The organism is Lentzea sp. NPDC059081, assembly GCF_042738015.1.
GTDB lineage: Bacteria > Actinomycetota > Actinomycetes > Mycobacteriales > Pseudonocardiaceae > Lentzea.
In genome coordinates this window covers 182,995-237,848 of record NZ_JBHYGW010000013.1, presented here as the reverse complement: position 1 = coordinate 237,848, position 54,854 = coordinate 182,995, and the positions used below count along the sequence as shown (strand labels likewise).

The 54,854-nt window shown below is 68.5% G+C and carries 51 protein-coding genes, 3 tRNA genes and 2 pseudogenes; 23 read left to right on the top strand and 33 right to left on the bottom strand.

From position 1 onward, the window contains the following. Window positions 1–402 precede the first annotated feature (402 nt). The 4 genes from ACFWV3_RS27430 to ACFWV3_RS27415 are packed head-to-tail and all read right to left on the bottom strand — an operon-like array spanning window position 403 to window position 3,917. A complete protein-coding gene (locus ACFWV3_RS27430; RefSeq protein WP_382415049.1) occupies window positions 403–645 on the bottom strand; it encodes a three-helix bundle dimerization domain-containing protein in 243 nt (80 codons plus the stop codon). Between the two features lie 41 nt (window positions 646–686). Then, window positions 687–1,469: an SDR family NAD(P)-dependent oxidoreductase gene (locus tag ACFWV3_RS27425; RefSeq protein WP_382415046.1), complete on the bottom strand. Its 783-nt coding sequence runs from the start codon at window positions 1,467–1,469 to the stop codon at window positions 687–689. Next, entirely contained in the window at window positions 1,469–2,629 is a 1,161-nt protein-coding gene (locus ACFWV3_RS27420) for an MFS transporter (RefSeq protein WP_382415073.1), read from the bottom strand. Before ACFWV3_RS27420 ends, ACFWV3_RS27425 begins: the two co-directional genes overlap by 1 nt. A gap of 40 nt (window positions 2,630–2,669) precedes the next feature. Then, window positions 2,670–3,917, bottom strand: coding sequence for a GH1 family beta-glucosidase (locus tag ACFWV3_RS27415; RefSeq protein WP_382415044.1), 1,248 nt, complete (start codon window positions 3,915–3,917; stop codon window positions 2,670–2,672). A gap of 82 nt (window positions 3,918–3,999) precedes the next feature. Between ACFWV3_RS27415 and ACFWV3_RS27410 the strand changes: the two genes are divergently transcribed. Then, window positions 4,000–4,644 (top strand): TetR family transcriptional regulator, encoded by a 645-nt coding sequence (locus ACFWV3_RS27410; protein ID WP_382415042.1) that lies wholly within the window; start codon window positions 4,000–4,002, stop codon window positions 4,642–4,644. Here ACFWV3_RS27410 and ACFWV3_RS27405 read toward each other — a convergent pair. Further along, window positions 4,641–5,822 (bottom strand): amino acid deaminase/aldolase, encoded by a 1,182-nt coding sequence (locus ACFWV3_RS27405; RefSeq protein ID WP_382415040.1) that lies wholly within the window; start codon window positions 5,820–5,822, stop codon window positions 4,641–4,643. The two genes, ACFWV3_RS27410 and ACFWV3_RS27405, sit on opposite strands and share 4 nt — an antisense overlap. 86 nt (window positions 5,823–5,908) lie before the next feature. Here ACFWV3_RS27405 and ACFWV3_RS27400 point away from each other — a divergent pair, with 86 nt between their 5' ends. Beyond that, the gene (locus ACFWV3_RS27400; RefSeq protein ID WP_382415038.1) at window positions 5,909–7,192 is read left to right on the top strand and encodes a D-arabinono-1,4-lactone oxidase; all 1,284 of its coding nucleotides are present in this window, start codon (window positions 5,909–5,911) and stop codon (window positions 7,190–7,192) included. Window positions 7,193–7,453: 261 nt separating this feature from the next. Here the strand turns inward: ACFWV3_RS27400 and ACFWV3_RS27395 are convergent, their stop codons facing one another. The 4 genes from ACFWV3_RS27395 to ACFWV3_RS27380 form a co-directional block, all read right to left on the bottom strand. Then, window positions 7,454–8,110, bottom strand: coding sequence for an NAD(P)H-binding protein (locus ACFWV3_RS27395; RefSeq protein ID WP_382415036.1), 657 nt, complete (start codon window positions 8,108–8,110; stop codon window positions 7,454–7,456). 15 nt (window positions 8,111–8,125) lie between these two features. Beyond that, entirely contained in the window at window positions 8,126–8,743 is a 618-nt protein-coding gene (locus ACFWV3_RS27390) for a hypothetical protein (protein WP_382415034.1), read from the bottom strand. A gap of 315 nt (window positions 8,744–9,058) precedes the next feature. Further along, window positions 9,059–9,844, bottom strand: a complete 786-nt coding sequence (locus ACFWV3_RS27385; protein ID WP_382415032.1) for an NADP-dependent oxidoreductase — start codon at window positions 9,842–9,844, stop codon at window positions 9,059–9,061. A 115-nt stretch (window positions 9,845–9,959) separates the two neighbouring features. Beyond that, a tRNA-Leu gene (locus ACFWV3_RS27380) sits at window positions 9,960–10,042 on the bottom strand. 117 nt (window positions 10,043–10,159) lie between these two features. Between ACFWV3_RS27380 and ACFWV3_RS27375 the strand changes: the two genes are divergently transcribed. From ACFWV3_RS27375 to pknB, 7 genes are read left to right on the top strand one after another with little or no spacing between them, the layout of a single operon-like run. Continuing rightward, the gene (locus ACFWV3_RS27375) at window positions 10,160–11,407 is read left to right on the top strand and encodes a DUF3662 and FHA domain-containing protein (protein ID WP_382415030.1); all 1,248 of its coding nucleotides are present in this window, start codon (window positions 10,160–10,162) and stop codon (window positions 11,405–11,407) included. 51 nt (window positions 11,408–11,458) lie between these two features. Then, on the top strand, window positions 11,459–11,920 hold the full coding sequence (locus tag ACFWV3_RS27370; protein ID WP_030465595.1) for an FHA domain-containing protein: 462 nt from the start codon (window positions 11,459–11,461) through the stop codon (window positions 11,918–11,920). After that, complete coding sequence (locus ACFWV3_RS27365) at window positions 11,917–13,359, top strand: PP2C family protein-serine/threonine phosphatase (protein ID WP_382415028.1); 1,443 nt, start codon at window positions 11,917–11,919, stop codon at window positions 13,357–13,359. Before ACFWV3_RS27370 ends, ACFWV3_RS27365 begins: the two co-directional genes overlap by 4 nt. Then, window positions 13,360–14,835 (top strand): FtsW/RodA/SpoVE family cell cycle protein, encoded by a 1,476-nt coding sequence (locus ACFWV3_RS27360; protein WP_382415026.1) that lies wholly within the window; start codon window positions 13,360–13,362, stop codon window positions 14,833–14,835. Next, entirely contained in the window at window positions 14,832–16,304 is a 1,473-nt protein-coding gene (locus tag ACFWV3_RS27355) for a peptidoglycan D,D-transpeptidase FtsI family protein (RefSeq protein ID WP_382415024.1), read from the top strand. The genes ACFWV3_RS27360 and ACFWV3_RS27355 overlap by 4 nt, the downstream gene beginning before the upstream one ends. Continuing rightward, window positions 16,304–17,776 carry a serine/threonine-protein kinase gene (locus tag ACFWV3_RS27350; protein WP_382415022.1) on the top strand — a complete coding sequence of 491 codons (1,473 nt, stop codon included), beginning with the start codon at window positions 16,304–16,306 and terminating at the stop codon, window positions 17,774–17,776. Before ACFWV3_RS27355 ends, ACFWV3_RS27350 begins: the two co-directional genes overlap by 1 nt. A gap of 55 nt (window positions 17,777–17,831) precedes the next feature. Continuing rightward, on the top strand, window positions 17,832–19,829 hold the full coding sequence (gene pknB / locus ACFWV3_RS27345) for a Stk1 family PASTA domain-containing Ser/Thr kinase (protein ID WP_382415020.1): 1,998 nt from the start codon (window positions 17,832–17,834) through the stop codon (window positions 19,827–19,829). 54 nt (window positions 19,830–19,883) lie between these two features. Here the strand turns inward: pknB and ACFWV3_RS27340 are convergent, their stop codons facing one another. Further along, window positions 19,884–20,525 carry an aminodeoxychorismate/anthranilate synthase component II gene (locus tag ACFWV3_RS27340; protein ID WP_382415018.1) on the bottom strand — a complete coding sequence of 214 codons (642 nt, stop codon included), beginning with the start codon at window positions 20,523–20,525 and terminating at the stop codon, window positions 19,884–19,886. A gap of 77 nt (window positions 20,526–20,602) precedes the next feature. On the opposite strand from ACFWV3_RS27340, the gene ACFWV3_RS27335 reads away from it, so the two are divergent. Then, window positions 20,603–21,946, top strand: a complete 1,344-nt coding sequence (locus ACFWV3_RS27335) for an FAD-dependent oxidoreductase (protein ID WP_382415016.1) — start codon at window positions 20,603–20,605, stop codon at window positions 21,944–21,946. 100 nt (window positions 21,947–22,046) lie between these two features. Here the strand turns inward: ACFWV3_RS27335 and ACFWV3_RS27330 are convergent, their stop codons facing one another. Together ACFWV3_RS27330 and ACFWV3_RS27325 are read right to left on the bottom strand one after the other, a co-directional pair. After that, window positions 22,047–22,202, bottom strand: a complete 156-nt coding sequence (locus ACFWV3_RS27330) for a hypothetical protein (RefSeq protein WP_382415014.1) — start codon at window positions 22,200–22,202, stop codon at window positions 22,047–22,049. Continuing rightward, entirely contained in the window at window positions 22,202–23,110 is a 909-nt protein-coding gene (locus tag ACFWV3_RS27325) for a class E sortase (protein ID WP_382415012.1), read from the bottom strand. The genes ACFWV3_RS27330 and ACFWV3_RS27325 overlap by 1 nt, the downstream gene beginning before the upstream one ends. Window positions 23,111–23,582: 472 nt before the next feature. Between ACFWV3_RS27325 and crgA the strand changes: the two genes are divergently transcribed. Beyond that, complete coding sequence (crgA, locus tag ACFWV3_RS27320) at window positions 23,583–23,849, top strand: cell division protein CrgA (protein WP_330850048.1); 267 nt, start codon at window positions 23,583–23,585, stop codon at window positions 23,847–23,849. Between the two features lie 234 nt (window positions 23,850–24,083). Continuing rightward, a complete protein-coding gene (locus ACFWV3_RS27315) occupies window positions 24,084–24,479 on the top strand; it encodes a PH domain-containing protein (RefSeq protein WP_382415010.1) in 396 nt (131 codons plus the stop codon). Here ACFWV3_RS27315 and ACFWV3_RS27310 read toward each other — a convergent pair. Together ACFWV3_RS27310 and ACFWV3_RS27305 are read right to left on the bottom strand one after the other, a co-directional pair. Next, window positions 24,476–25,399, bottom strand: a complete 924-nt coding sequence (locus ACFWV3_RS27310) for a rhomboid family intramembrane serine protease (RefSeq protein WP_382415008.1) — start codon at window positions 25,397–25,399, stop codon at window positions 24,476–24,478. The two genes, ACFWV3_RS27315 and ACFWV3_RS27310, sit on opposite strands and share 4 nt — an antisense overlap. Next, window positions 25,396–25,944 carry a peptidylprolyl isomerase gene (locus tag ACFWV3_RS27305; protein ID WP_382415006.1) on the bottom strand — a complete coding sequence of 183 codons (549 nt, stop codon included), beginning with the start codon at window positions 25,942–25,944 and terminating at the stop codon, window positions 25,396–25,398. The genes ACFWV3_RS27310 and ACFWV3_RS27305 overlap by 4 nt, the downstream gene beginning before the upstream one ends. A 94-nt stretch (window positions 25,945–26,038) precedes the next feature. On the opposite strand from ACFWV3_RS27305, the gene ACFWV3_RS27300 reads away from it, so the two are divergent. Continuing rightward, complete coding sequence (locus tag ACFWV3_RS27300; protein ID WP_382415004.1) at window positions 26,039–26,605, top strand: hypothetical protein; 567 nt, start codon at window positions 26,039–26,041, stop codon at window positions 26,603–26,605. A 58-nt stretch (window positions 26,606–26,663) separates the two neighbouring features. Here ACFWV3_RS27300 and ACFWV3_RS27295 read toward each other — a convergent pair whose 3' ends face one another. Further along, window positions 26,664–27,197: a DUF2020 domain-containing protein gene (locus ACFWV3_RS27295; RefSeq protein ID WP_382415003.1), complete on the bottom strand. Its 534-nt coding sequence runs from the start codon at window positions 27,195–27,197 to the stop codon at window positions 26,664–26,666. A 110-nt stretch (window positions 27,198–27,307) separates the two neighbouring features. On the opposite strand from ACFWV3_RS27295, the gene ACFWV3_RS27290 reads away from it, so the two are divergent. Next, window positions 27,308–27,703 carry a DoxX family protein gene (locus ACFWV3_RS27290; RefSeq protein ID WP_382415001.1) on the top strand — a complete coding sequence of 132 codons (396 nt, stop codon included), beginning with the start codon at window positions 27,308–27,310 and terminating at the stop codon, window positions 27,701–27,703. Window positions 27,704–28,175: 472 nt separating this feature from the next. Here ACFWV3_RS27290 and ACFWV3_RS27285 read toward each other — a convergent pair. From ACFWV3_RS27285 to dnaA, 11 genes and pseudogenes are all read right to left on the bottom strand, one after another. Next, window positions 28,176–28,248, bottom strand: a tRNA-Ala gene (locus ACFWV3_RS27285). A 37-nt stretch (window positions 28,249–28,285) separates the two neighbouring features. After that, window positions 28,286–28,405 (bottom strand): annotated as a pseudogene (locus ACFWV3_RS27280) (DLW-39 family protein); the annotation flags it as partial. 123 nt (window positions 28,406–28,528) lie between these two features. Beyond that, window positions 28,529–28,602: transfer RNA gene (locus ACFWV3_RS27275), tRNA-Ile, on the bottom strand. Between the two features lie 70 nt (window positions 28,603–28,672). Next, window positions 28,673–29,350, bottom strand: a pseudogene (locus ACFWV3_RS27270) (DUF3566 domain-containing protein); the annotation flags it as partial. Between the two features lie 467 nt (window positions 29,351–29,817). Next, entirely contained in the window at window positions 29,818–32,367 is a 2,550-nt protein-coding gene (gyrA, locus tag ACFWV3_RS27265; protein ID WP_382414999.1) for a DNA gyrase subunit A, read from the bottom strand. An 85-nt stretch (window positions 32,368–32,452) separates the two neighbouring features. After that, a complete protein-coding gene (gene gyrB, locus ACFWV3_RS27260) occupies window positions 32,453–34,423 on the bottom strand; it encodes a DNA topoisomerase (ATP-hydrolyzing) subunit B (protein ID WP_382414997.1) in 1,971 nt (656 codons plus the stop codon). A 226-nt stretch (window positions 34,424–34,649) separates the two neighbouring features. Beyond that, window positions 34,650–35,183: a DUF721 domain-containing protein gene (locus tag ACFWV3_RS27255; RefSeq protein ID WP_382414996.1), complete on the bottom strand. Its 534-nt coding sequence runs from the start codon at window positions 35,181–35,183 to the stop codon at window positions 34,650–34,652. A gap of 118 nt (window positions 35,184–35,301) precedes the next feature. After that, window positions 35,302–36,408, bottom strand: coding sequence for a DNA replication/repair protein RecF (gene recF, locus ACFWV3_RS27250; protein ID WP_382414994.1), 1,107 nt, complete (start codon window positions 36,406–36,408; stop codon window positions 35,302–35,304). Window positions 36,409–36,413: 5 nt separating this feature from the next. Further along, entirely contained in the window at window positions 36,414–37,328 is a 915-nt protein-coding gene (gene gnd / locus ACFWV3_RS27245) for a phosphogluconate dehydrogenase (NAD(+)-dependent, decarboxylating) (RefSeq protein ID WP_330850037.1), read from the bottom strand. 38 nt (window positions 37,329–37,366) lie between these two features. Then, window positions 37,367–38,491 carry a DNA polymerase III subunit beta gene (gene dnaN / locus ACFWV3_RS27240; RefSeq protein WP_382414991.1) on the bottom strand — a complete coding sequence of 375 codons (1,125 nt, stop codon included), beginning with the start codon at window positions 38,489–38,491 and terminating at the stop codon, window positions 37,367–37,369. 692 nt (window positions 38,492–39,183) lie between these two features. After that, complete coding sequence (dnaA, locus tag ACFWV3_RS27235; RefSeq protein WP_382414989.1) at window positions 39,184–40,806, bottom strand: chromosomal replication initiator protein DnaA; 1,623 nt, start codon at window positions 40,804–40,806, stop codon at window positions 39,184–39,186. A gap of 349 nt (window positions 40,807–41,155) precedes the next feature. Between dnaA and rpmH the strand changes: the two genes are divergently transcribed. From rpmH to ACFWV3_RS27195, 8 genes are all read left to right on the top strand, one after another. After that, a complete protein-coding gene (gene rpmH, locus ACFWV3_RS27230) occupies window positions 41,156–41,299 on the top strand; it encodes a 50S ribosomal protein L34 (RefSeq protein ID WP_030465619.1) in 144 nt (47 codons plus the stop codon). A 26-nt stretch (window positions 41,300–41,325) separates the two neighbouring features. Further along, a complete protein-coding gene (gene rnpA, locus ACFWV3_RS27225; RefSeq protein ID WP_382414987.1) occupies window positions 41,326–41,682 on the top strand; it encodes a ribonuclease P protein component in 357 nt (118 codons plus the stop codon). Then, on the top strand, window positions 41,679–41,936 hold the full coding sequence (gene yidD, locus ACFWV3_RS27220) for a membrane protein insertion efficiency factor YidD (RefSeq protein ID WP_325523323.1): 258 nt from the start codon (window positions 41,679–41,681) through the stop codon (window positions 41,934–41,936). The genes rnpA and yidD overlap by 4 nt, the downstream gene beginning before the upstream one ends. Before the next feature lie 3 nt (window positions 41,937–41,939). Continuing rightward, complete coding sequence (gene yidC / locus ACFWV3_RS27215; protein WP_382414985.1) at window positions 41,940–42,983, top strand: membrane protein insertase YidC; 1,044 nt, start codon at window positions 41,940–41,942, stop codon at window positions 42,981–42,983. Between the two features lie 30 nt (window positions 42,984–43,013). Then, window positions 43,014–43,577, top strand: a complete 564-nt coding sequence (locus ACFWV3_RS27210) for a protein jag (RefSeq protein ID WP_382414983.1) — start codon at window positions 43,014–43,016, stop codon at window positions 43,575–43,577. A gap of 1,074 nt (window positions 43,578–44,651) precedes the next feature. Further along, window positions 44,652–45,299 carry a 16S rRNA (guanine(527)-N(7))-methyltransferase RsmG gene (gene rsmG, locus ACFWV3_RS27205; protein ID WP_382414981.1) on the top strand — a complete coding sequence of 216 codons (648 nt, stop codon included), beginning with the start codon at window positions 44,652–44,654 and terminating at the stop codon, window positions 45,297–45,299. Window positions 45,300–45,394: 95 nt separating this feature from the next. Continuing rightward, on the top strand, window positions 45,395–46,270 hold the full coding sequence (locus ACFWV3_RS27200) for a ParA family protein (protein ID WP_382415071.1): 876 nt from the start codon (window positions 45,395–45,397) through the stop codon (window positions 46,268–46,270). Continuing rightward, on the top strand, window positions 46,267–47,235 hold the full coding sequence (locus ACFWV3_RS27195; protein WP_382414979.1) for a ParB/RepB/Spo0J family partition protein: 969 nt from the start codon (window positions 46,267–46,269) through the stop codon (window positions 47,233–47,235). The genes ACFWV3_RS27200 and ACFWV3_RS27195 overlap by 4 nt, the downstream gene beginning before the upstream one ends. 89 nt (window positions 47,236–47,324) lie before the next feature. Here the strand turns inward: ACFWV3_RS27195 and ACFWV3_RS27190 are convergent, their stop codons facing one another. Then, on the bottom strand, window positions 47,325–48,269 hold the full coding sequence (locus ACFWV3_RS27190; protein ID WP_382414977.1) for a D-alanine--D-alanine ligase: 945 nt from the start codon (window positions 48,267–48,269) through the stop codon (window positions 47,325–47,327). Window positions 48,270–48,285: 16 nt separating this feature from the next. Next, on the bottom strand, window positions 48,286–49,602 hold the full coding sequence (locus ACFWV3_RS27185) for a PLP-dependent aminotransferase family protein (protein WP_382414975.1): 1,317 nt from the start codon (window positions 49,600–49,602) through the stop codon (window positions 48,286–48,288). 134 nt (window positions 49,603–49,736) lie between these two features. Here ACFWV3_RS27185 and ACFWV3_RS27180 point away from each other — a divergent pair, with 134 nt between their 5' ends. After that, entirely contained in the window at window positions 49,737–50,369 is a 633-nt protein-coding gene (locus tag ACFWV3_RS27180) for a GNAT family N-acetyltransferase (RefSeq protein ID WP_156213264.1), read from the top strand. A 51-nt stretch (window positions 50,370–50,420) separates the two neighbouring features. Here ACFWV3_RS27180 and ACFWV3_RS27175 read toward each other — a convergent pair whose 3' ends face one another. The 5 genes from ACFWV3_RS27175 to sigM form a co-directional block, all read right to left on the bottom strand. Continuing rightward, complete coding sequence (locus tag ACFWV3_RS27175; protein ID WP_382414972.1) at window positions 50,421–51,560, bottom strand: N-acetylmuramoyl-L-alanine amidase; 1,140 nt, start codon at window positions 51,558–51,560, stop codon at window positions 50,421–50,423. A gap of 219 nt (window positions 51,561–51,779) precedes the next feature. Further along, window positions 51,780–52,109 carry a thioredoxin gene (gene trxA / locus ACFWV3_RS27170; protein ID WP_382414970.1) on the bottom strand — a complete coding sequence of 110 codons (330 nt, stop codon included), beginning with the start codon at window positions 52,107–52,109 and terminating at the stop codon, window positions 51,780–51,782. Between the two features lie 31 nt (window positions 52,110–52,140). Then, a complete protein-coding gene (trxB, locus tag ACFWV3_RS27165; protein WP_382415068.1) occupies window positions 52,141–53,115 on the bottom strand; it encodes a thioredoxin-disulfide reductase in 975 nt (324 codons plus the stop codon). A gap of 83 nt (window positions 53,116–53,198) precedes the next feature. After that, window positions 53,199–53,942, bottom strand: a complete 744-nt coding sequence (locus ACFWV3_RS27160; RefSeq protein WP_382414968.1) for a hypothetical protein — start codon at window positions 53,940–53,942, stop codon at window positions 53,199–53,201. Next, window positions 53,939–54,556 (bottom strand): RNA polymerase sigma factor SigM, encoded by a 618-nt coding sequence (gene sigM, locus ACFWV3_RS27155; protein WP_065915504.1) that lies wholly within the window; start codon window positions 54,554–54,556, stop codon window positions 53,939–53,941. The genes ACFWV3_RS27160 and sigM overlap by 4 nt, the downstream gene beginning before the upstream one ends. Window positions 54,557–54,854: the final 298 nt, after the last annotated feature.

The window sequence follows — 54,854 nt, the reverse complement described above, 5'->3', positions numbered from 1 at the left end:
ACTCCCACAAGATCATGCGACTTAGACACTCACATGATCAACGAGCGCCGTGCCCGCCTTGCGTCCAGGTGAAACGACTTTGCCGAAGCCCTGCCCCGCGAAGGGGAACCCTTGCTGCAATTCTTCCAGGCCGCACCGACAGTTCCGGGCCGAGATCGCGAGTTGTCCACAGCTCCCGCCCTGAGCCCACGGCTGTCCACAGATCGCCAGGCGGCCGGTTGACAGGCCGTTTCCGCAGGTAGGGTCGGTGGCAGTGTGGCTGGTTGGTGCCCCCTGGGTGGGCGGGGCCGTGTTTGCCTCACGTTCAGCGACTTCCGTGCTCGTCGCGACTTCCGCGATGAGAGCGACTCAGCTGCTCGGCGCGACTTTCGCGTGTGGCGAGGCCGCCGCAATCGGCACGGCTCAGGCCTCTTCGAGCTTCTGCTCCGCCGACCGCGCCACCAGGATCGGCAGGAACGACTCGACCTTCGCCTGCTCCGCGATCTCGTCGTAGGCCTCGCGCACAGCGCCCCGAACAGCCTGGTCGTCGTACTGGTCGCCCACGCGGCGCTGCACCTCGGACTCGGCTTGACGCAGCTGGTCCTCGGCGTCGGCGTGCAGTCCGTGCGGGTCGCGGACCTGGTGGCCGTCGATCGTTCCGGTCATGGCGTCCTCCCTCTGGGTCTGTGACCGGGGAGTTCCCACTCTCAGCGGTGCGTACCCGTCCGCCACGCCAGGTACGAGGTCAGGCCGGGGAAGAGCCGGCCGGAGAGCTCGAACGCCTTGAGCTGCCACGGGAACAGGTGCTCCGTGCGTTCCTTCACCACCGCGTCCACGATCGCCCGCGCGCACCGCTCCGGCGTGACGGTCGGGATCATCAGGCGCGCGATGGCCGGGATGCGTTCCTCGGCGCCGGGGTTGTTGGCGAAGTACTCGCTCGACACCTTGCCCGGCACGACCTCGCTCACGCCGATGCCGGTTCCGCGCAGGTCAAGGCGCAGCGACGCGGTCAAACCCCGAAGCGCCCAGCGGGACGACTGGTAGCCGACGCAGCCGGGGATCGGCAGGCGGGAGACCGGTGAGTTCACGGTGACGATCCAGCCCGAACCACGTGCCCGCATCGCGCCCAGGTACTCCCTGGTCAGCAACAACGCCGCCAGGTAGGGCACGGCGGTCATCGTGACCAGCTCGTCGGCGGAGGTGTCGTCGAGGAACAGCCAGCGGCCGACGCCGGCGTTGTTGACCAGCACGTCGGGGGCCGGGACCTCCTCGGCGAGCGCGCGGATCTGGGCGGCGTCCGCGAGATCGGCCACGTGGGCGGAGGCCGAGCCACCGAAGTCCTTGATCCGTTTGACCTGTTGATCGAGCAGTTCGGCGCTTCTGGCCACAAGGTGGACGTGTGCGCCGTGCGCGGCGAACCGGAACGCGGTATCGGCGCCGATTCCCTGGGACGCGCCCGTGACCATGACGTTCTTGCCCGACAGCTGCATCAGACCACCGATCGCACTCGACTCATCAACAACGCGGCCAGCGCCGTCGCCAGTGCGGACGTCGCGAACAGGCCGCGGTAGCCGCCCAGGTTCGCCAGGATCAGCGCGGTCAGCAACGGGGCGATGACCTGGGGCAACGCGTTGGCCACGTTGAGCACACCCAGATCTTTTGCCCGATCGGACGCGGCCGGCAGCACCTGGGTCAGCAGCGCGATCGCGACCGCCCAGTACGTGCCGAACCCGACGCCGAGCAGCGGGGCCGCGACCAGCGCACTGGTCCAGGTCGGCCAGACGACCAGCAGCAGCGCGGCCAGCGCCATGACGAACGACGCGAGGTAGACGTACGGCTTCCGGCGGCCCGTTCGGTCACTTCGTGCGCCGAACAGCACCGCTCCTGCGGCGAGCGCCGCCCCGTAGAGCGCCATCAGCACGAGCAGACCGTCTTCCGGAGACGGGTGGTGGACGACGTCGCCGAGGAAGTAGAGGAGGTAGAGCGTCCCGAACGCGTTGCCGAGGTTGATCATGAGGTGGCCGCCCCACGCCCAGGCGAAGTCCGGGTGCTCGCGCGGCGAGATCCAGAACGTCGGCTTGACCGGCTTGGCGATCAGCTGGATGTCCGGCGTCCGCAGCACGAAGAAGAGCGCGCCCGCGAGGACGATGACCGCACACGCCAGATAACCGGCGGGCAGTCCGCTGACCAGCAACGTCACCACGACCGCGCCCAGCACGGTGCCGAGCATCTGGCTGATGCCGATGAGCCCGCCGACCTGCGCCCGTTGCGCGACGGGCACCCGGTCGGGCACCGCGGAGGTCAGCGCCGCGAGCATCCCGCCGATCCCCGCCTGCACCAGGCACCAGCCGACGGTCATCACGAGGATCGAGGGGGCTCCGGCCAGCACGCCCAGACCGAGGGCGCCGACGACCGCGCCGGCCAGCGTCCACGGGTGGCGGCGGCCGAACCGGGAGGTCGTGCGGTCGCTCAGGAAGCCGATCAACGGCACCACCAGCAACGACACCAGCGCGCCGACACCGGTGACGATGCCGAACACCAGCTCCTTGTTCGCCTTGTCGAGCAGCTCGGCCTGTTGCGGCAACAGCACCTGGATCGGCGCGTAGATCGCGAGCCACAGCCCGAGGTTCGCGACGAACAGCCAGGCCATCCAGCCTCGTCGAACCGGGACGACCGGTTCGGCCAGCGCCTCACTCACCGCTGATCACCTCGCGGTACCAGTGGAACGAGTCGCGCGGCGTGCGGACCTGCGTCTCGTAGTCGACGTGCACCAGGCCGAAGCGCTGCGAGTACCCGGCCTCCCACTCGAAGTTGTCCATCAGCGACCACACGAAGTACCCGGCGACGTCGGCCGCCCGCGCGGCCTTGAGGTGTCCGTCGAGGTAGGAGATCCGGTCGGAGTCGTCGATCCGGTGCGGGAAGCTGCACCCGCTCTCCGTGACGTGGACCGGCGGCAGGTTCGGGTGGCGTTCGCGCAGCGCCGAGATCATCTCGGTGAGCCCGGACGGCACGACCGGCCAGCCGAACCCGGTGCGCGGGAACTCGTCGATCTCCACGAGCTCGAACGGCAGCGGGTTGCCCTCCGACGGCGACCTCAGCCGCGTCGGGTTGTAGTAGTTGACCCCGTAGAAGTCGAGCGGCTGGTGGATGACCTGCAGATCTCCGTCCTGAACCGGCAGGAGATCGGCGACTGCGCCGGGATATCGGCCCGACAGAAGTGGGTCCGCGTACAACCAGTTGTGGATTTCGCTGTACGCCTCGGCAGCTGGTACGTCGTCGGGCGTAGCAGGCCAGGCCGGTGTGTGGTTGTTCGCCGTGCCAACCGCTTGCGCGTTCGCCGAGCGGAGCACCTCGACCGCACGGCCGTGGGCCAGGTTGAGGTGGTGGGCGGTCGGCAGCGCGTCGAAGAGCAACGTCTTGCCGGGGGCGTGCTCACCGATCGCGTACCCCTGCAACGTCACCATCGCGGGCTCGTTGATCGGGATCCACATCTTCACCCGGTCGGCCAGGCGGTCCGCGACGAGCGAGGTGTAGTCGGCGAACCGGTCGGCGATGTCCCGGTTGAGCCAGCCCCCCTCGGCTTCGAGCTCCAGCGGCGTGTCCCAGTGGTACAACGTCACGACCGGAGCGATGCCGGCGTCGACGAGGGCGTCGACCAGGCGGTCGTAGAAGTCGAGCCCCTCGGCGTTGACCGGTCCCTTGCCGGTGGGCTGGATCCGCGGCCACGCGATCGAGAACCGGTACGCGTTCACACCGAGCAGCTTCATCAGCCCGACGTCCTCGCGCCACCGGTGGTAGTGGTCGCACGCAACGGACGCGCTGTCGTCGTCGTGTACCGGAGTGAACTCGTCCCACACGGAGGGGCCACGGCCGCCAGCGTCGAACGCGCCCTCGATCTGGAACGCGGACGTCGACACTCCCCACAGGAAGTCGCTCATCGATCCTCCAAATGTGAAACTTGTTCGGATCGTAGGCGTGTTGACAGGTTCAGGGAAGTGAAAGAGCCGTGCAACGGGCAAGATGGAAGAACCCGAACTACTGGGAGTCGCCGTGACGAGCACCACCCCGCTCCGCCGTCAGCCCGTCCAGCAGCGCAGCGCCAAGAGAGTCGAGCGCATGCTCGAGGCCTGCGCGACTCTCATCGACGAGGTGGGCTACGACGGCGTCACCACCACCCTGATCGCGGAGAGAGCCGGGGTGGCGGTCGGTTCGCTGTACCAGTTCTTCCCCGACAAGAGAGCCGTGGTGCAGGCGCTGACCCTGCGCAACGTCGACAAGTTCTCCCAGGGCATCACCACCAAGCTCGAACAGGCGACGCTCGAGCACTGGTGGGACGCCGTGGACACGGTGTTCGACGTCTACGTGACGATGCACCGCGAGATCCCCGCGTTCGGGAAGCTGCACTTCGGCGACGTCGTGGACATGCGGCTGCTCGACGACCGCCGCGACAACAACGCCGTCATCTCGGACAAGATCTCCGAGCTGATCTCGGGCAAGTTCAGCATCCCGTTCGGCGAGGTCGGGCTGCCGATCGCGATCGCCGTCGAGGCCGCCGACGCCGTGCTGAAGATGGCCTTCCGCAACAACCCCAACGGCGACCCCGCGATCCTCGCCGAGGCGAAGGCGCTGGTCAGGGGCTACCTGTCGTCGCGCCTGCCCGACTAGCCGAAGTTGCGGTGCTCGCCGCGGTAGGTCGGCACAGTGCGCTCGACGCGGTCCCCGCGCACCAGGTGGACCTCGTCGAAGCGCTCGAACAGCTCGCCGGCCTTGGCGTGCCGCATCCAGACCCGGTCACCGATCTTCAGCAGCTCGGCCGCCTTGCCGGTGACCGGCGTCTGCACCTCGCCGGCACCTTCGAGGCCGAGCGTCGTCAGCCCCTCCGGCAGGTACGGCGACGGCTGCCGGTCGGGCGTGGGCGTGCCGGACGCGATGTACCCGCCGGCGAAGAGCGTGGCGGTGCGCTTGGTCGGCTTGCGCACCACGGACAACGCGAACAGCGCCGCGGGCTCCGGCTTGAACGACTGGTAGGCGTCGAAGAGCGTCGGCCCGAACAGCCCGCTGCCCGCCGCGAGCTCGGTGACCGACGGGTCCGACGCGGTCAGCTCCAGGCTCCCCGTGCCGCCGCCGTTGACGAACTCGAGCTCGGCGACCTGCCTGACAGCGTTGACGACGGCCGTCCGCCGCTCGATCAGCTCGGGCCCGGACTTGCGCTGGATGAAGCGGATGCCGATCGCCCGGAACGGCTGACCGGGCGGGTTGTCGCCGAGACCGGCGATCTGCCCCTCGTAGGCCATGATCCCGACGAGCTTGAACCCGGTGCGCCGCACGATCCTCGAAGCGAGGCCCCTGGCCTGCTCCGGCGTGTGGATCGACGACCGGCGCGGTCCGATGTGGACCCCCGGCAACGGCCGCCACGACACGTCGAGCTCCAGGCACACCCGGATGTCGGAGTGCGGCCCGACCGCGGAGTCCACGAAGTCGAGGTGCTCCAGCGAGTCCACCATGATCGTGACCCGCTGCCGGGCGGTCTCGTTGGCCGCGAGCTTCTGCAACGCCGCCCGGTCGGCGGTCGGGTACGCGACCAGCAGGTCCTCGCTGACGTTCTGCTCGGACAACCACAGCGCCTCGGCCAGCGAGTAGCACATGACCCCGGCGTAACCGGGCCGGTCGAGCGCCCGGCTCACCAGGTCGCGCACCCGGATCGACTTGCTCGCCACCCGGATCGGATGACCGGCAGCGCGACGGGCGAGGTCCGCCGCGTTGTGGTCGAAGGCGTCCAGGTCGACGATCGCGAACGGAGGATCCAGGTCCTTCGTAGCGGCGTCGAGTCGAGTTCTGCGCATGCACTGACGGTACGTCGTGAACCCTTGAAACGTGAAGAGCTTTCACTTACGTTACTCGCAGGTCACACTCTCTCGTGGAGGTACGCGTGTGGACGAACTGGGCTAAGACGGCGTCCTGCACCCCAACGCGCGTAGTCCACCCCGCCAGCACGGACGAGATCGCCGCCGCCGTCACCTCCGGCGGCCGAGTCCGGGCGAGGGGCAGCGGCCACTCGTTCAACGACATCGCGGTCGCCCCGGACACCGCCCTGGACCTGGACCGCTGGACCGGAATCGTACGCGCGGACACCGACACCGGCCTGGTGACAGTCCGCTCCGGCACCCCGCTGAGCGCCTTCAACGCCGACCTGCACCGCCTGGGCCTGGCCATGCCGAACCTGGGCGACATCGACGCCCAGACGGTCGCCGGCGCGGTCTCCACCTCGACCCACGGCACCGGCGCGAAACTGGGCGTCCTCGCCACCGCCATCGAGTCCCTGGAACTGGTCCTGGCCGACGGCTCGGTCGTCACCTGCTCCCGCACCGAACGCCCGGACCTCTTCAACGCGGCCCGAGTGGGCCTGGGCGCACTCGGCGTCATCAGCACCCTGACCCTCCGCTGCGTCCCGGCGTTCGTGCTCCAGGCCTCGGAGTCCCCCGGCCGCCTCGACGACGTGCTGGAACGGTTCGACGACCTCTGCGCGGTCGAGGACCACGTCGAGTTCCACTGGTTCACCCACTCGGACCGCGTGATCCTGAAGCGCAACAACAGGATCACCGAGCCGGCCCGTCCCCTCTCCAAGCTCCGCCAGAAGTGGGAGTACGAGGTGATGGAGAACGCCGCCTTCGGCGTGGTGACCAAGGTGGCGAAGGCCTTCCCCCGCCACACCAAGCGCCTCAACGAGTTCTGCGGCGCGATGATCTCCGAACGCTCCTATTCGGACTACTCGCACAACGTCTTCGTGACTCCGCGCCGAGTCCGCTTCGTGGAGACGGAGTTCTCCATCCCCCGCGAGACCCTGCTGGACGTCATCGCGGAACTCCGCGCCGTCGCCGCCAAACTGGCCGACCGCGACCACCTGATCGTGCCGTGCGAGGTGCGCGTGGCCCAGGCGGACGACATCTGGCTCTCCACGGCCAACGGCCGGGACACCGCCTACATCTCCATGCACCAGGCGCTGGGCATGGAGCACAAGGCCTTCTTCGACGCCTACGCGAGCATCGCGAAGTCCGTGGACGGCCGCCCCCACTGGGGCAAGATGCACGACCTGACCGCCACGGACCTCCGCCCGCTGTACCCGCACTTCGACGACTTCCTGCGAGTGCGCAACGAGGTAGACCCAGACAGGACGTTCAGCAACCAATACCTGGACCGAGTGCTGGGCGACTAACGATCGAGGGCCAACGGCCCGAGACGAAAGACGACCTGAGCAAGCGAGCCCGCGGTGGGTTCCCACCGCAACGCAACCACCAACGCAACCGACAGCCGCCCAACACAAACAGGCGTGCCATCAACCCGCCGACGGCGCTGGGCCCCCGATCAGATTGCCGGGGGTTCGGGGGCAGAGCCCCTGAGGGGAAGCACGCAACGCACACACGCCGCCCGCACCAGGGGAACGCTCACAGAATCGCGCCATCAGAGAACAGCACCATCAGAGAACAGCCCGAACCGCCTCAGCAACAGGCGTCGACCCGTTCAACAACTCCAACGTCTTCCCCACCGTGTTGCGAGCCTCGAGCAACTCAACCAACACAGCCGCAACATCCGCCCGAGCAACAGACCCCCGAGGCAACCGAGGCGCGGCAAGGGTCACCAGCCCAGTAGCAGGCTCATCAACCAACCGTCCAGGCCGCAGGATCGTCCACTCCAGATCCCGCGACCGGAGGTCCTCCTCAGCCCGCCCCTTCGCCTTCAGGTACACGGCGAACGAGGCATCCACCTCAGGCGACTCGACGTCCTCGATCCCCACCGACGAAACCTGCAGAAACCGCCGAACCCCGGCCTCCGCACAGGCAGAGGCGAACAGGGCGGCGGCCCCGTAGTCCACGGTGTCCTTGCGGGCGGCCCCAGACCCGGGCCCGGCCCCGGCGGCGAACACAGCCGCATCAGCACCGTTCAGATAGGCAGCGACCGAGTCCAGGTCCTCGGACTCCAGGTCGCACAACACCGGAACAGCCCCGGCATCGGACACATCACCAAAATGATCAGGATTGCGGACCAGCGCGGTGGCGGCGTCTCCACGAGCGGCCAGCTGCTGCTCCAGAAGCAGCGCGATCTGCCCGTGTCCGCCGGCTATGACTACTCGCATAGGTCCGACCGTAGATCAGGAAGCGGTGGCGAGCACCTGCTCGTAGACGAGCTCGTTGACCCAGCGGGTGATGGCGGTGTCCTCGGCGGGCACGTTCTCCTGGCGACCGGTGACATCGACCGAGAGGTCCTTCTCGTCGTCGGCGAGCAGCACCGAGACGCCGTAGCGGCGGACGCGGGGCAGGCAGTTCGCGAGGTAGTCGTGCGAGAAGGCGACGGACTCGGGGAGCACGACCGCGGCGTTGCCGTAGCGGGCGAAGGGGACGGCGGAGGCGAGCGCTGTGCGCCAGTGGCGGGCGACGGCCAGGACGCCGACGATGCGGACGGCGACCGGCGGGACGCGGCCTTCCATCTCCGGCCACACCCACGTGGAGACGGTGGTCTTGTCGGCCTCGGGAGCGGCACCCACGCACACGCGCTCGGCGTGGGCGTCGGCCAGGAGCTCGGCCACGACGACGACCTTGCGGCCCATGAGGACCATCTCGGGGAGAACGACTCCGTGCCAGCCGAGGCGGATCGCCGCGGCGGCTGCCAACTCCTCGACGGACGCGGGCAGTTCCGGAACCGGGACCGGGGTCGTCGACAGACCGTTCGAGCTGTCGAGGGCCGCGATCCTTGCTGGGGTGCTGCTCACGCCAGTGCCTCCTCGTCACCCGCGGCGGGCGATCCGCCGCGTTTCGACTCGTGCTCTGGATAAGAATTAGCAGGAAGCGCACGGCCCGCCCCCAGGTCACAGGACCCCCTGCGATCGACGGCGCCGACCGGTCGGTGACCGGTCGAAGAGGGGCGCGGGGAGTTCGGTCCTACGGTGCTGCCGTCTGGGTGACGTTGCGCCGGATGGACGCACCAAAAGACCTGCTCACGGTGGGTACATCACGCGTGAGTGGAAATCGCCGCCCACCGGTGGGCGACACCGTCCGCCGACCGCTCACCGCGCCAGAACGACCACCTACATGATGATCACTGTCTTGCCGGGCCCGCGACCTGCGAAAACGTCAGCAGCCTCGCGCAACGGCACACGGCGCGAAATCGGCACTTCCAGCTCGCCGGCCAGCACCAACGACGCCAGCCGCTCCAACGCCTCGCGCGACCCCTTCATGCCGAAGTTCTGCGCGGAGTCGCTGGAGACGTAGTTGGTGTTGAACGCCAACGGCGCGAAGCGCGCGTTCGCCTCGAAGGACGAGCGGTCGGTGCTCACGAGGTCGATGAGCGCGTCGGCCTCCACGAGGGAGTCACCGCGGCCGATCGGGATCACGCGCTTGCCGGCCGCGCGGGCGACCTGGACGGCGAACGACCCCACACCGCCGGACGCACCGACGATCAGGACGGACTCGGCGTCCCCCAGCGCCTCGACCAACTGCACGGCCGTCATCCCGGCCGTGGGCAACGCGGCGGCGACGGCGGGATCGAGGCCCTCCGGGATCGGGGCCAATGCGTTCGTGGCCGGAACTGTGACGTACTCGGCGTATGTGCCGATGCCGACGGGGTGGTGGAAGAAGGTTCCGAAAATCGTCTCTCCGGAACCGATGACCTCACCCGCACCATCAGTTCCGGGAACCAATGGGAACCGGTGTTCGCCCGAACCCCGGAACATTCCGTCCACGACTTTGCGGTCGAACGGGTTCACGCTCGCGGCGAGGAGCCGCACCTCGAGCTCGCCGGGCCCCGGTTCCGGCTCGGGAAGCTCGACGAGCTCCAGCTCCGCGCCGAAGTCCGCCGCCGCTATCGCCCACATGCGTGCCCCCGAACGAGTGACAGACATCACCTGTTGGATCAACGAACCCGATACGACCCATCAACGAAAGAACCCCTCTCGCGATTCCGCGAGAGGGGTTCCCTCTGTCTTTCGATGGGCAAGGGGGGAGTTGAACCCCCACGTCCTTTCGGACACACGGACCTGAACCGTGCGCGTCTGCCATTCCGCCACTTGCCCCTGGAGACGTTGGGAACACTAGCACGCGTCCAAACCAGGTTCCTAATCGCCCCCTGTAGGCGTGGTCGTACCCGGATACGATCGGTACAGGAGCCCGTCCGCGTGGAAGGAGTCGACATGGGCCTGCAACGCTTCGAGCGGAAGCTCGAAGGTCTCGTCGGCAACACCTTCGCGCGGGTGTTCGGCGGCAACGTCGTGCCCCAAGAGGTGGCACAGGCGCTGCAACGGGAGGGTGACAGCAACATCCGCGAGCTCGCGGGTGGCAGACTGCTAGCCCCCAACCACTACAAAGTGTTGCTCGGAGCCCAGGACCACGAGCGTCTTGCGGGCGACGAGCAGGATGAACTACGCATCACCCAGCTACTCGCAGAGGGCCTGCGAGAGCACCTGGCCGAGTCCGGATGGGATACCTATGGTGACGTCGTAGTCTCCCTGGAGCGCTCCGAGGCGCTGCACACCGGACAGTTCCGAACCAGCTCGTCCGTCGACCCCGACGTGAAAGCGGCCAGCCGACGGTCAGCACCACCTCGCACCGCAGGAGACCGATCCATGAGCCAGCCACCCGGCTACGGACAAGGACAGGGCCAGCCCGGCCAGGACCCTTATGGTCAGGGCGGCTACGGCCAGCAGGGATACGACCAGCAGGGCTATGGCCAGCAGCAGGGCTACGGCCAGCAGCAGGGCTATGACCAGGGCTACGGCCAGCAAGGCGGCTACGACCAGGGCTACGGCCAGCAGGGCGGCGGCTACGGCGGCGGCCAGCAGGGCTACGACCAGGGGTACGGCGGCGGCCAGCAGCAGGGCTACGACCAGGGGTACGGCGGCGGCCAGCAGGGCGGCGGCTACGACCAGGGCTATGGCGGCGGCCAGCAGCAGGGCTACGGCCAGCAGGGCTACGACCAGGGCTACGGCGGCGGCCAGCAGGGCGGCGGCTACGACCAGGGGTACGGCCAGCAGGGCGGGTACGACCAGGGGTACGGCCAGCAGCAGGGCTACGGCCAGCAGGGCGGCGGCTACGACCAGGGCTACAACCAGGGCGGATACGCTCCCCCGGCAACCCAGGGCGGCAACCGTCAGCTGAACGCGACGCTGCACCTCGACGACGGTTCCAACCGCACGTACAACCTCAAGCAGGGTGGAAACGTCGTAGGACGTGGGCAGGAAGCCGACTTCCGCCTCCCGGACACCGGGGTCTCCAGGCGACACCTGGAAATCTCGTGGGACGGGCAGAATGCGATGCTCGCTGATCTCGGTTCGACCAACGGCACCACGGTGAACGGCACGCCAGTGCAGACTTGGCAGCTCGCGGAAGGCGACGTCGTCCGCATCGGCCACTCGTCACTGGTCTTCCGCACCGCGGGCTAGAGGTCGACACGGGCGTCGGTAAGCAACTCAAGGCAGGAGCGGTTACAACCGGTGCCAGAGCTGGTGATGCAGCTGACCAGAGCGGGCTTTCTCGTGCTCCTCTGGCTCTTTGTGCTGGCCGCCCTACGTGTGGTCCGCTCTGATCTCTACGCAGCCTCAGGGCTCCGGGCGTCAGGTCTGCCCGGATTCCGGAGGTCCGAGAAGTCGGCGAGGGGAAGCAAGGCGCCTCGGCAACTCGTGGTCACCCACGGGGCGCTGACCGGCACCCGCATCTCGCTCGACGGCAGGCCGATCCTGATCGGCCGCGCTGACGACTCCACTCTCGTCCTGGACGACGACTTCGCGTCGACCAGGCACGCGAGGCTGTCCATGCGCGGTACCGACTGGTACGTGGAGGACCTCGGCTCCACGAACGGCACCTACCTAGACCGAGCCAAGGTCACCGCACCCCTGCGCGTACCTCTCGGCACCCCGATCCGCATTGGCAAAACGGTGATCGAGCTGCGCTCATGACCTTGGTTCTTCGATACGCGGCCCGAAGCGACCGGGGCCTGGTTCGTTCCAACAACCAGGACTCCGTGTACGCGGGCCCCCGCCTGCTCGCAGTCGCCGACGGCATGGGTGGCCACGCCGCCGGTGAGGTCGCGAGCAAGGTGGTCATCGCCTCGCTGGCCCACGTCGACGACGACGAGCCCGGTGACGACCTCCTCGGCAAGCTCCGCGACGCGGTCGCGAGTGGCAACGGCGCCATCTCCGAGCTCGTGACGAGCGACCCGGACCTGGAGGGCATGGGCACCACGCTCACGGCCATCCTGTTCGCGGGCAACCGCCTCGGGCTCGTGCACATCGGCGACTCGCGCGCGTACCTCCTGAGGGAGGGCACCTTCGCGCAGATCACGCACGACGACACGTTCGTCCAGTCGTTGATCGACGAGGGCCGGATCACGCCGGACGAGGCCGCCACGCACCCGCAGCGCTCGTTGCTGCTGCGCGCGCTCACCGGCCACGACTTCGAGCCGAGCCTCACCGTGCGCGAGGCGCGCTCCGGTGACAGGTTCCTGCTCTGCTCGGACGGTCTGTCCGGCGTCGTGAGCCTGGAGACGCTCGACGAGGCGATCCGCATCCCCGACCCGCAGGCGTGCGCGGACCGGATGATCGAGCTCGCGCTCAAGGGCGGCGGCCCGGACAACGTCACGGTGATCGTGGCGGACGTCCAGGACGTCGCTTTCGGCGACGACTACCCGATCGTCGGTGGCGCGGCCGGTGACGGCAGCGAGGAGCACAACACTCCTCCCGACTCGGCGGCCTCGCGAGCGGCGACGCTCACGCAGCAACGCCCGCCGGCGCCGCAGCGCATGGAGGCACCGCCTCCCCCGCCGCAGGACCCGAAGCGCAAGAAGCGCAACACGATCAAGGCGATCGCGATCGTCTTCGTGCTGCTGCTCCTCGCCTCTGTCGTGGCGGTCGGCGGCAAGCTGTGGCTCAACACCCAGTTCTACGTCGGTGCCACCGAGGACGGCCAGGTCGCGATCTTCCGCGGGCTCAACGGCAGCGTGCTCGGCTTCAAGCTGTCGTCCAAGGTCGAGGACTCGTGTCCGCCGGGGTCGACGGGCTGCACGCCGATCACGCTGAAGGACCTGCAGGAGGCCGGTCGCAAGACCATCACCGCCGGCATCCGCAGCGACAACGGCCTCGACGGAGCACGCGCCGCGGTCCGGTTGCTGCGCACGGAGCACATGCTGCCGCTGTGCAAGGACACGTCGTCGACGTCGAGCACGACCACCACCACGACGCCCCCGACGACGACCAGCGCGCCGTCCAGCTCCGCCTCGACGAGCTCCTCGAGCACCCCGCCGGCGAACGGTTCGCCGAACCCGGAGACGGGGTCAACCGAGCCTTCGCTCACGCCCTCGCAGCAGAAGCCGGGTGTGGAATGCCGGGAGGGTCCGTAGTTGAAGGGCTCGCCCGCCCCCACCGGGGAAGGCTCACCAGGCGCGTCGGCGGCGACCAACACGTCGCCAGGACTGCGGGCGCCGACGAGGCGCGGCACCGAACTGGTGATGCTGTCGTTCGCCGCCGGTCTCGTGACGCTGGCTCTCATCCTGGTGGAGCTCAACCAGGAGCGCTCGCTGAGCCTGAGGATCCTCTACCTCGGTCTCGCGTACCTCGCGCTGTTCGCGTGCGCTCACCTCGCCGTGCGCAGGTGGGCTCCGTACGCCGACCCGGCGATCCTGCCGTGCGTCGCGTTGCTCAACGGGCTCGGCCTGGTGGTCATCCACCGGATCGACCTGGCCATGGAGGGCACCGTCTTCCCGGACGGCTCCACGTGGGACCCGGTGGCGTTCAAGCAGGTCATCTGGACCGGCATCGGGTTGTTGCTGTTCGCGGCGACGCTGAAGTTCCTCACCGACCACCGCATGCTGGCGCGCTTCGGCTACACGTTCGGCCTCATCGGCCTCGTCGCGCTGATGCTGCCCGGTGTGCTGCCCGGCTTCATCGCGCCGGAGATCAACGGCGCGAAGATCTGGCTGCGCATCGGCCCGTTGTCGATCCAGCCGGGTGAGTTCGCCAAGATCCTGCTGATGGTCTTCTTCGCCGCGTTCCTGGTGTCGAAGCGGGACCTGTTCACCGTGGCGGGCCGCCGGTTCCTCGGCATGGACCTGCCGCGCGCCCGCGACCTCGGCCCGCTGTTCGCGGCGTGGGGCGTCACGGTCGCGGTCATGGTGCTGCAGAAGGACCTCGGTTCCTCGCTGCTGTTCTTCGGCATCGTGCTCGTGCTGCTCTACGTCGCCACCGAACGCGCGGCGTGGGTCGTGCTCGGTCTCGGCCTGTTCTCCGGCGGCGCGATCGTCGCGTGGAAGCTCTTCAACCACGTGCAGCAACGTGTCGCGAACTGGCAGGACCCGATCGGTCGCTACGACAAGATCGGCGGCGGCTACCAGATCTCGCAGTCGCTGTTCGGGCTCGCGACGGGCGGCATCGGCGGCGCGGGTCTCGGCGCCGGCCGGCCGGAGATGATCCCCGAGGCGAACACCGACTTCATCACCGCCGTGATCGGCGAGGAGCTCGGGTTCGTCGGCTTCGCGGCGCTGCTGCTGGTCTACATGGTCTTCGCGTTGCGCGGCCTGCGCAGCGCCATCTCCGTGCGCGACAGCTTCGGCAAGCTGCTCGGCGGCGGTCTGGCGTTCGCGGTCTGCTTCCAGGTGTTCATCGTCGTCGGCGGTGTCACCAAGCTGATCCCGATGACCGGTATCACCGCCCCGTTCCTGTCCTACGGCGGTTCGTCGCTGCTCGCGAACTACATCCTGGTCGCGTTGCTACTGCGAATTTCTGCCGCGGCGAGGGCACCGCAGCGGGCTCCGAAGCCGAAACCGCAGCAGCCGGCCATCGCCGACCAGCACACTGTGATGGTGGAGCGTCCCAAATGAACACACCGCTCCGCCGCGTCGGCATGGCCATGATGGTCATGATCCTGCTGCTCCTGGGCAACGCCACGTGGGTCCAGGTGATCAACGCCGACGAGTGGCGCAAGAACGCGTACAACCGCCGCGTGCTGCTCGACGAGTACGCCCGCAAGCGCGGTCTGATCACGGTCGCCGACGGCACGGTGATCGCGGACGTCAAGGAGACGACGGACCGTCTCCGGTTCCTGCGCACCTACAACGCGGGCCCGGTCTACGCGCCCGTCACCGGCTACCTCTCGGTCACCTACGGCACCTCCGGCATGGAGCGCGCCGAGAACGACCTGCTGAACGGCTCAGACGACCGGTTGTTCGCGCGCCGCGTCTCCGCGTTGATCACCGGTCGTGACCCGGTGGGCGGCAACGTGCAGCTCACGCTCGACTCGAAGGTGCAGCAGGTCGCCTACGACCAGCTGACCGCGAAGGGCTTCACCGGGTCGGTCGTCGCGATCAAACCGGCGACCGGCGAGATCCTGGCGATGGCGAGCACGCCGTCCTACGACCCGAACACGCTCGCGAGCCACGACTCGAACGAGCAGGTGAACGCGTGGAAGCAGCTCACGGCCAAGGAGTCGAACGACCCGCTGGTCAACCGCGCGACGCAGGCCCTCTACCCGGCGGGCTCGACGCTGAAGGTCGTGGTCGCCGCGGCCGCGCTCGCGGACGGCAAGAACAAGGACTCGCAGTACACCGCCAAGGGCACCGTCAAGCTGCCGAACACGCAGACGGACCTGCCGAACTTCAACGGCACCCCGTGCGGGCCCGGCGAGACGGTGTCGATGGAGACCGCGCTCGCGAAGTCGTGCAACACGGCGTTCGGTGAGATGGCGGGCCAGGTCGGCGCGAACAAGCTGCGCCGGCAGGCCGAGAAGTTCGGGTTCAACGACCCGGACCTCACCGTGCCGCTGGCCGTCGAGACCTCGACGCTCGGCTCGATCCCGGACGAGGCCGCGCTCTGGCAGACCGGCATCGGCCAGCGCGACGTGCAGATCACCCCGCTCGAGAACGCGGTGATCGCGGCGACGATCGCCAACGACGGCGAGCGGATGCAGCCGTACCTGGTGTCGAAGATCCTCGGCCCGGACCTCAAGTCGATCGACGACACGAAGCCCGACGAGGTCGAGACGGCGATGAGCAAGGCGAACGCCAACGCCCTGCGCGACATGATGATCCAGTCCGAGATCAACACCGGTGGCGAGGGCCGTCTGCAGAACGTGCAGGTGGCGTCCAAGACCGGTACCGCCGAGCACGGCGCCAACCCGCTGCAGAACAAGCCGCACGCCTGGTACATCGCGTTCGCCCCGGCGCAGAAGCCGGAGATCGCGATCGCGGTCATCGTCGAGGACGGTGGCGACCGCGGTCTGGGTGCCACCGGTGGCAAGGTCGCCGCGCCGATCGGGCGCGCCGTGATGACCGCGTACCTGGCGGGTCGCTGATGCTGACCACGGGCCAGCTCCTCGCCGACCGCTACCGCCTCACCAGGCGGATCGCGGTCGGCGGCATGGGCGAGGTCTGGGAGGCGGCCGACGACCGGCTCGACCGCCGGGTGGCGGTGAAGGTGCTCAAGGCCGAGCTGTCGGGCGATCCCGAGTTCCTGCACCGCTTCCGCACCGAGGCGCGGATGACCGCGTCGCTCAACCACCCCGGTATCGCGTCGGTGCACGACTACGGCGAGACCGCGTCGATCGCGGAGGGGCCGGAGGACACGGCGTACCTCGTGATGGAGCTCGTCGAGGGCGAGCCGCTCGCGACGATCATCTCGCGGGGCCGGCTCACCGCCGAGGTGACGCTCGACCTGCTGGAGCAGACCGGCAACGCGTTGCAGGCGGCCCACGAACGCGGGCTCGTGCACCGGGACGTGAAGCCGGGCAACATCATGGTCACGCCGTCGGGGAAGGTGAAGATCACCGACTTCGGCATCGCGAAGGCCGTGGACGCGGCACCCGTGACGCGGTCCGGCATGGTGATGGGCACGGCGCACTACATCGCGCCAGAGCAGGCACTCGGCGGCGAGGCCGAACCGGCGAGCGACGTCTACTCGTTGGCGGTGTGCGGCTACGAGTGCCTGGCCGGTCACCGGCCGTTCCTGTCGGACAACGCGGTGACCGTCGCGATGATGCACATCCGCGACATCGCTCCGCCGCTGCCGCGGGACGTCCCGCCGGGAGCGCGGGCGTTGATCGAGGCGACGCTGGTGAAGGACCCGCGGCAGCGCTACCGGACCGGTGGCGAGTTCGCCGCGGCCGTCAGCGCGGTGCGGGTGGGCCAGCCGCTGCCGACGCCGTCGGGGTTCTCGATGCCCCAGGTGGTGCCCCAAGGGGTGCCGCAGCAGGTCGTTCCCCAGCAGGCTCCGCCGCCCCCTCAGGTGTCGCAGCCGCTGCCGATTCCCGCGCAGCTGCCGCACCACCCGACGGGACCGGTTCGTCTCGGAACTCCGCCTGGAATGCAGCCTCCGCACCACACCGGCACGTTCACCCCCATGCCGACCCCACCGGCGAGAAACCGGACCGTCATCTGGGTTATGGTCGCTTTCCTGGTGACCGTGCTGCTGGTGCTCGGCGTGGTCGTCCTGTGGAAGCTGACCGTGGACACGGGTGACGGCAACGGGCAGGGGAACCGGCCGGCGACGTCCAGTTCGACGAACGCGAGCCCGCCGGCGAACGGCCAGAAGCCGGACTCCGCGGACCGGATACCGGGCAACGCGACGAAGCTGCTCGACGAGGACGACTACATCGGTCGTTCCGCCGACCAGGTCAGGACAGACCTGATCGACCACGGCTTGGTGCCCAAGGTGCAGAGCCCCCAGGGTGCATCTCCGGGCGACCTGAAGAAGTGCCGAGTCACCGCCATCGAGCCGACAGGCGAGGTGCCGGCGGGCTCGCAGGTGAAGGTGACGTGCGCGCCATGAGCAAGACCAGAACCGACTTGGGAACACCGTCGACGAGGAGCGGGACGAAGCACCGATGAGCACTCCGCGACTGCTCTCAAACCGCTACGAACTGGGTGAGACCCTCGGGTACGGCGGCATGTCCGAGGTTCACAAGGGGCGGGACGTCCGCCTCGGCAGAGACGTGGCGATCAAGGTGCTGCGAGCCGACCTCGCCCGTGACGCCCAGTTCCAGGAGCGCTTCCGCCGCGAGGCGCAGAACTCCGCCGCACTGAACCACCCGGCGATCGTCGCCGTCTACGACACCGGTGAGACGCAGACCGAGTACGGCCCGCTGCCCTACATCGTGATGGAGTTCGTCGACGGGCGAACGCTGCGCGACATAGTGAAGACGCAGGGACCGCTGTCGGGCAAGCGCGCCATGGAGGTCATGGCCGACGTCTCGGCCGCGCTCGACTTCAGCCACCGCCACGGCATCGTCCACCGCGACGTGAAGCCGGCCAACGTGATGATCACGAAGTCCGGTGCCGTGAAGGTGATGGACTTCGGCATCGCCCGTGCGCTGCACGACGGCCAGGCCGCGGTCACGCAAACCGCCGCGGTGATCGGCACGGCCCAGTACCTGTCACCGGAGCAGGCGCGCGGCGAGTCCGTCGACGCCCGTTCCGACGTTTACGCCGCCGGTTGTGTGCTGTTCGAACTGCTGACCGGGGAGCCGCCGTTCACCGGTGACTCGCCCGTCGCGGTCGCGTACCAGCACGTGCGGGAGGACCCGAAGGCCCCGTCGCAGCTCAACCCGAAGGTGTCGCCGCAGCTCGACGCGATCGTGCTGAAGGCGATGTCGAAGGGTCCGGCGAACCGCTACCAGTCGGCCGCCGAGATGCGCGCCGACCTGGTGCGCGTGCTGTCGGGTCAGCGCCCGTCCGCGCCGGCCGTCATGACCGCCGAGGACCGCACCGCCGTGATGAACGAGCAGGCGCGCGCCACTCGCACGCAGGTGGTGACCGGCGGCAGGCACCGCCCGGCGGCGTTGAAGTCGGAACCCGAGGACGACTACGACCCGCTCGCCGAAGAGGAAGAAGAGCGTCGCGCGCGGCGCAAGAAGGCCATCATGGTCACGCTGGTGGTGATCCTCTGCGCGGCGGTGCTCGGTCTCGCCGCGTGGATCACCGCGAGCGTGATGAACTCCGGCAGCGACGCCACCACCAAGGTCGGCGTCCCCTCGATCGAGGGCCTCAGCCCGCTCGAGGCCAAGGAGAAGATCACCAAGGCCGGTCTCGTGCCCACGCAGGAGGACGTCGCCTGCGAACCCGGCGCGAACGGCGCGGCGGCCCCGTGCAACGCCGACCAGATCAACAAGGTAATCGCCACGAACCCGCCCGGCGGCAGCCAGGTCGACAAGGGGTCGACGGTCAAGATCTCCGTCGGTGCGCCTCCCGGTGAGGGCACCGTGCCGGACCTCGTGGGCAAGACGCCGCAGGAGGCCCAGGCGATCCTCGACAAGGACCCGAACGGCTTCAAGCTGACGCAGGCCGCCGACCAGGTCGAGGTCGACGACACGAACAAGGTCGGCAAGGTCGCCGGCCAGAACCCCGCGAGCGGCCTGAAGCTCAAGAAGGGCGGCTCGATCAGCATCCAGCTGGGCAGGGCACCCGACAAGATCAACGTGCCGAACGTCGTGGGCGACGACGTGGAGGACGCCCGGCAGACGCTGGTCGGTTCCGGCTTCAAGGTCAACGTCGAGACGGTCGACAGCGCGAAGCCCGAGAACGAGGTCATCTCGCAGACGCCGACGGCCAACAACAAGGCGGCCAAGGACACGACGGTCACGCTGAGGGTGTCGAAGGGCAACCAGCTGGAGATGCCCGACCTGGCCGGTCTCACGCAGCGCGAAGCCGAGAACAAGCTGAAGGCGCTGGGCTGGAACGGCAACCTCAACGTCGAGGAGCAGCAGGTCAGCAGCCCGCAGCAGGACAAGAAGGTGATCACGCAGAACCCCGGCAAGGGTCAGCCGTTCACCAAGGGCTCGACGGTGACGATCACGGTGGGCAAGTTCGGGATCATCACCTCGTAGGGCGACGAGGCAGTGCGAAAGGGCGGCTTTCCTGCGGGAAGGCCGCCCTTTCGCTCATCGGCGGGCGGCGGAGGCGAGGGTGCGCATGCCGTTCTCGAGCTGCGCGACCGTCGTCTCGGGCACCTCGAAGCCGCAGACCTTCAGCCAGTTGGCGAGCATGCGGTGGCCGCCGTCGGTCAGCACCGACTCGGGGTGGAACTGCACGCCCTCGACCGGGAGCTCCCGGTGGCGCATGCCCATCACGATGCCGCTCTCGGTCTTGCCGGTGACCTCGAACTCCGCCGGGATCGTCTCCGGCAGCACCGTCAGCGAGTGGTAGCGGGTCGCGATGAACGGCTGCGGCACACCCGCGAGCACGCCCTGGCCCTCGTGGAAGACGATGCTCGTCTTGCCGTGCAGCAGCTCGGGCGCGCGGTCGACCGTGGCACCCCACACCACGCCGATGGCCTGGTGCCCGAGGCAGACGCCGAAGACGGGCTTGCCGGTGTCGGCGCACTTCTTGATGACGTCCACGCTCGCGCCGGCGCGCTCGGGTGTCCCCGGCCCCGGGCTGACGAGCACCCCGTCGACCTGGCCGATCTCGTCGAGGTCCACCTCGTCGTTGCGCCGCACGACGCACTCAGCACCGAGCTGGGCCAGGTACTGGACGAGGTTGTAGACGAAGCTGTCGTAGTTGTCGACCACGAGCACGCGCATGGGTGGAGCCTAGTCGGTCGAGTCGAGTGAGTTAGCTCTCGTCTTCACTGAGGTAAGGCTATCCTAAAATAGGTGTCATGAGTCGCCCCTTGCGCGTAGCGGTCATCGGTGCCGGACCGGCCGGCGTCTACGCGGCCGACATCCTGACCAAGTCCGACGTGGACGTGCGGATCGACCTGTTCGACCGGCTGCCCGCCCCCTACGGCCTGGTCCGGTACGGCGTCGCCCCGGACCACCCGCGCATCAAGGGCATCGTCACCGCCCTGCAGAAGGTGCTCGACAAGCCGGCGGTCCGCTTCTTCGGCAACGTCGAGTACGGCGTGGACCTCAAGCTCGACGACCTGCGCCACCTCTACGACGCGGTGGTCTTCTCGACGGGCGCCGCCACCGACCGCCCCCTCGACATCCCCGGCATCGACCTGCCCGGCAGCTTCGGCGCGGCGGACTTCGTCTCCTGGTACGACGGCCACCCGGACGTCCCGCGCACCTGGCCCCTGACCGCGACGTCGGTGGCGGTCCTGGGCGTCGGCAACGTGGCCCTCGACGTGGCGCGGATCCTGGCCAAGACCGCCGACGAGCTGCTGGTGACCGAGATCCCGCCGAACGTCCACGAAGGCCTGAGCACGTCCCCGGTCACCGACGTGCACGTCTTCGGCCGCCGCGGACCCGCCCAGGCGAAGTTCACGCCGCTGGAGCTGCGCGAGCTCGACCACTCGCCGAACGTCGAGGTGATCGTCCACGCCGAGGGCATCGAGTTCGACGAGGCCTCGATGCACGCGATCAGGACCAGCAAGCAGGTCGAGATGATCGTGAAGACCCTCCAGGAGTGGGCGATCCGCGACGTCGGCACCCGTCCCCGCCGCCTGCACCTGCACTTCCTGGAGGCCCCGATCGAGGTGCTCGGCACGTCGTCCGTGACGGGCCTGCGCACCGAGACCCAGGAGCTGACCGGCGACGGCAACGTCCGCGGCACCGGCGTCCACACCGACTGGGAGGTCCAGGCCGTGTACCGGGCCGTCGGCTACCTCTCCACGCACCTGCCCGGCATCCCGTTCGACCACGTCTCGGGCACGATCCCGCACCTGGCCGGCCGCGTGCTGGACCTGGACGAGGTCCCGATGCCCGGCGTCTACACGACGGGCTGGGTGAAGCGCGGCCCGATCGGCCTGATCGGCCACACCAAGGGCGACGCCCTGGAGACCGTCACGAGCCTGCTGGAGGACGCCGAGTCCCTCCCCCGCTGCGCTTCGCCCTCGCCCGAGGCCGTGGTCGAGTTCCTGACGCAGCGCGGCGTGCCGTTCGTGACGAACGAGGGCTGGCGCCGGCTCGACCTGCACGAGGTGGCGCTGGGCGCGGTGCAGGGCCGCGACCGCGTCAAGGTCGTGGCGCGCGAGGAGATGACCGCGGTCGCGAACGGCTGACCGGCTTGAGCGGCCCTGTCCTTCGAAAGGCACGGGGCCGTTCCACGATGAAGCCGCCATCGCGCGTGGGCGCGGTGGCGGCTTCAGCAGTTCCGGCCGGCTACTGCGTCGTGACGTTGTTGAACGGCAGCTTCGGCTCCGCCCACGGGAACACGACGAACATCAGCAGCGCGACGATGCCCGTCACCAGCACGACCGCCTCGATGACCTTGAGGAACAGCGGCCCCGGCAGGTGCCGCCAGACCCAGCCGTACATCAGCCCTCCGTCATCTCTGGCGGCACGAAGTTGTCGGCCACGGGGTAGCTCTTGGTCTCGATGGCGTGCACGATCAGCCGCTGCCGGTCGGAGAAGCGCGGGTGGCAGGTCGTCAGGGTGAGCAGGCGGGCCTGCTTGTCGGCCGGCACGGACGTGCCCACCTGGTGCGGGATCGGGGCGATGACCTCGCCCTGGGTCGGGACGACGATCTCCTGGCCGACGGTCTTGGCGTAGGCGTCGCCGAGCGTCGTCGACAGCGGGGCGACACCGGTGCAGGCCGCTTCCTTCGACCGCGGGTTCGAGGCCCAGCCCGCGACCTCGCTGCTCATGGGCAGGACGCGGTAGACGAACCACTGCGTCTGCGTCTGCACGACCACCGCGTCGCAGGAGCGGAGCAGGTCCAGGTCGTTGAACGGCGCGCCCTTGCCGACGCGGTGGCCGGCGATGGAGAAGTTGCCGGCCTCGCCCGGCTGGGCGGTGTCGACGTAGTGGCCGGGGCCGATCTCCAGGTGCTTGTCCGTCGTGCCCTCGACGACGGAGAACTTCCAGTCGTTGCCGAAGACCGGGATGTACATCTTCGCGAAGGCCTTGCCCTCGATGAGGTTCAGCTTCGACTGGCGGTTCGGGTCGGCGGGAGGCGGCGTGACGGTGTTCGAGCTCCACTCGGAGTCGAGGGCCGCGGTGGCGTCCTCCTGCTTCTCCGCGGAGAGCAGGTCGGTCACGTAGACCTCGTAGACGACGAACAGGAGCACGACCAGGCCCAGCGTGATGAGGGTTTCGCCCACACCGCGGACGGCCTTGCGCGCCATGCTCTCCGGAGGCGGAGCCGGCTTCTCCTGTTCGCCGTCGAAGTAGTCGTCATCGTCGTAGTACTCGTCGTCGTAGTCGTCCTGGACGCGCGGGATCACTTCCGTGGGCGGATCGACCGGGCGGGGACGGGGCGGACGAGGGGGCATTCCGCGGTGGGGCATCGCGCGCGGTGGCATTCCCGCGCGGGGCATGCCACCGGGCGGCGTGCCCAGGGGCATTCCGCGTGCCGGGGTGCCGGGGGGCGGGCCCTGGGGACCGCGCGGCGGAGCACCCGCCGGGGGAAGGCTGCCGGAGAAAGCGCTGGTGAACTGCGTTGCTTCCGGCGGCGGCAGCGGACGGGGAGAAGGGGTGGCCCGCACGTGCTGAAGGTCGTCACGGCGGGGTGCAGGACGCCGGGGCGGCGGCTGCTGCGGTCCAGAGTTCACCAGAGCACCTCCGCGCGGACTGTGAACTGAAAACAACTGCGTCTTCCAGGTGGTTCGCTCACCACGGTCGCTACGTTAACGTGTCTCCTGAGTAGTGCACGTAAACTCGCGTCACTCAGGGATATCCACGTCAGGCGAGGACAGCATGCCAAAGTCCAAGGTCCGGAAGAAGGCGGCTTACACCGCACCCACTGACCGCCGTACGCCGGTCAAGGTCAAGGCAGCGGGGCCGTCACACCCGGTCTACGTCGTTGTCATGCTCGGCTTCATGCTGCTGGGCCTCTCGTGGCTGGTCGTCAACTACATCGCGGCCGAGAAGATCCCGTTCATGCTCGAACTGGGCGCGTGGAACTTCGCGATCGGCTTCGCGCTCATGATCATCGGTCTGCTCATGACGATGCGCTGGCGCTAGGCGCTCGGCACGTCACAGCTCGTACAGGCCGGCCCGGACGTCACACGTCCGGGCCGGCCTTTGTTCTGGCTCCGTTCACCGGGTTCATCCGAGCGTCACCGAAGCACACCGCTGTAAGTCATCCCCATTGGGGACAAGTCCTGTGGACAACTTTGCACCAAAATGCACAAGCGACGGTTTCCCCTCATAAGGACCCGTTCGGCTGTCCACATTTCATGCGGCACACTCGACGGTGTGACACGCACCTGGTCCACTCCCGCCCCGATGGTCGCCTTCGCGTGGGTCGGCGCGCTCGTCCTCGCCGTCGCGGCGGTCCTCGTCGACGACAACGCGGGCCGTCTCCTCGTCGGGCTGGCCGCGTTGCTGGTCACCTACCTCGCGGCGTTCGCGACCATCGCGCGGCCAAGGCTCACCGCGAACGCGGACGGGCTCGCCGTGCGCGGGCTCGCGAGCACGACGCGGCTGCCGTGGCACGAGGTGAAGGTGAAGCTGCAGACCACCCGCCGGCTCGGCAGGGAACAACAGACTTTGGAACTCGACGCCGACGACCGTCTCGTGGTGCTCACGAAACTGGACCTCGGCGTCGATCCCGAAGAAGTCGCCGGAGTGCTGCACGCATTGCGCCCCTAATTCGGGGTGCAGGTCCTGGCGATCTCGAGGAGGACTTCCGCGTCCGTGTCGAGTTCGGTGGCGCGCAACAGGAACATGCCTCCGAGCAACACGACCGCGGCGACCACCGCGGCGATCTGGTAGAGATCGCGGTTCTTCTGCGGCGCCCTGACCATCGCGAGCGTCAGCAGGCCGCCGACGACGAACCCGCCGAGGTGCCCGAGCAGCGACGCGTTGGTGAAGAGGTTCGACACCAGGTTGATCCCGACGACCACGACGATGGTCGAGATGTCGCGCTTCTGCCGCTTGAACACGATCAGCAGCGCGCCCATCAGGCCGAACACCGCACCGGACGCACCGGCGAGCTGCTGGCAGACCGTGCCGAAGTAGAACGCCGCCGCACTGCCGCCGAGCAGCGACAAGAAGTACACGGCGCTGTACCGCAGCCTGCCCAGCTCCTGCTCGACGACCGGACCGACCACGAAGAGCGCGGCCATGTTGAGCGCGAGGTGGATCAGGCCGAAGTGCATGAAGCCCGACGTGACGATCCGCCACCACTCACCGCCGGCGGTGACGTCGGGGTACAGCGACGTCGCCTGGAACAGCTCCGACCTGGAGTTGTTCATCGGGCTGCCGGACTGGACGACCGTGACCACGTACGCGAGCACGTTGAGCGCGATCATCACCTGCGTGATGATCGGCCGGCCGTTCGAGACCTGCGCGCCCGCGAGCGTGCGCGGACGGCGGACCGTGCGGGCACCCTCGTTGACGCAGTCGACGCACTGCATGCCGACCGAGGCGTCGCGCAGGCAGTCCGGGCACGCCGGACGGTCGCACCTGGTGCAGCGCAGCCGGGTGGGCCGATCGGAATGACGTGCGCAGACCGGGGTCTCCGGCTGCGCTCCGACCGGCCCGTCCGGTGGCACGAGTGCGTCGCTCACGCGCGTTCGATCGTGATCCGCTCGATCTTGATGTCGTTCACGGGGCGGTCGCCCGCACCGGTCGTGGTGTTGCCGATCGCGTCGACGACGTCGCGCGACTCCTGGTCCGAGACCTCACCGAAGATCGTGTGCTTGAAGTTGAGCCACGTGGTCGGCGCCACGGTGATGAAGAACTGCGAGCCGTTGGTGTTGGGCCCGGCGTTCGCCATCGCGAGGATGTACGGGCGGTTGAACTGGAGCTCGGAGTTGAACTCGTCGGCGAAGCGGTAGCCGGGGCCACCGCGGCCGGTGCCGGTCGGGTCGCCGGTCTGGAGCATGAAGCCGGCGATGACGCGGTGGAACAGGGTGCCGTCGTAGAACGGACCCGTCTTCCCGCCGCTCGCGTTGGCCTCGGTGTACTCCCGGGTGCCCTCGGCGAGTCCGACGAAGTTCGCCACCGTCTTGGGGGCGTGGTCGGGGAACAGGTTGATGCGGATGTCGCCCTGCGTGGTGTGCAGGGTCGCCGTCACCTTGGTCCCGACGAAGGATTCGTTGCTGTCAGCCACCACACCATCGTGCCATCACAGGCGCGGATGTTCAGGAAGGGGCACGATGGGGTACCTCAGGCTCACAAGCTGACGACAACGTGTGGAGCGCAGAATGGACGAGGTGGACGTCATGACCCGTGCCGGCGAGTCCGTTGGCAAGGCAGTCGGCACGGGTCTGAAGGCCGCGCGCCAGGGGGTCGTTCGCGCAGGTCACGCCGCCGAGGCGAAGCTCGCCGACCGCGGCATCACGACCGACCAGGTGCGTGGCGCCCTCGTCGACCAGGCCGACACGCTCATGAGCAAGGCCGAGAGCTGGGAGAAGCAGACCCGCCGCTCCCGCAAGCGCTTGGCCAAGAAGAGCGCGAAGACGCGCGCCGACCTCATGGGCAGGGCCGAAGTGGTGCGCAAGGAAGTGAAGAAGGCGGCCAAGACCGCGCGCAAGGACGCGAAGGTCCGCGCCAAGGAGATCCGCAAGGCCGCGGCCCAGCTGAGCGGCGACGCGCCGAAGCGCCGCCGTTGGCCGTGGGTCCTCGGTCTCCTGATCGCGGCCGCCGCTGCCGGCTACGTCGCGCTGACGCGCCAGCCGCAGGAGGTCCAGCTGCACGAGGAGGAGCAGGCTCCGCTGCCGGAGCCCGTTCTGAACGGGCAGGTGCCGACCCAGAAGGAACCGGCGAAGTAGGCAAGATCGCAGAACGGGGTGGCTCTCGACGCCGAGAGCCACCCCGTTTTCGTGCGTCCTAGAGCTTGAGGCCCTTGATCGCCTCTTCCGCGATCCGCCGAGCTTTGATCGACTGCTTCTGGTTCGTCGTCACGACCACGGCGGCATCCGCCTTGGAGACCGCGTAGACGACACCCGTGTCACCGCTGACGTACCCTCCGGTCCACCCGGTGGGCTGACTGGCAGGCTGCGACCCGTCCGGCGCCGCCTCGTTCACGATCAGCTTGGCGACCCGCTCATCCCCCACGTACACGCGCACGGTCAACTGGATCTCAGTTGCGTTGGCGTAGAAAAAGCACGCTGGGTGAGGTTTTTCCGTTGACAGTTTCACTTTGGGTACACGCTGCCCGTTGGCCTCGGCGACGAACGCCGTCGCCAGGTACGGACAGGTGCCGTCGGTAGCGGGCTGTGGCGCGGGCGGCACTGTCGGTGCGGCGCTGGTCGTGGTGGTGACCTGCGTCGTCCGGGTGTCCGGCACAGGCACACCTTGGGAGACCTCCGTGCCGCACGCGGCGAGTACGCCGAGCAGGGGCAGCAACAGTGCTCGTTTCATAGGGGCAACAGTCAACCAGATACCAAAAGCGCCTCGAGCGGGACACTCTAAATTGGTCCATACCTTTTGTGCCCTGACCCTTGCCCCCGAGCCCCGGAAGGACCTTGACCATGGAGTTCCTGGAGCAACGACGAGAGCACGCCCTGGCGCTCTTCCGCATCGTCCTCGGTCTGTTCTTCGTGATTCACGGGGTGCAGAAGATCTCGAAGGGAACCGAACTGCTGTCCTGGCCGGCCGGCCCGATGAGCCTCATCGAACTGATCGGCGGAGGCCTGATCCTGATCGGCCTGTGGACGCGCTGGGCAGCGTTGCTCACCTCCGGCGCCATGGCCTACGCCTACTTCGTGGTGCACCAGCCCAAGGGCCTGCTGCCGATCGAGAACGGCGGCGAACTGGCAGCCGTCTACTCGTGGGCGTTCCTGCTGCTGGTGTTCACAGGAGCGGGCGCGTGGAGCATCGACCAGCTCCGCACGAAATCGCAGAAGAAGGCACTCGCCACAGCGTGAGTCCGACCGATGCTGCACAGAGGCCCTGTTCGCAACGAGGCGAGCAGGGCTTTCGCACACCAGCAGACGCAACGGCGAAGCCAAGCCCCCAAGCGATGCCGAAGGCGAGCAGTGACAACCCCGCACTTCCAACCGCGATGCCGAAGGCGAGCCGTCTTCCCTGACGCCGATGGGTAGCGGTGCACCCACTCGTGGTTTGGCGATTGGGGCTTGACTTTGGGTGCGAGGTGCTACCCCTTTCGGGATCGGCCGGTTGCGAAGCATCCGGCCTTTTCCGGCCGACTGAGCGCCTCGCAAGGGCCCCGAAGTCAAGCCCCAATCGCAATCGTCGCGGAGCGGCGATGTACCCAGTCTTTCGTCCGAGGTGCACGCCCACGCTGGAACAGGCACCAGACCGCAATGGCGACCACGCCGGAACTCGCATTCCGGAACGCAAAAGGCTCGTACCCACAACAGGTACGAGCCGGATACGTGGAGACGAGGGGAATCGAACCCCTAACCCCCGCCTTGCAAAGGCGGTGCTCTGCCAATTGAGCTACGTCCCCGAAGATCAGGGGCGGACAAAGCCGCCCCGCGAGATCAGTCGGTGGGGGCGGTGGCCTCGCGCCACAGGTCCGCGTCGGCCTTGGCCGAACGGCTGCGCTTCACGAAGAACAGGACCGCACCGGCGACCACGACGAGTGCGATGATCTTCTTAGCCACTGGAAACCCCTCCAAGACTGTTATGCCCCGACCTACCGCACCAGCCTACAGGCTTTGCGAGACTTGGGCCGGGGCTCCGGGACGCGGTCCCAGACAAGAATGATGATTCGAAAGAAAATCGAGTGGGCCTAGGAGGACTTGAACCTCCGACCTCTTCATTATCAGTGAAGCGCTCTAACCGCCTGAGCTATAGGCCCTCGATCATCACCCCTTGGGGCAACGAGGAGAACCTTACAGGATCGCCTTCGCTGCCCCAAATCAGGGGGGTCACTCGCGCTCGGAGAGCGTCAACTCCAAGCCACCGGCCAGATCCGCGGACACGTTGTAGACGAACGCGCCGACGGTCGCGAGGGCCGTGAACAGGACGATGTTGACCGCGCCGATGATCGCCGAGACGCCGAACACGCGGCCGGCGCTGATCAGCGGTTCGCCCGGCTCGTTGGCCTGGAGCAGGTCGTTCGCGGTGCTGTTGATCTTGTCCCAGACACCCATGCCGTGCAGCACGCCGTAGAGCACGCCGACGGCCACCAGCCACACGAAGAACAGCGCGACGCCGAGCACCAGGGCGAGCTTGAGCACCGACCACGGGTCGACGCGCTTCACCTGGAGCGAGGCGCGGCGCGGGCCGCGACCGGGGCGGCGGGCCGACGGGGTGGACGCGGCGGGCCGGGCTCCGGCGTTGCCGAGGTTCACCGACGTGCGGCTGCTGCCGAGTCCGACCGGCACCGCCGAGCCCGTGACCACCGGCTTCTGCACCTTGACGGTGTCCGGGTCGGTCGACGGGAAGGCGGGCTCCGGCTGGGACGACGACGGCACGGGCGGTGCGCCCGGGACCACGTACGCCTCGTGCGAGTCCTGGTGCGACGCCTCCGTGTCGTTCGTCACGCGCTGCCAGGGCGGCGGTGTCGAGACGACGACGGGTTCGTCCGCCGGAGCGGGAGCCGGGGTGGCGGCGGCAGGCGCCGGTGCGGGCGTTGCCGGCGCGGGCTTGGCCTGCGCCGGAGCCGCCTCAGCGGGTGCGGTCTGCGCGGGCTTGGGCTTGGCCTGGGCGGGCGTCGCCGGTGCGGACTTCTCCGGTGTGCTGAGCGAGACCGTCTTCTGCTCCTCGGCCGGTGCGGCCTTCGCTGCGGGTTCGGCGGGAGCGGGAGCAGCCGGAGCAGGAGTGGCCGGCTTCTCGGCGGACTTGGTGGCCTCGGCCGCCTTCTCCGCCGACACCGGCTTCGTCTTGTCCTGCGCGTTTCCACCCGAGGAACCGGAGGCCGCCGGTGTGGCCTTCTCCGCCTTCTCCGCGTTCTGCGCAGCACTCGGCGGAGTCGGCTTGGTGATCACCGCGGTCTTGTCCGCGTCCCGACCTTCGCGGTTCTCGGGTGGAGTCACGAGCTGTTCCTTACCCTCTCGCTAGCAAGTTCCGACTACTCGGCCGAGTCGGTGGGGGGTGCTGCCTGGTCGGCGTCGGCGACAGAGCCCTCCGCGGCAGACGTCTCACCGTTAACGACGTCGCTGGGCTCGTCCGCGTTGCGCGCGACGGCGATCAAAGTGGTGCTTTCGCCGAGGTTCATCAGCCGCACGCCCTTCGTCTGCCGTCCAGCCTTGCGCACCTGTTCGGCTCGGGTCCTGATGACCCCGCCGCTCGAGGTGATGGCGTAGAGCTCGTCGTCGACGTCGACGATGAGCGCTCCGACCAGCCTGCCACGTCGGCGGTCGTGCTGAATGGTCAGCACACCCTTGCCACCCCGGCCCTGGACCGGGTAGTCCTCGATCGGAGTCCGCTTCGAATACCCACCGTCGGTGGCCACCAAAACGAAGAGTCCCTCTTGGACGACACCGACCGAGAGCAGTTCGTCGTCCGCGTTGAACCGCATGCCCTGAACGCCCGACGTGGCTCGTCCCATCGGACGCAGCACGTCGTCGGTGGCGTGGAAGCGGATCGACTGGCCGTCGGCGGAGACCATGAGCAGGTCGTCGTCGGCCGAGCAGAGCACGGCGCCGACGAGCTCGTCGTCCTCGCGCAGGTTGATGCCGATGAGTCCACCCGATCGGTTGGAATCGAAGTCGGAGAGCTTCGACTTCTTCACCAGACCCTTGCGGGTGGCCAGCACGAGGTACGGCGACACGTCGTAGTTCTTGATCTGGATGACCTGCGCGATCTCCTCCTCCGGCTGGAACGCGAGGAGGTTCGCGACGTGCTGGCCGCGGGCGTTGCGGTTCGCCTCGGGCAGTTCGTACGCCTTCGTGCGGTACACGCGGCCCTTGTTCGTGAAGAACAGGATCCAGTCGTGCGTGGAGCACACGAAGAAGTGCGCGACGATGTCGTCCTGCTTGAGCTGCGCGCCCTGGACGCCCTTGCCGCCGCGCTTCTGCGCCCGGTAGAGGTCGGTCTTGGTGCGCTTGGCGTAGCCGGTGCGCGTGATCGTGACGACCACGTCCTCGACCGCGATCAGGTCCTCCATGGACACGTCGCCGTCGAACGGGATGATCTTGGTGCGGCGGTCGTCGCCGAACTTCTCCACGATCGCCGTGAGCTCGTCGCGCACGATCTTGCGCTGCCGCTCGGGCTTCTCGAGGATGTCCTTGAGGTCGGCGATCTCCAGCTCGATCTCGGCGAGCTGGTCGATGATCTTCTGACGCTCGAGGGCGGCCAGGCGGCGGAGCTGCATCTCCAAGATCGCGTTGGCCTGGACCTCGTCGACCTCGAGGAGCTCCATGAGGCCGGTGCGCGCGATGTCCGGCGTCTCGGACCGGCGGATCAGCGCGATCACCTCGTCGAGGTGGTCGAGCGCCTTCACCAGACCGCGCAGGATGTGGGCGCGTTCCTCGGCCTTGCGCAGGCGGAACCTGGTCCGCCGCTGGATGACCTCGATCTGGTGCTTCACGTAGTGGCGGATCATCTGGTCGATCCGCAGCGTGCGCGGCACGCCGTCGACCAGCGCCAGCATGTTGACGCCGAAGGAGTACTGCAGCTGGGTGTGCTTGTAGAGGTTGTTCAGCACGACCTTCGCGACCGCGTCGCGCTTGAGCGTGATGACGATACGCATGCCGATGCGGCGGTTGGACTCGTCGGCGATGTTCGCGATGCCGGTGAGCTTCGCGTCGCGCACCAGGGCGGCGATGTTCTCGACGAGGTTGTCCGGGTTGACCTGGTACGGCAGCTCGGTGACGACCAGGATCGTGCGGCCCTTGGCGTCCTCGTCCATCTCGACGACGGCGCGCATGCGGACCGAGCCGCGGCCGGTGCGGTACGCGTCCTCGATGCCGGACGTGCCGAGGATCTGGCCGTAGGTCGGGAAGTCGGGGCCCTTGATCCGGGCGATCATGGCTTCGAGGGTCTCCTCGTCGGAGGCCTCGTGGTTGTCGAGCGCCCAGACCACGCCGTCCGCGACCTCGCGGAGGTTGTGCGGCGGGATGTTGGTCGCCATGCCGACCGCGATGCCGGAGCTGCCGTTGATCAGCAGGTTCGGGATGCGCGACGGCAGGACCGTCGGTTCCTGGATGCGGCCGTCGTAGTTGTCGCGGAAGTCGACGGTCTCCTCTTCGATGTCGGCCAGCATCTGCATGGCCAACGGGGAGAGCCGGCACTCCGTGTAGCGCATGGCGGCGGCGGGGTCGTTGCCCGGCGAGCCGAAGTTGCCCTGGCCCTGGATCAACGGGTACCGCATCGCCCACGGCTGGGCGAGGCGCACCAACGCGTCGTAGATCGCCGAGTCGCCGTGGGGGTGGTAGTTGCCCATGACGTCGCCGACGACGCGGGCGCACTTGTTGAAGCCGCGGTCGGGGCGGAAGCCCGAGTCGAACATCGAGTACAGAACGCGGACGTGCACGGGCTTGAGCCCGTCGCGCACGTCCGGCAGCGCACGACCCACGATGACGGACATCGCGTAGTTGATGTACGAGTTCTGCATCTCCTGCTGGATCTCGACCGGCTCGATGCGGTCGTGCTCCGGGGGCAGAGTCGTCTCGCTCACTGATCTCTTTCCTTCTCGCCGGAAACGCCGGGGTGCTCAGGAGTCAAGGCCGGACCGGTGGTGCGGCGCAGACCGCGCCGCACCACTAGATGTCCAGGAACTTGATGCTCTTGGCGTTGCGGGTGATGAACGAGCGGCGTGCTTCGACGTCCTCGCCCATGAGCACGCTGAACAGCTCGTCGGCGGTGGCCGCGTCGTCCATGGTGACCTGCCGCAGGATCCGGTTGGCCGGGTCCATCGTGGTCTCCCACAGCTCCTCGGCGTTCATCTCGCCGAGACCCTTGTACCGCTGGATGTTGTCGTCCTTGCCGAGCCTCTTGCCGCCCTCGATGCCGGCCTTGATCACGGCGTCGCGCTCGCGGTCGGAGTAGACGTACTCCGGCTCGGCGCGCTGCCACTTGATCTTGTAGAGCGGCGGCTGCGCGAGGTAGACGTGGTTGTGCTCGATGAGCGGCTGCATGAAGCGGAACAGCAGCGTGAGCAGCAGCGTGCGGATGTGCTGGCCGTCGACGTCGGCGTCGGCCATCAGCACGATCTTGTGGTAGCGCAGCTTGGTGAGGTCGAACTCGTCGTGGATGCCGGTGCCGAGCGCCGTGATCAGCGACTGGACCTCGGTGTTCTTCAGGACGCGGTCGATGCGCGCCTTCTCGACGTTGATGATCTTGCCGCGGATCGGCAGGATCGCCTGGTACATCGAGTCGCGGCCCTCCTTGGCCGAACCGCCCGCGGAGTCGCCCTCGACGATGTAGAGCTCGCAGCGCTCTGGCTCCGTCGAACGGCAGTCCTTCAGCTTGCCGGGCAGGCCGCCGATGTCGAGCGCGCCCTTGCGGCGAACGAGCTCGCGCGCCTTGCGGGCGGCGATGCGGGCCTGCGCCGACGACACCGACTTGGTGACGATCGTCTTGGCCTCGTTGGGGTGCCGCTCGAACCAGTCGGCCAGGTGCTCGTTCGTCGACTTCTGCACGAACGACTTGGCCTCGCTGTTGCCCAGCTTGGTCTTCGTCTGGCCCTCGAACTGGGGCTCCTTGAGCTTCACCGAGATGATCGCCGCGAGACCCTCGCGGATGTCGTCGCCGGTGAGGTTCGCGTCCTTCTCCTTGAGGAGCTTCTTCTCACGCGCATACTCGTTGACGACGCGCGTCAACGCGGCGCGGAAGCCCTCCTCGTGGGTGCCGCCCTCGTGCGTGTTGATCGTGTTCGCGAAGGTGTAGACCGACGGCGTGTAGCCCGTGTTCCACTGCATCGCGACCTCGACCTGCAGGTCGTCGCCCTGCGCCTCGAAGCCGATGACCTTCTGGTGCACGGCCTCGCGCGTGTGGTTGATGTGGCGGACGAAGTCCTCCAGGCCACCGGGGTAGTGGTAGACCCGCTCCTTCACCGCGGCCTTGTGGCCGTCGGCGTCGGCTTCCTCGTCCTCGGCCGAGACCCGCTCGTCGCGCAGGACGATGGTGATCCCCTTGTTGAGGAACGCCATCTCCTGCAGGCGGCGCGCGATCGTCTCGACGTTGTACTCGGTCGTCTCGAAGATGTCGGGGTCGGCCCAGAACGTGACGGTGGTGCCCGTCTCGTCGGTCGCCTCGCCCTGGCGCAGCTCGTGCGCGGGCTTCGAGTTCTCGTAGCGCTGGGTCCAGACGTGGCCCTGCCGCTTGATCTCGACCTCGACGGCCGTGGACAGCGCGTTCACCACGGAGATGCCGACGCCGTGCAGACCGCCGGACACCGCGTAGGAGTCGCTGTCGAACTTGCCGCCCGCGTGCAGCACGGTGAGCACGACCTCGACGGTGGGCCTGCCCTCGACCGGGTGCACGTCGATGGGGATGCCGCGGCCGTCGTCGATCACCCGGACGCCGCCGTTGGCCAGCAGGGTGACGTCGACCGTCGTCGCGAAGCCGGCCATCGCCTCGTCGACCGAGTTGTCCACGACCTCCTGGACCAGGTGGTGCAGACCGCGCTCGCCGGTCGAGCCGATGTACATGCCCGGCCTCTTGCGCACTGCCTCGAGACCCTCGAGGACGGTGATCGAGGACGCGCCGTACTCATTCTTCTTAGCTGACACGGGCCTGGAGTCTCCTCGCTGATGCGGGCAGAGCCGCACGGTGATGGGTGACGCTCCCGTGATTCTACCGGGCTACCCCGACAGAAAGGGGCCAAGGACACCTTTGAATCGGTCACAGACGCCCTCACGGGACCCAAAACGGGTCAGGACGGCTGAAAAGGGGGTTCAAATCCGCTGGTGAACGCTCATTGAGCCACAGAACGGCCGCTGAGCCCCCGACGTCGCCTCACCCGTAGGTGTCACGCGGACCGCGCCCAGGCGCGTGCCTGGGGCCGTGTCGCCAGCTCGGAGCGTCCGGACCCTTGATCTTGAGCTTCTTGACGACGCCGTGACCGATGCCCGCGGCGATCCGCTTGATCAGCTCGCGCTGCAGCAGGCGCAGCTGGGTGGCCCACGCCGTCGACGACGCCTGGACCGTCAGTTCCCCGTCACTGAGCGCGATCGGTTTCGCGTGCTCGGCGACGTCCTCTCCCACCAGTTTCGCCCACCGGGCGAAGACCTGGCCACCCTGCAGCTGCTCGACCCAGCCGCGGTCCGCCGCGATCCTGGACGCGATCCGCCCGAGCGGCTGGGGGTCGCGGTCGTCGGGTCCGGGACCGGACCAGCGACGCCGGCGGCGGTTGACCGGACGGCCCTTCGACTTGCTCCCCGGCACCCTGCCGCGGGCCTTCGCGGCGGCCTTGGCGGCCTCCAGCGCTGCTCGCGCGAGGTCCGAACCCTTGAGTTGTTCACCCTCGGGTGTGAATGAACCTGTGGACAAGTCCGGATTTGTGACGGAGTTATCCACACCATCCACAGACTTGTCCCCAGATGTGTGGGCGGACACACCCGATCGAGCTACATGTGGGGGCTTCGAACCCCCAGAGTCAGGCGTCGGGTCAGACACGCCGCACCTCCCCGCCGTGGACCTCGAACCGGGCACCGCTGAGCTCGTCGGGAACGTCCTCCGCCACCGCCGCGGTGATGAACACCTGCTCGGCGCCGGCCGCCACCTTCGCCAGCTGCTGTCGGCGGCCGCGGTCGAGCTCCGCGAAGACATCGTCCAGCACGAGCACCGGTTCGATGCCGTCGACACGCATCAGCTCGTACCCCCCGAGCCGCAGGGCGAGCGCGAACGACCATGACTCTCCGTGACTGGCGTAGCCCTTCGCGGGGAGCTCGCCGAGCGTCAGGTCCAGGTCGTCGCGGTGGGGACCGACCAGGCACACGCCGCGTTCGATCTCCTGCCGCCGCACCCGGTCGAGCTCGGCCAGCAGCAGGTCCTCGATGCTCTCCCGGTCCTCCGGCAGCTCGCCGACGCTCGACCGGTACGAGATGAGCGCCGGCCGCGACTCCGGTGCGACCTCCGCGTACGCCGAGGTGACGTGGTCCGCCATGTCGCGGACCAGCTTCACCCGTGCGGCCAGCAGCTCCGCGCCGTGCTTGGCGAGGTGCCCGTCCCACACGTCGAGCGTGGACAGCTCCGCCGACCGCGAGTGCTTCACCGTCTTCAACAACGCACTGCGCTGCTTGAGCACGCGGTCGTAGTCACTGCGCACACCGGCATAACGCGGTGCGCGCAGCACGAGCATCTCGTCGAGGAACCGCCGCCGATCGCTCGGATCGCCTCTCACGAGAGAGAGGTCCTCCGGTGCGAACAACACGGTGCGCAGAATCCCGAGCACGTCACGGGGGCGCGGCACCGGACCGCGGTTGATCCGCGCCCGGTTCGCCTTGCCCGCCGTGATCTCGAGTTCCACGAGCAGCTCGCGGTCGTCGTTGACCACGGCCGCCCGCACCACGGCGCGCTGGGCGCCGTGCCGGATCAGTGGAGCGTCCGTGGCGACGCGGTGCGAACCGAGCGTCGCCACGTACCCGATCGCCTCGACCAGGTTCGTCTTGCCCTGGCCGTTGCGGCCGACGAGCACCGACACGCCAGGGTCGAACGCCAGGTCGGCGAGCTCCCACGAGCGGAAGTCGCTGACCTGGAGGTGTCTGACGTGCACTCGGACTAGCCCTGGGTGCTGCCGGAACCGGACGACGGACCGGCGAGGTGCACGGAGTGACCACCGAACTGGTTGCGCAGCGCGGCGACGGCGCGCATCGCGGGCGAGTCCTCCTGGCGCGAGGTGAACCGGGCGAACAGCGCGGCGGAGATCACCGGGAGCGGCACCGCGTTGTTGATGCCCTCCTCGACGGTCCACCGGCCCTCGCCGGAGTCCTCGACGTACCCGCGGAGGTCGTCGAGCTCCGGGTCCGACTCGAGCGCGCGCACCAGCAGGTCGAGAAGCCACGACCGCACAACGGTTCCGCGCTGCCAGGCCGAGATCACCGCGGGCACGTTGTCCACGACGTCGGTCTTGTCGAGCAGCTCGAAGCCCTCGGCGTACGCCTGCATCAGGCCGTACTCGATGCCGTTGTGCACCATCTTCGAGTAGTGGCCGGCGCCGACCTTGCCCGCGTGCGCGAAGCCTTCCTCGCGCGGACCCTCCGGACGCAGCGCGTCGAAGACCGGCATCGCCTGCTCGACGTGCTCCGCGGTGCCGCCGACCATCAGCGCGTAGCCGTTGTCGAGGCCCCACACGCCACCGGACACACCGGCGTCGACGTAGCCGATCTCCTTCTCCGCCAACAGGTCCGCGTGGATCCGGTCGTCGGTGAACTTGGAGTTGCCGCCGTCGATCACGAGGTCGCCCGGCGACAGCAGCTCGGACAGCTCCTTCACCGTGTTCCTGGTGATGTCGCCCGCGGGCACCATCACCCACACCACGCGCGGCGCTTCGAGCTTGGACACCATGTCCGCCAACGACTCCGAGTCGCTGACCTCCGGGTTGCGGTCGTAGCCGATCACCTCGTGACCGGCACGCCGCACCCGCTCGCGCATGTTGAAACCCATCTTGCCGAGGCCGACGAGTCCGAGCTGCACGGTGTTCTCTCCCAACGTTTCTGTTACCCGGTAAGGGTTTAGCCGGGCAGGCGCACGGGCATCAGGAGGTACAGGTAGCCCGGCGCCACGTTGCCATCCTCGTCCACCGGCTTGAGCAGCGCCGGTCGGCTGGGTGTGGTGAAGGACAAGTGGACGCGGGGCGTGCGCACCGCACCGAGACCGTCGAGGAGATACCCGGGGTTGAACGCGATCGTGACCGCGTCGCCGGTGTACTCGACGGGGAGCTCTTCCTCCGCCGAGCCCTCGTCGTCGCCACCGGCGGACAGGCGCAGGCCGCCGTCGACGAACTCGAGCCGGACCTGGGTGCCGCGCTCGGCGACGAGTGAGACGCGCTTGATCGCCTGGACGAGCGTGTCGACCTCGATGATCGCCGCGGCCGAGTGCTCGCTCGGCAGGAGCTGGCGGTACTTCGGGAAGTCCGCGTCGAGCAGGCGGGTCGTCGTGCGCTTGCCGGAGCCGGACAGGCCGAGCAGCCCGTCGTTGGCGGCGAGCGACATCTCGACCTTGCTGCCGCCGGAGCCGAGGGTCTTCGCCGCGTCGCCGAGGGTGCGGGCGGGGACGAGGACCGCGACGTCGCCGAGCGTCGCGTCCGGCTCCCACGGGAACTCGCGCATCGCCAGGCGGAAGCGGTCGGTGGCGACCAGGGTCAGCTTGCCCTCGCCGATCTCGACGCGGACACCGGTGAGCATCGGGAGCGTGTCGTCCTTGCCGGCCGCGACGGCGACCTGGCCGACCGCTTCGCCGAAGACGTCCCCCGGGAGCTCGCCGATCAACTGCGGCATCGACGGCAGGGCCGGGTAGTCCTCGACCGGCATCGTCGGGAGGCTGAACCTGGCGCTGCCGCAGCTGATCATCATGCGAGAGCCGTCGACCGCGATCTCGACGGGGTGGTTCGGCAGCGCCTTGGTGATGTCGGCGAGCAACCGGCCGGAGACGAGGGCGCGGCCGCCGTCGGCGATCGTCGCCGGGACACCGACCTGGGCGGAGACCTCGTAGTCGAACCCGGAGACCGTCAGCGAGTCGTCGGACTCCGCGTCGAGCAGCACGCCGCCCAGCACGGGAACCGGCGGTCGGGACGGCAGGCTGCGGGCGACCCAGGCGACTGCGTCGGCCAGGCCGTCGCGTTCGACGCGGATCTTCATGAGGCGTCCTTTCCTCGGCAGTCGGCAAGCCCCACCACGACAACGTGCCAGTGGGGGTTCGGGGAGCCTCGACCCTCGGCTGACCGAGGTGCGGAGCAACCACGTTAGAGCGTCCTGGCCCTTCCCGTCACTTCGGGGTTCGGGCACCGATCCCCGGGAACCATCCCCCGCTGTTTTGCTTTTGAGTTCTTCATTGGAAGAGATCAACAGCAGTAACAGTAGGGGTTGTGGATAGTGGGGACAGGCGTTAAACCTGCTGGTCAAGGTGTCACCCACCATGTGGACCGAACGGGGATGGCACCCGGGGACAGATCGGCGCACCCGGGGACAGCCAGTTGTGCACACCTCGCGATCCACAGATCGTCCACAGTTGTCCCCGGGTGCGTCCCCGGGTGCGGGGCAGTTGTACCCGGGTGTTCAACAGGCTTCTGTGGCCAGATCGTGGCCGGGGCCACAAACTTTTCCAGTTGTCCCCACCCCTTCGAGTGCCGGGGGGTAACAGAAACCTCTGGCGAGCGGCCGGAACCCGTTGATCCCACCCGGGTTCGAGCGCGCGCGTACGTGCCGTGTGCTGGTCGTACGTCGGTGCGTCCCGATAGGCGGCCGTCGGGGTACGGAACGCGGTCCCGTTGCGGGCGAACGAAAAAGGGGCCCTCCGTGTCGGAGGACCCCTTCGCGGTACCCGGGTGGGATCAGGGAGCGTGGCGGGCGCGCTGCTTGATCCGCGACGTCAGTTCCTGCACCTGGTCGTAGATCCGCCGGCGCTCGGCCATCTCCTTGCGGATCTTCTTGTCCGCGTGCATGACCGTCGTGTGGTCGCGGCCGCCGAACGTCTGGCCGATCTTCGGCAGCGACAGGTCCGTCAGCTCGCGGCACAGGTACATGGAGATCTGCCGCGCCTGCGCCAGCGCCTTCGTCTTACCCGGGCCGCACAGGTCGTCGATCGAGACTCCGAAGAACTCGGCGGTGACCGCCATGATCGTCGGCGCGGTGATCTCCGGCGCGTGCGAGTCGGGGATGAGGTCGCGCAGCACGATCTCGGCGAGCTGGATGTCGACCGGCTGGCGGTTGAGCGACGCGAACGCCGTGACGCGGATGAGCGCGCCCTCGAGCTCGCGGATGTTCCGCTCGATCCGGGAGGCGATGAACTCCAGCACGTCGGCCGGGGCCGCGAGCCGGTCCTGGGCCGCCTTCTTGCGCAGGATCGCGATCCGCGTCTCCAGCTCGGGCGGCTGGATGTCCGTGATCAGACCCCACTCGAACCGCGTGCGCAGGCGGTCCTCCAGCGTCTCCAGCCGCTTGGGCGGCCGGTCGCTCGACACCACGATCTGCTTGTTCGTGTTGTGGAGCGTGTTGAACGTGTGGAAGAACTCCTCCTGCGTACCTTCCTTGCCCTCCAGGAACTGGATGTCGTCCACGAGGAGGACGTCGATGTCCCGGTAGCGGCGCTGGAAGGCGACCTTGCGGTCGTCGCGCAGCGAGTTGATGAAGTCGTTGGTGAACTCCTCGGTCGACACGTACCGCACGCGCATGCCGGGGAACAGGCGCTGGGCGTAGTGCCCGACGGCGTGCAGCAGGTGCGTCTTGCCGAGGCCGCTCTCACCCCAGATGAAGAGCGGGTTGTACGCCCTGGCGGGAGCCTCGGCGACGGCGACGGCCGCGGCGTGCGCGAACCGGTTCGAGGCGCCGATGACGAACGTGTCGAAGTTGTACTTCTCGTTCAGCCGGGTCTGCGACGGCGAGGGGTTCGCCGGTCGCGTGTACGGGAGGTTCGTGTTCGGCGTGGCGACCGCGGCGGTGTTCGCCGAGTTGAAGGTCGGCCAGATCTCGGTGACGGCGGCGAGCGCGTCGCCGGCTTCGTCCACCTCTTCTTCTCCCCCGTCAGCGCCGACGCCCTCGTCCGCGAGGACGGGCGTGTCGCCGTTGGGGACGCCCGCCACGACGGGTGCCGTGACCGGCTGCGCCGCCTGGGCGGCCTGAGCTGCTTGAACGGCCTGGATCGCCTGCACCGAGATGGGCGTGGTCGGCGGGCTCACGACGGGACTCACCGGTTCCGGCGAGTCGACCTTCACCGCGAGGGACACCGACCGGCCGAGCCGGCGGGACAGCGCGTCGGTGATCGGGTCGCGCAACGCACGTTCGATCGCCTCTTTGGCGAAGTCGCTGGGGGCCGCGAGCAGGGCCGTTCCGTCCAGCAGACCGATGGGACGGGTGACCCTCATCCACGCGCGTTGCTGAGGGGACAGGTGGCTCGTCGCCAGTTCCTGCACCACCTCGGCCCACACGAGACCAAGGTCGACCTGCTGGTTCGACACCTCCGCGCTCCCCTCCCCTCCGCCGGAGCCCACGACTCCACTTGTGGACACGGAGAATAGAGGTATCCACAGAGTTATCCACAACTGTGCACTAAAAGGTGCGTTGTGTTGCCGGTCCGATGGCGGCTCCCACGCCAACCCGGCCACGCGCGAAGGACGAACGGTAACAAGGCGCGGCACGCCTCACAAGACGTGGCATCGGCCACCCCGATTTGGTCGCCGCACCCGGGCATGCGTACCCTCGTAGTGTCTCCCGCTTGCGACGGGCGCCTTTCGCGCGCCTACGTCCACTGCCATCGGGGGCAACCACAGAGGCTTTGTCAGCAGTGAAGCACCGGGAGAACCGACCGTGAGCAAGGGTAAGCGCACCTTCCAGCCCAACAACCGCCGCCGCGCGAAGACGCACGGCTTCCGGCTGCGCATGCGGACCCGCGCCGGCCGCGCCATTCTGGCCGCGCGCCGCAGCAAGGGCCGTGCCACTCTGTCCGCCTGACAGCGGCTGGTAAGCGCAGCGTCGTCGTGCTCCCACCGGCCGCCCGGCTCACCCGCAGCCAGGACTTCGGCCTGGTGGTCCGCCGAGGCCGCCGCGCCGGACGACCCCGGTTGGTCGTCCACGTCTTGAAGCCCGACGTGCCCACCTTGGATTCGTCCAAGGTGGGCTTCGTCGTGAGCAAGGCAGTTGGCAACTCGGTGGTGCGCCACCGCGTGTACCGCCGTCTCCGCCACGTCGTGCGCCCGCGCTTGGAAGACATGCCGCCGGGAACTCTCGTCGTGGTCAGGGCGTTGGCACCAGCAGCCGACGCGTCGAGCTCGGAGCTCGCCGCGGACTTCTCGTCCGCGTTGCGCACACTTCTGACTGGCAAGGTGCCGCGATGACCACGTTGCCCGCGAAGGTCGCGCTGCTTCCGGTGCACTTCTACCGGAAGTTCGTCTCACCGCTGCTGCCGCCGACCTGCCGCTTCTACCCGAGCTGCAGCGCGTACGCGGTGGAGGCGCTGACCGTCCACGGTGCGCTGCGAGGAACCTGGCTGACGATCCGCCGGTTGCTGCGCTGCGGACCCTGGCACCCTGGAGGCCTGGACCCCGTTCCGCCGAGGCGGCAGGTCCCCGACGTATCCACCGAGGAGTAGTCCGTGCTCAACTTCATCTACTACCCGGTGTCCTTCATCTTGTGGTGTTGGCACTGGGTGTTCGGCAAGGTCTTCGGTGAAGCGAGCGGGTTCGCCTGGGCGCTGTCCGTGATCTTCCTGGTCTTCACCCTCCGCGCCATCCTCTTCAAGCCGTTCGTCGGCCAGGTGCGCTCCATGCGGCGAATGCAGGAGTTCGCCCCGGAGATGCAGAAGATCAAGAAGAAGTACCCGAACGACCGCCAGCGCCAGGCGCAGGAGATGCAGAAGCTCCAGTCCGAGCACGGCGTGAACCCGCTCGGCGGCTGCCTGCCGATGCTGGTGCAGATCCCGGTGTTCATCGGTCTGTTCCACGTGCTGCGCTCGTTCAAGCCCGGCTGGGGCGAGGTCTACTTCTTCGACGCGAAGGGCGTCGAGTCGTTCGTCAACGCGAAGCTCTTCGGCGCGAACCTCTCGACGTTCATCACGATGCCGGCCGACCAGCTCGCGCAGTTCGGCACCGAACGCCTGAACGTCATCCTCGTGTCCGTGCCGCTGATGATCGTGGCGTCCATCGCGACCCACTTCACGGCCCGCCACTCGGTCGCCCGTCAGAACGCGTCGGCGCTGGACAACCCGCAGACGGCCATCATGAACAAGCTGACGCTCTACATCTTCCCGCTGGGCGTCCTCGCGGGTGGCTTCTTCTTCCCCGTCGCGATCCTCATGTACTGGCTGTCCAACAACGCCTGGACGCTCGGCCAGCAGCACTTCGTGTACAAGCGCATCGACGCCGAGGAAGAGCAGAAGAAGGCGACGGCCGTCGAGACACGTCAGGCTCTCGCCCCCAAGCCGGGCGTGAAGCCGACCAACCCGAAGAAGCCCGCACCGGGCGCCAAGCCGGCCAACGGCGTCAAGCGCCAGCCGACCGCGGGCCCCGGCGGCTCGGGTTCGAGCGCGACGCCGGCCTCCGGTTCGACCGCCGCCAACGGCTCGTCGAACACCGAGATTCCCGGCCTGACCCCAGGCCGATCCACCAGCAAGAAGCCGGGCAGCAAGAAGCGCCGCTGATTTCGGGCGTTGCCCCGGAGAGGAGACATCGTGTCGGAGACCTTGCAGGCGACCGACGACGTGGAGGCGTCGACGCCGGCTGAAGAAGCCGGGACCGAAGAGGCCGAGCCGCAGTCGCAGAGCAAGACCGAGGACCTGCTCGTCCAGGAAGGCGACATCGCGGGCGACTACCTCGAGCGCCTGCTGGACCTGCTCGACTACGACGGCGACATCGACCTCGACGTCGAAGGCGGCCGCGCGGTCGTCAGCATCGACGGCGGCGAGGACCTGGCCAAGCTGGTGGGCCCCCGAGGCAACGTCCTCGAGTCACTGCAGGAACTCACCCGCCTGGCCGTGCAGCAGGAGACGGGCGTCCGCTCCCGCCTGATGCTGGACATCGCCCAGTGGCGAGCAGGCCGCAGGGCAGAACTGGCCGAGCTCGGCCGCACCACGGCGGAGAAGGTGGCCGCCTCCGGCGAGCGCTCCCGCCTGCACCCGATGACCCCGTTCGAGCGCAAGGTCGTCCACGACGCCGTCGCGGCAGTCGCCGGCGTCCACAGCGAAAGCGAAGGCGAAGAGCCGCAGCGCCGGGTCATCATCTTCCCGAAGCCGTAACCGCACTCCCCCGCTCCACCGCGAACGGCCCCTGGTTCCCCGGAACCAGGGGCCGTTCGCATTCCCGGATCCGCGCGGCTGAGGGACGCGGGCAAACCGAGTCGGGCGCGAAGGAACGCGAGCACGGGATGAGACCACGGGGATGCGGCGGAGGTGGACGAGCGGAAGCGCAGGGGCGGAGGCGGGCGAGCGGGGGTCAGGCGCGGAGGGGTAAGGCGCGGATGTGGACGAGCGGAGGCGCAGGCACGGACGTGGAGGTGTGGATGTGGACGGGCGGATGTGGACGGGCGGAGGTCGAGGGGCGGAGGTCGAGGGGCGAATAGAAAGACGCGGATGGACCGGCGGGGACACGGCGTATCGCGAACCTCGGACACATGCGCGATGAGCCAAGCCCGCGATTCGGCTCCCCTGTCGGGACCCGCTCTCCTCTCACGGGACGAGCGCTAGCAAGCGATGCCGAAGGCGAGCAGTAACAACTCCCCACGCACTCCCACAACCGCGATGCCGAAGGCGAGCCGTGCAGACCTTGCGCCGATGGGTAGCGGTGCACCCACTCGTGGTTAGGCGATTGGGGCTTGACTTTGGGTGCGAGGTGCTACCCCTTTCGGGATCGGCCGGTTGCGAAGCATCCGGCCTTTTCCGGCCGACTGAGCGCCTCGCAAGGGCCTCGAAGTCAAGCCCCAATCGCAATCGTCGCGCAGCGGCGATGAACCCCGCCGCGTCGTCCGAGGTGCACGCCCACGCTGGAACAGACACGGGACCACCAAAGGCGACCACGCCGGAACAGCCACTGGTCTCAACAGAACCCAACCGCGTTAAACCCCAGAACCCACTGTTCCACGTGAAACCCCCAACGACTCCCCCACCAAACCGCCCCAAGCCACGACCACAACACCACGCCAACCCAGAACCAACCCAACTTTCCCCAAGTTTCACGTGAAACAACGCTCAGGATTTGGCGCACCACACGGTCGATCCGTCATGATGGTCCCCTGGCATTCGCCAGCTTTTCCACCCGGCCGCCGGACAGCCGCCGCCGTGTGGTTTCACGTGAAACGCTCGCGGACGGAGAACATGGCCGGGGAGTTGCCCGACAACGCGAAGCTCGTATTCGGTGAGCACGTCGACCGTGCCGCCGAGTTCGTCAGGCTCCTGGAGGAGCACGGCGTCGAGCGTGGACTCATCGGTCCTCGCGAGGTCGACAAGATTTGGGATCGCCACGTGCTCAACTCGGCGGTCATCGAGGAGTTGTTCCAGCCGAACGAGCGGGTCGTCGACGTCGGCTCGGGTGCGGGGCTGCCGGGCGTGCCGCTTGCCATCGCGCGGCCCGACCTCCGGATCACGCTCCTGGAGCCGATGGCGCGCCGCATCGCGTGGCTCGAGGAAGTGAAGGAACGGCTTGAGCTCGACAACGTCACGGTGCTCCGCGGCCGGGCGGAAGAGGGGCCGATCCGCAAGCAGCTGCTGAACTGCGACGCGGTGACGGCGCGGGCGGTGGCTCCGTTGGAGAAGCTGACGAAGTGGTGCCTTCCGCTTCTCAAGGGTGGCGGGCGGATGGTGGCGCTCAAGGGCGAGCGCGCGCAGGAAGAGCTCGATCGCGACGGCGACGCGGTGCTGAAGGCCGGGGGCGGCAACGCTCAGGTCGTCGTCGTGGGGGCTGACGTACTTGAAGTGCCTACGACGGTGCTCATCGTCGAGCGCCAGACACGGAGGGATCGGTGAGCGTGTACCCGGAGTTCCAGTCCGCCGACGTTTCACGTGAAACCGCGCCTCCTCAACCCCAAGCCAAGCCGACCAACAACGGAGATGACAGCGCCGTGGTGTGGACCCCGATTGCAGAAGAGGCGGCTCGTGCGGCTAGCGTGCTGCACCCCGACGAGTCACTGCTCCCCCGCCCGACACATCGCCGGGTGATCACCGTCGCCAACCAGAAGGGTGGCGTCGGCAAGACGACGAGCACGGTGAACCTCGCCGCGGCGCTCGCGATCCACGGGCTCAAGGTGCTCGTGATCGACCTCGACCCGCAGGGCAACGCCAGCACGGCGCTCGCGGTCGAACACCGCAGCGGCACGCCGTCCGTCTACGAGGTGCTCATCGGCGAGATCTCCATCGCCGAGGCGGCTCAGGTCAGTCCGACGTCGCCGAACCTCTACTGCGTGCCCGCGACGATCGACCTCGCCGGCGCCGAGATCGAGCTCGTCTCGATGGTGGCCCGCGAGTCGCGGCTGAAGGAGGCGCTCTCCCCCGAGGCGCTCGACCAGCTGCAGCCCGACTACGTCTTCATCGACTGCCCGCCGAGTCTCGGTCTGCTGACCGTCAACGCGATGGTCGCCGCGCAGGAGGTGCTGATCCCGATCCAGTGCGAGTACTACGCGCTGGAGGGACTGAGCCAGCTGCTGCGCAACATCGAGCTGGTGCAGCAGCACCTCAACCCTGACCTCTCGATCTCGACGATCCTCCTCACGATGTACGACGGCCGCACCAAGCTCGCCGACCAGGTGACCAGCGAGGTGCGCGGTCACTTCGGCGACGTCGCGCTCAAGACGGTGATTCCGCGCAGCGTGAAGGTCTCCGAGGCGCCAGGATTCGGGCAGACGGTGTTGACTTACGATCCGGGTTCACGCGGGTCGATGAGCTACCTCGACGCCGCCAAGGAGATCGCACACCGCGGGGCGAACAGGGGAAGCGCATGACGGAACAGCGCAAGGGTGGACTCGGGCGCGGCTTGGCCGCGCTCATTCCGCAGGGTCCACCGGCTGGTGCGCCTGCCATCAGCCGGCCCGCCGCGGTCGGCAACGGTACGGGGACCAAGGCTCCGGCCGCGCCGGTCGGTGAGGTCGCCGGGGCGCACTACCGGGAGATCGCGGTCACCGCGATCAAGACCAACCCGAAGCAGCCGCGCCAGGTGTTCGACCCGGACGCGATCAACGAGCTCTCGTTCTCCATCAAGGAGTTCGGGCTCATGCAGCCGATCGTGGTCCGCGAGCTCGGTGGCGACACCTACGAGCTCGTCATGGGCGAGCGGCGGTGGCGGGCGACGCAGCAGGCCGGGCTCAAGACCATCCCGGCGATCGTGCGGCAGACCGCCGACGACGTGATGCTGCGCGACGCGTTGCTGGAGAACATCCACCGCGTCCAGCTCAACCCGCTCGAAGAGGCGGCGGCCTACCAGCAGCTGCTGGAGGAGTTCGGCGTCACGCACGAGGAGCTCGCCGATCGCATCGGCCGCAGTCGTCCCGTCGTCACGAACACCATCCGGCTGCTGAAGCTCCCCCTCCCCGTCCAGCGACGGGTCGCGGCGGGTGTGCTGAGCGCCGGCCACGCGCGGGCGCTCCTCGGTCTGGACGACGCCGGAACGCAGGAGGACCTCGCCGCACGGATCGTCGCCGAGGGCATGTCGGTCCGCGCGACCGAGGAAGCGGTGACGATCGCCAAGAACGAGAAGCCGAAGAAGGAGAAGCCCGCTCCCCGGAAGCAGATGCACGCACCCGGTCTGCAGGAGCTCGCGGAGCGCCTCTCCGACAACTTCGACACCCGCGTGAAGGTCGAACTCGGGCAGCGGAAGGGCCGGATCGTCGTCGAGTTCGGGTCAGTTGACGATCTTGAGCGCATCGTCGGCATGATCAGCCCGAACACGGCAATTCGGACATCGGAGTAGGCCCATAGGATCACCCACGGGCCTTATGTCACGGTGACGATGACGCCCCGCATCCACCTGGATACGGGGCGTCACCTACGAAAGAAAGATCAACGAGCGACAGCGCGCTCGATCAAACCGGCGTAGATCTCACCCAGCGACTGCCCCGCCGCCTCGACGGCCATCGGCAGGAGCGACGTCTCGGTCAGTCCCGGCGACACGTTCACTTCGAGGAAGTAGACGGTCCCGTCCTCGGCCACCACCGCGTCGGTCCGCGAGACGTCCCGCAGTCCGAGCAACCGGTGCGCCGCGACGGCGAGCTCCCCCACCGCCTTGGCGGCAGCGGCGTCGAGCCGAGCCGGCGCGTGGAAGTCGGTCAGGCCCGCGGTGTACCGAGCGGTGTAGTCGTACACCCCGCTCTCCGGAACGATCTCGACCGCCGGCAGCGCGTACGGACCCTCGGGCCCGTCGACCACCGCAACCGCCACCTCCACGCCGGAGATGAACTGCTCGGCCAGCACGGTGTCGCCGTACGCCAGGCACCCCACCATCGCGGGCGGCAGCTCGGCCGCATCGCGGACGACCTGCGCGCCCAGCGCCGACCCGCCCTGGTCCGGCTTCAGCATCAACGGCAGCCCGAGCGTCGACACCATCGCGTCGAGCACCGGCTTGGCACCCAGCTCCCGGAACGTCGCGTGCGGCAGCACGACCCACTCCGGCGTCGCGAGCCCGGCACGGGCCAGCTCGGCCTTGGCGGTCGGCTTGTCCCACGCCCGGCGGCACGCCCGCGAGTCGGTGCCGACGTACGGCACCCCGAACATCTCGAGGATCGCCTGCACCGACCCGTTCTCGCCCTCACCGCCGTGCAGGGCGACGACGACGGCGTCCGGCCGGTCCGAGCCGAGACGGGCCAGCAGCGACGCGTCCGCGTCCCACTCCTCCACCGTCATGCCCACCGACCGCAGAGCGGCCGACAGCCGGCGACCCGAGCGGATCGAGACCTCACGTTCGTGGGAGAGCCCACCGGACAGCACAGCGACCATGCGGTCAGCCACAGCACAACTCCAAGGATCAGGCGGTGTCAGGCGACGGGGTCTGCGGACCGGACAGCTGACGGCCCGGCGTCGCCCCGAAGGTCGCGGCCAGCTGCATCTCCTCCTCGATGACGTTCGCCAGGCGGCGGACGCCCTCTCGGATGCGCTCCGGGGTCGGGTAGCAGTACGAGATGCGCAGCTGCCGTGACCCGAACCCGTCCGCGTAGAACCCGGTGCCGGACGCGTAGGCCACGCGGGCCGTGACGGCACGGGGAAGCATCGCCTTCGTGTCGATGCCCTCCGGCACCGTCACCCAGACGTAGAAACCGCCGTCGGGAATGTTCCACGTGGAACCTTGCGGCATGTGCTGCTCGAGCGCCGAGATCGCCGCATCACGCCGTTCCCGGTACGCCTCGCGGTAGGTCTTGATCTGGCCCTTCCAGTCCTGGGTCGACAGGTACCGGGACACGACCATCTGGTTCAGCGTCGGCGGGCACAGCGTGGCCGACTCTGCGGCCAGGACCAGCTTCTCGCGCACCGCGTGCGGCGCCAGCACCCAGCCGACCCGCAGACCGGCGGCGAACGTCTTGGAGAACGACCCGAGGTACACGACGTTGTCCGGATCCATCGACCGCAGCGCCGGGTAGGTCTGGCCGTCGAACCCGAGCAGCCCGTACGGGTTGTCCTCCACGACCAGCACGCCGTACGAGCGGCAGATCTCGAGGATCTCGGCCCGCCGGGACACCGCCAGCGTCACGCCGGCCGGGTTGTGGAAGTTCGGGATCGTGTAGAGGAACTTGACCCGCTGCCCGGCGCGCTTGCAGGCTTCCAGGGCCTCGCGGAGCAACGACGGCACCAGACCGTCGGCGTCCATCGCGACGTGCACGACCTGCGCCTGGTAGGCGGTGAACGACCCGAGGGCCCCCACGTACGACGGACCCTCGGCGATCACGACGTCACCGGGGTCGCAGAAGATCCGGGTGACCATGTCGAGGCCCATCTGCGAGCCGACCGTCACGACCACGTCGTCCGGGTGGCCGTTGATGCCCTCCAGCGCCATCACGTCGCAGATCTGCTCGCGCAGCAGCGGGACACCGTGCGCCGAGCCGTACTGCAGCGCCACCAGGCCCTCGGTGGCGACGAGCTGACCGATCTCCGCGGACAGCGAGTCGAGAGGCAGTGCGGCCAGGTGCGGCATGCCGCCGGCCAGCGAGACCACCTCGGGACGGGACGCGACCGCGAAGAGTGCCCGGATCTCGGATGCCGTCATCCCTGCCGTGCGCGCTGCGTAGCGGCGGAGGTGGGGGTCAAGGCTTCTGGGGCCCTGCTTCGCGGGCTGTCCGGGCACAGTCATGTGGGACTCCTGAATAGGAAATGTCCCGAGCGAGTGTAACCGTCGTCCCGTTCAGGGCACGCGCCTTCCCGGTTCCGTCACATTCGCCTACCCTCGTATGAGTTCGCTGTGTGTGTTAACGGGTGGAGGTCGGGGTGTCCCGTCGCGTCGTGGGCGTCACGTTGGACAACCTGGAGCATCTCTCCAAGCACAGCCGGACGTGCGTCTTCTGGGAACTGGCTCCTCACCTGCGCGAACAGGCCGAGGAGTACGGGGACACGGAGTTCGAGAAGGAAGCCTGGGTGTCCAGCGTCCTGCTCGAATGGGGTTCGTGCGGCCGGCTCATCTACTGCGACGGCATCCCTGCCGGTTCGGTGTTCTACGCACCACCGGCGGCCGTTCCGCGCAGCGCTGCCTTCCCCACGTCCCCGGTGAGCCCGGACGCGGTCCTCATGACGTCGCTGGACGTCCTCCCGGAGTTCCGAGGGGGCGGACTCGCCCGCGTGCTCGTGCAGGCCGTGGCGAAGGACCTGACGCGTCGTGGCGTGAAGGCCATCGAGGCGTTCGGCGACATGCGCCCGGACGACGAAGAGCCCAGTTGCGTCACGCCCGCCGACTTCCTCACGAGCGTCGGCTTCAAGACCGTGCGGCCGCACCCCCGCTGGCCCCGGTTGCGCATGGAGCTCCGCAGCTCCATCACCTGGAAGGAAGACGTGGAGGCCGCCCTGGAGCGCCTGCTCAACAGCGTCACCGTCTCCACCGCGGAACCCAGCTTCCGACCGGTCTAGAGCAACGAAAAAGGCCCCCTCGCCGGCAGCGAGGGGGCCTTTTTCGTCAGATCAGCTCTTCGACATCTCGTAGCGCAGCAGGTCGTTGAACGTGAACGTGCCCGTCGGCTGGTCGTCCTTGCCCAGCAGGTACAGGCGCTTCACGGCCACGAGGATGCCCTCGGCCACGATGTCGCGGAAGCCGGGCGTGGCCAGGCGGGCGCGGTCCTCGGCGTTGGTCAGGTAGCCGACCTCGACGCGGACGGCCGTGCAGCGGGTGAGCCGCAGCAGGTCCCACGTCTTCGGGTGCGAGCCGCAGTTCGACATCGTCGTGCGGGCGGTGACCTCGCGCTGGATGAACCCGGCCAGCGCCTCGCCCACCGTGGAGGACGTGCCGTTGCCCGTGCCGTAGTGGAACGTGGCCACGCCCTGCGCGTTCGGCGACGAGTTGCCGTCGCTGTGCAGCGACAGGATCAGGTCGGCGCCCGCCTCGTTCGCGAACCGGGCGCGCTCCGCCTCGTCCGGGCAGTTGTCCGGCCCGCGGGTGAGCAGCGCCTCCATGCCGGTGGCGGCCATCTTGCCCTCGAGCCTGCGCGCGAGGTCCAGCATCAGGTCGGCCTCGGACAGGCCGCCGACCACGACACCGCGGTCCTGGCCGCCGTGCCCGGGGTCGATGACGATGCGCTTGCCGGACAGGCGCGACCCGGCACCGCGCAGCCGCTCCTGCTCGCGCAGCAGCTGCGGACGGCCACCGCGCACCTTCGGCTGGAGCTGCCGCAACGCGCGCACCGTGTCCGGTCCGCACATGCCGTCGACGATCAGGCCGTAGTCGCGCTGGAAGTTCCGCAGCGCGCCCTCGGTCTGCTGGCCGAACACGCCGTTGGCGCGGCCGGCGTCGTAGCCGAGCTCCAGCAGGCGTTCCTGCAGCATCAGCACGTCGTCGCCGGTCGTCGGCTGCGACATCAGGTACGCGAGCGGCCGGTCCCCCAACCGGAACGTCGCGTCGCGCAGCGAGCGGTAGGTCGCCGGGCCGACGACGCCGTCGATGATCAGCCCCCGCTGCTGCTGGAACGCGCGCACGGCGTGCTCGACCTGCTGGTCGAACACCGGCGGCGCCTGGGGGTCGGCCGGCGGAAGCAGTCCGAGCCTGGTCAGGGTCGACCGGATCTCGGCAACATCACTTCCGACGTCCCCGCGGCGGAGCAGCTGCATGCACCCTCGCTCGACTAGGGCGCCGAACCTGGTCGGCGCGTCAGTTGGGAAGTCCTCATTGTGCCCTGCTGCGCTCAGTGATCGATGCAGGGCTACTCACAGTCGTACCGGGATCACCGCCCCGGCACCAAAACGAACGTGACCCGCTCGTCTTATCGATAGACGGGCGGGTCACGTTGCGCGTTGCAGCGGACTTGTTGTCCGGTGCAAACTTTTTTGTCAGGCCAGGACGTCTTGCAGGTCGTTCAGCAGCGCGGCCTTGGGCTTCGCGCCGACGATCTGCTTCACCGGACGACCGCCCTGGAACAGGATCAGCGTCGGCACGGACATGATCTGGTAGTCGCGGGCGATCGACGGGTTGGCGTCGATGTCGACCTTGGCGATGGTGAGCTTCTCGCCGTGCTCGGCGGCGATCTCCTCCAGCACCGGCGCAACCATCTTGCACGGGCCGCACCAGGTCGCCCAGAAGTCGACCAGCACGGGCTTCTCGCTGGTCAGCACGTCGTCCGCGAACGACTTGTCGGTCACCGTGACGGTGGCGCCTGCCATGTTGCTCTCCTAGAGGTCTCGCAGAAGGACTTCAGTTGCTCTTGCCGTAGCCGCCACCGACGGCTTCGGCGGCGATCTCGGCCTGCTCGGTGCCGTGCTCGGCCAGCCACCGCTCGGCGTCGATCGCGGCGCTGCAGCCGGAACCGGCGGCGGTGATCGCCTGACGGTATTCGTGGTCGACCAGGTCGCCGGCGGCGAACACGCCGTCGAGGTTCGTGTAGGAGGACTTGCCCTTGGTGAGGACGTACCCCTCCGCGTCCAGGTCGACCTGGCCCTTCACCAGCGCCGAGCGCGGGTCGTGGCCGATCGCCAGGAAGAAACCGGTCACGGGCAGCTCGGACTCGGCACCGGTCCGGGTGTCCTTGACCTTGATGGACGACACCGTGCCGTCACCCAGCACGTCGGTGACCTGGGTGTTCAGCTGCCACTTGATCTTCTCGTTGGCGCGGGCGCGCTCGAGCATGACCTTCGAGGCGCGGAACTCCTCGCGGCGGTGGATGACCGTCACGGACTTGGCGAAGCGGGTGAGGAACGTCGCCTCCTCCATCGCCGTGTCGCCGCCGCCGACCACGGCGATGTCGTGGTCGCGGAAGAAGAAGCCGTCGCACGTCGCACAGGCGGACACACCGCGGCCGAGCAGCTCCTGCTCACCGGGGATGTCGAGGTAGCGGGCCGCGGCGCCCATCGCGAGGATGACGGCCTTGGCCTCGTACTCGACGCCGTTCGCGACGACCTTCTTGACCTCGCCGGTCAGCTCGACGGACTCCACGTCCTCGGCGCGCAGCTCGGCGCCGAAGCGCTGGGCCTGCTCACGCATCTGCTCCATGAGCTCCGGGCCCATGATGCCCTCGCGGAAGCCGGGGTAGTTCTCGACCTCGGTCGTCGTCATGAGGGCGCCGCCGTACTGCGAACCCTCGAAGACCAGGGGCTCCAGCTGCGCGCGTGCCGCGTAGACCGCCGCGGTGTAGCCCGCCGGTCCCGATCCAATGATGATCACGTTGCGCACGCTCACTGGCCTGCAACTCCTCGATCTCGTCGTCTGACTGGCTCAACGGATCGTAGGTGCAGCTAATTCCGTGACGTTCGCGACTACCTCGGCTTGATGGTCTCGTCTTCCAGAACGCCCTCGGGCTTGTCGGGACCGCACGTCTTGGGGTCGAGCACGACGAGCCGGTACTGCCCGAGACCCGCCGGCAGGATCGCCATCACGGCGTCCTTGCCCTCGAGGTTGATCGGGCTGATGCCGAGCGGGTTGCCGGAGCTCTTGATGCCGCCGCCCTGCAGGCACCCCGCCAGGCGGTCGGGCGTCTCGAGCGGGCCGTAGTTCTGCGCCTTGAGCACCTCGCCGAACGCGGCGCCGAGTTCCGACTCCTTCACCGACAGCGGTGGCTGGGCCGAGACGTTCGAGTTCGTCGTGGGCGTCTGCTGAGCGGCCGGCGGGGTGTTCGCCTCGTTGCCACCGGGGGCGACGGCGAACACGATGCCGAACGCCGCGGCCGCCGCGACCAGCACGCCACCACCGAGGCCGAGCCTGCGGTTGCGGCGCTTGCGGGCGTCGTCGAGCGAGACGACGGGCGCGACCGGCCTGGCCTCGGCGGCCAGCGCGGCGTCGATCCTGGCGGCCACGTCGTCGGGCATGGGGATCGGGGGCAACGCCTCCAGGTCCGCCAGCGTCGCGTCCAGCGCCCGCAGGATCTCCAGGGCCTCCGCGTCCGCCTCGACCCTCGGGCGCAGCTGTGCGGCGACCTCAGGGGGCAGCACGCCCGCGTGCAGGTCCGCGATGAGGTCGACAGACCACGGCGGACCCATCGGCACGCGCTCCATGCCGGTCATCGACCCTCCCACTGACGTTGCTCTTGCACATTCACACCGTCAGCTGGGACGTTCGCATCTGCGATTCGGTTCCTGAGGTGCCCGAGAACTTTGGCGAGCTTGGCGCGACCTCGCGCACACCGGCTCTTGACCGTGCCCTCCGCGATGCCGAGGAGCTTCGCCGTCTCCGCGACGGAGTACCCCTCGACGTCGACCAGCACGATGGGCGCCCGCTGCTCTTCCGGCAGCTCCATCAACGCCTGCTGCACGATCAGGCTGGTCTCGCGGTCGCTCATCGCGTCACGGGGCGCGACGGGCTCGCCGGGTCCTGCCTCGGGCAACGGCACTGTCGGTCTTGTTTGTCGCCGTCTCATCCGGTCGAGGCACGCGTTCACCACGATCCGGTGAAGCCAGGTGGTGACCTGTGACTCCGCGCGGAACGACGACGCCGCCCGGAAGGCCGAGATGAACGCCTCCTGAAGGGCGTCCGCGGCCTCCTCCGGATCGCGCAGCGTGCGCAACGCCACCGCCCACATCCGATCGCGGTGCCGTTTCACCAGCTCCGAGAACGCGTAGGGGTCACCTGCGGCGTGGGCCGAGATGAGATCGGCGTCCGAGCTGGCTGCGGCGGTCACGGATCGCACTTTAGCGACAGTGATCACACGGGACCTGAACAGGCCTACTCACAGTGTGCGGGTAGTTCTACACGCAAGACGCCCGACTCCCGGCGCCACACGGCAAGACCCCAACTCCCGGTGCCACACGGCAGGACCCCAACTCCCGGTGCCACACGGGGCCAGACGAGGAGTTTGCGAGTTCGTGCCGGTCGTTCGGCCGCTCCCAGGGTCAACCCCCCCCAACACCCCCCCCCCCCGCGCCGGCCCAACAACCCCCCCCACCAACACCCCCCCCCCCCCCCCCCGCCCCCCCACC

What these genes read in the sequence shown, in the direction of transcription:
- ACFWV3_RS27430 (WP_382415049.1), bottom strand. Translation starts at nt 645, where the DNA reads ATGACCGGAACGATCGACGGCCACCAGGTCCGCGACCCGCACGGACTG.
- ACFWV3_RS27425 (WP_382415046.1), bottom strand. Translation starts at nt 1,469, where the DNA reads ATGCAGCTGTCGGGCAAGAACGTCATGGTCACGGGCGCGTCCCAGGGA.
- ACFWV3_RS27420 (WP_382415073.1), bottom strand. Translation starts at nt 2,629, where the DNA reads ATGGCCTGGCTGTTCGTCGCGAACCTCGGGCTGTGGCTCGCGATCTAC.
- ACFWV3_RS27415 (WP_382415044.1), bottom strand. Translation starts at nt 3,917, where the DNA reads ATGAGCGACTTCCTGTGGGGAGTGTCGACGTCCGCGTTCCAGATCGAG.
- ACFWV3_RS27410 (WP_382415042.1), top strand. Translation starts at nt 4,000, where the DNA reads ATGGAAGAACCCGAACTACTGGGAGTCGCCGTGACGAGCACCACCCCG.
- ACFWV3_RS27405 (WP_382415040.1), bottom strand. Translation starts at nt 5,822, where the DNA reads ATGCGCAGAACTCGACTCGACGCCGCTACGAAGGACCTGGATCCTCCG.
- ACFWV3_RS27395 (WP_382415036.1), bottom strand. Translation starts at nt 8,110, where the DNA reads ATGCGAGTAGTCATAGCCGGCGGACACGGGCAGATCGCGCTGCTTCTG.
- ACFWV3_RS27385 (WP_382415032.1), bottom strand. Translation starts at nt 9,844, where the DNA reads ATGTGGGCGATAGCGGCGGCGGACTTCGGCGCGGAGCTGGAGCTCGTC.
- ACFWV3_RS27375 (WP_382415030.1), top strand. Translation starts at nt 10,160, where the DNA reads ATGGGCCTGCAACGCTTCGAGCGGAAGCTCGAAGGTCTCGTCGGCAAC.
- ACFWV3_RS27365 (WP_382415028.1), top strand. Translation starts at nt 11,917, where the DNA reads ATGACCTTGGTTCTTCGATACGCGGCCCGAAGCGACCGGGGCCTGGTT.
- ACFWV3_RS27355 (WP_382415024.1), top strand. Translation starts at nt 14,832, where the DNA reads ATGAACACACCGCTCCGCCGCGTCGGCATGGCCATGATGGTCATGATC.
- ACFWV3_RS27350 (WP_382415022.1), top strand. Translation starts at nt 16,304, where the DNA reads ATGCTGACCACGGGCCAGCTCCTCGCCGACCGCTACCGCCTCACCAGG.
- pknB (WP_382415020.1), top strand. Translation starts at nt 17,832, where the DNA reads ATGAGCACTCCGCGACTGCTCTCAAACCGCTACGAACTGGGTGAGACC.
- ACFWV3_RS27340 (WP_382415018.1), bottom strand. Translation starts at nt 20,525, where the DNA reads ATGCGCGTGCTCGTGGTCGACAACTACGACAGCTTCGTCTACAACCTC.
- ACFWV3_RS27335 (WP_382415016.1), top strand. Translation starts at nt 20,603, where the DNA reads ATGAGTCGCCCCTTGCGCGTAGCGGTCATCGGTGCCGGACCGGCCGGC.
- ACFWV3_RS27330 (WP_382415014.1), bottom strand. Translation starts at nt 22,202, where the DNA reads ATGTACGGCTGGGTCTGGCGGCACCTGCCGGGGCCGCTGTTCCTCAAG.
- crgA (WP_330850048.1), top strand. Translation starts at nt 23,583, where the DNA reads ATGCCAAAGTCCAAGGTCCGGAAGAAGGCGGCTTACACCGCACCCACT.
- ACFWV3_RS27300 (WP_382415004.1), top strand. Translation starts at nt 26,039, where the DNA reads ATGGACGAGGTGGACGTCATGACCCGTGCCGGCGAGTCCGTTGGCAAG.
- ACFWV3_RS27295 (WP_382415003.1), bottom strand. Translation starts at nt 27,197, where the DNA reads ATGAAACGAGCACTGTTGCTGCCCCTGCTCGGCGTACTCGCCGCGTGC.
- ACFWV3_RS27290 (WP_382415001.1), top strand. Translation starts at nt 27,308, where the DNA reads ATGGAGTTCCTGGAGCAACGACGAGAGCACGCCCTGGCGCTCTTCCGC.
- dnaN (WP_382414991.1), bottom strand. Translation starts at nt 38,491, where the DNA reads ATGAAGATCCGCGTCGAACGCGACGGCCTGGCCGACGCAGTCGCCTGG.
- yidD (WP_325523323.1), top strand. Translation starts at nt 41,679, where the DNA reads ATGACCACGTTGCCCGCGAAGGTCGCGCTGCTTCCGGTGCACTTCTAC.
- rsmG (WP_382414981.1), top strand. Translation starts at nt 44,652, where the DNA reads ATGGCCGGGGAGTTGCCCGACAACGCGAAGCTCGTATTCGGTGAGCAC.
- ACFWV3_RS27195 (WP_382414979.1), top strand. Translation starts at nt 46,267, where the DNA reads ATGACGGAACAGCGCAAGGGTGGACTCGGGCGCGGCTTGGCCGCGCTC.
- ACFWV3_RS27185 (WP_382414975.1), bottom strand. Translation starts at nt 49,602, where the DNA reads ATGACTGTGCCCGGACAGCCCGCGAAGCAGGGCCCCAGAAGCCTTGAC.
- ACFWV3_RS27175 (WP_382414972.1), bottom strand. Translation starts at nt 51,560, where the DNA reads ATGCAGCTGCTCCGCCGCGGGGACGTCGGAAGTGATGTTGCCGAGATC.
- trxA (WP_382414970.1), bottom strand. Translation starts at nt 52,109, where the DNA reads ATGGCAGGCGCCACCGTCACGGTGACCGACAAGTCGTTCGCGGACGAC.
- ACFWV3_RS27160 (WP_382414968.1), bottom strand. Translation starts at nt 53,942, where the DNA reads ATGACCGGCATGGAGCGCGTGCCGATGGGTCCGCCGTGGTCTGTCGAC.